This window comes from Clostridium sp. OS1-26 (assembly GCF_030915445.1).
In the GTDB taxonomy this organism is placed as follows: domain Bacteria; phylum Bacillota; class Clostridia; order Clostridiales; family Clostridiaceae; genus Clostridium_AM.
The window spans coordinates 229991-287661 of the sequence record NZ_CP133264.1; the positions used below are offsets into that span (position 1 = coordinate 229991).

Annotated in this window: 50 protein-coding genes, 4 pseudogenes and 1 riboswitch (2 of these 55 running past the window's edge); of the genes and pseudogenes, 10 read left to right on the top strand and 44 right to left on the bottom strand. The window is 31.8% G+C overall.

What is annotated here, in order from left to right:
- From RCG18_RS01235 to mraZ, 4 genes are all read right to left on the bottom strand, one after another.
- Positions 1 to 892: the beginning of a stage V sporulation protein D gene (locus tag RCG18_RS01235; RefSeq protein WP_308039627.1), read on the bottom strand. The gene continues 1253 nt to the left of window position 1, outside the view; the window shows 892 of its 2145 coding nt (coding positions 1-892); the start codon lies at positions 890 to 892; the stop codon falls past the left edge of the window.
- 149 nt (positions 893 to 1041) lie between these two features.
- Positions 1042 to 1539: a septum formation initiator family protein gene (locus RCG18_RS01240; protein WP_308039628.1), complete on the bottom strand. Its 498-nt coding sequence runs from the start codon at positions 1537 to 1539 to the stop codon at positions 1042 to 1044.
- A 27-nt stretch (positions 1540 to 1566) separates the two neighbouring features.
- The gene (gene rsmH / locus RCG18_RS01245) at positions 1567 to 2496 is read right to left on the bottom strand and encodes a 16S rRNA (cytosine(1402)-N(4))-methyltransferase RsmH (protein WP_308039629.1); all 930 of its coding nucleotides are present in this window, start codon (positions 2494 to 2496) and stop codon (positions 1567 to 1569) included.
- A gap of 38 nt (positions 2497 to 2534) precedes the next feature.
- Positions 2535 to 2963, bottom strand: a complete 429-nt coding sequence (mraZ, locus tag RCG18_RS01250; RefSeq protein WP_308039630.1) for a division/cell wall cluster transcriptional repressor MraZ — start codon at positions 2961 to 2963, stop codon at positions 2535 to 2537.
- Positions 2964 to 3338: 375 nt separating this feature from the next.
- Between mraZ and RCG18_RS01255 the strand changes: the two genes are divergently transcribed.
- The 4 genes and pseudogenes from RCG18_RS01255 (at position 3339) to ychF (ending at position 7761) form a co-directional block, all read left to right on the top strand.
- Positions 3339 to 3485 (top strand): hypothetical protein, encoded by a 147-nt coding sequence (locus RCG18_RS01255; RefSeq protein ID WP_308039631.1) that lies wholly within the window; start codon positions 3339 to 3341, stop codon positions 3483 to 3485.
- A gap of 226 nt (positions 3486 to 3711) precedes the next feature.
- A complete protein-coding gene (locus tag RCG18_RS01260; protein ID WP_308039632.1) occupies positions 3712 to 5805 on the top strand; it encodes a PocR ligand-binding domain-containing protein in 2094 nt (697 codons plus the stop codon).
- A gap of 178 nt (positions 5806 to 5983) precedes the next feature.
- Positions 5984 to 6421 carry a DUF2892 domain-containing protein gene (locus RCG18_RS01265; protein WP_308039633.1) on the top strand — a complete coding sequence of 146 codons (438 nt, stop codon included), beginning with the start codon at positions 5984 to 5986 and terminating at the stop codon, positions 6419 to 6421.
- Positions 6422 to 6664: 243 nt separating this feature from the next.
- Positions 6665 to 7761 (top strand): annotated as a pseudogene (ychF, locus tag RCG18_RS01270) (redox-regulated ATPase YchF).
- A gap of 36 nt (positions 7762 to 7797) precedes the next feature.
- Here ychF and RCG18_RS01275 read toward each other — a convergent pair.
- Positions 7798 to 10112: pseudogene (locus RCG18_RS01275) on the bottom strand (AAA family ATPase).
- A gap of 248 nt (positions 10113 to 10360) precedes the next feature.
- On the opposite strand from RCG18_RS01275, the gene RCG18_RS01280 reads away from it, so the two are divergent.
- Positions 10361 to 10765, top strand: a complete 405-nt coding sequence (locus tag RCG18_RS01280; protein WP_308039634.1) for a hypothetical protein — start codon at positions 10361 to 10363, stop codon at positions 10763 to 10765.
- Between the two features lie 75 nt (positions 10766 to 10840).
- Here the strand turns inward: RCG18_RS01280 and RCG18_RS01285 are convergent.
- Positions 10841 to 13382 (bottom strand): annotated as a pseudogene (locus RCG18_RS01285) (calcium-translocating P-type ATPase, PMCA-type).
- Between the two features lie 295 nt (positions 13383 to 13677).
- Here RCG18_RS01285 and RCG18_RS01290 point away from each other — a divergent pair.
- A complete protein-coding gene (locus tag RCG18_RS01290) occupies positions 13678 to 15318 on the top strand; it encodes a putative manganese-dependent inorganic diphosphatase (protein ID WP_308039635.1) in 1641 nt (546 codons plus the stop codon).
- A 136-nt stretch (positions 15319 to 15454) separates the two neighbouring features.
- On the opposite strand, the gene RCG18_RS01295 is transcribed toward RCG18_RS01290, so the two are convergent.
- The 33 genes from RCG18_RS01295 to RCG18_RS01455 form a co-directional block, all read right to left on the bottom strand.
- The gene (locus tag RCG18_RS01295; RefSeq protein ID WP_308039636.1) at positions 15455 to 16390 is read right to left on the bottom strand and encodes a hypothetical protein; all 936 of its coding nucleotides are present in this window, start codon (positions 16388 to 16390) and stop codon (positions 15455 to 15457) included.
- A 71-nt stretch (positions 16391 to 16461) separates the two neighbouring features.
- Complete coding sequence (locus RCG18_RS01300) at positions 16462 to 17250, bottom strand: flagellar hook-basal body complex protein (protein WP_308041943.1); 789 nt, start codon at positions 17248 to 17250, stop codon at positions 16462 to 16464.
- A gap of 29 nt (positions 17251 to 17279) precedes the next feature.
- Positions 17280 to 18059, bottom strand: a complete 780-nt coding sequence (locus RCG18_RS01305; RefSeq protein ID WP_308039638.1) for a flagellar basal-body rod protein FlgG — start codon at positions 18057 to 18059, stop codon at positions 17280 to 17282.
- Positions 18056 to 18178: a hypothetical protein gene (locus RCG18_RS01310; protein ID WP_308039639.1), complete on the bottom strand. Its 123-nt coding sequence runs from the start codon at positions 18176 to 18178 to the stop codon at positions 18056 to 18058. The genes RCG18_RS01305 and RCG18_RS01310 overlap by 4 nt, the downstream gene beginning before the upstream one ends.
- A gap of 77 nt (positions 18179 to 18255) precedes the next feature.
- The gene (locus tag RCG18_RS01315; RefSeq protein WP_308039640.1) at positions 18256 to 18894 is read right to left on the bottom strand and encodes a hypothetical protein; all 639 of its coding nucleotides are present in this window, start codon (positions 18892 to 18894) and stop codon (positions 18256 to 18258) included.
- A gap of 61 nt (positions 18895 to 18955) precedes the next feature.
- On the bottom strand, positions 18956 to 19684 hold the full coding sequence (locus RCG18_RS01320) for a FliA/WhiG family RNA polymerase sigma factor (protein ID WP_308039641.1): 729 nt from the start codon (positions 19682 to 19684) through the stop codon (positions 18956 to 18958).
- Between the two features lie 4 nt (positions 19685 to 19688).
- Positions 19689 to 20363, bottom strand: coding sequence for a flagellar brake domain-containing protein (locus RCG18_RS01325; protein ID WP_308039642.1), 675 nt, complete (start codon positions 20361 to 20363; stop codon positions 19689 to 19691).
- A 13-nt stretch (positions 20364 to 20376) separates the two neighbouring features.
- On the bottom strand, positions 20377 to 21255 hold the full coding sequence (locus tag RCG18_RS01330) for a MinD/ParA family protein (RefSeq protein ID WP_308039643.1): 879 nt from the start codon (positions 21253 to 21255) through the stop codon (positions 20377 to 20379).
- The gene (flhF, locus tag RCG18_RS01335; RefSeq protein ID WP_308039644.1) at positions 21249 to 22403 is read right to left on the bottom strand and encodes a flagellar biosynthesis protein FlhF; all 1155 of its coding nucleotides are present in this window, start codon (positions 22401 to 22403) and stop codon (positions 21249 to 21251) included. Before flhF ends, RCG18_RS01330 begins: the two co-directional genes overlap by 7 nt.
- The gene (gene flhA, locus RCG18_RS01340) at positions 22403 to 24430 is read right to left on the bottom strand and encodes a flagellar biosynthesis protein FlhA (protein ID WP_374119014.1); all 2028 of its coding nucleotides are present in this window, start codon (positions 24428 to 24430) and stop codon (positions 22403 to 22405) included. The genes flhF and flhA overlap by 1 nt, the downstream gene beginning before the upstream one ends.
- 54 nt (positions 24431 to 24484) lie before the next feature.
- Positions 24485 to 26314 (bottom strand): fused FliR family export protein/FlhB family type III secretion system protein, encoded by a 1830-nt coding sequence (locus RCG18_RS01345; protein WP_308039646.1) that lies wholly within the window; start codon positions 26312 to 26314, stop codon positions 24485 to 24487.
- A gap of 39 nt (positions 26315 to 26353) precedes the next feature.
- Complete coding sequence (fliQ, locus tag RCG18_RS01350) at positions 26354 to 26623, bottom strand: flagellar biosynthesis protein FliQ (protein ID WP_308039647.1); 270 nt, start codon at positions 26621 to 26623, stop codon at positions 26354 to 26356.
- 10 nt (positions 26624 to 26633) lie between these two features.
- The gene (gene fliP / locus RCG18_RS01355) at positions 26634 to 27404 is read right to left on the bottom strand and encodes a flagellar type III secretion system pore protein FliP (RefSeq protein WP_308039648.1); all 771 of its coding nucleotides are present in this window, start codon (positions 27402 to 27404) and stop codon (positions 26634 to 26636) included.
- A gap of 1 nt (position 27405) precedes the next feature.
- On the bottom strand, positions 27406 to 27786 hold the full coding sequence (gene fliO, locus RCG18_RS01360) for a flagellar biosynthetic protein FliO (RefSeq protein WP_374119111.1): 381 nt from the start codon (positions 27784 to 27786) through the stop codon (positions 27406 to 27408).
- A 54-nt stretch (positions 27787 to 27840) separates the two neighbouring features.
- Complete coding sequence (gene fliL / locus RCG18_RS01365) at positions 27841 to 28398, bottom strand: flagellar basal body-associated FliL family protein (protein ID WP_308041944.1); 558 nt, start codon at positions 28396 to 28398, stop codon at positions 27841 to 27843.
- A 182-nt stretch (positions 28399 to 28580) separates the two neighbouring features.
- The gene (locus RCG18_RS01370; protein WP_308039650.1) at positions 28581 to 28775 is read right to left on the bottom strand and encodes a flagellar FlbD family protein; all 195 of its coding nucleotides are present in this window, start codon (positions 28773 to 28775) and stop codon (positions 28581 to 28583) included.
- A 58-nt stretch (positions 28776 to 28833) separates the two neighbouring features.
- On the bottom strand, positions 28834 to 29874 hold the full coding sequence (locus RCG18_RS01375) for a flagellar hook-basal body complex protein (RefSeq protein WP_308039651.1): 1041 nt from the start codon (positions 29872 to 29874) through the stop codon (positions 28834 to 28836).
- 112 nt (positions 29875 to 29986) lie between these two features.
- Positions 29987 to 30370, bottom strand: coding sequence for a TIGR02530 family flagellar biosynthesis protein (locus RCG18_RS01380; RefSeq protein ID WP_308039652.1), 384 nt, complete (start codon positions 30368 to 30370; stop codon positions 29987 to 29989).
- A gap of 18 nt (positions 30371 to 30388) precedes the next feature.
- Positions 30389 to 31090 carry a flagellar hook capping FlgD N-terminal domain-containing protein gene (locus RCG18_RS01385; RefSeq protein WP_308039653.1) on the bottom strand — a complete coding sequence of 234 codons (702 nt, stop codon included), beginning with the start codon at positions 31088 to 31090 and terminating at the stop codon, positions 30389 to 30391.
- 32 nt (positions 31091 to 31122) lie between these two features.
- A complete protein-coding gene (locus tag RCG18_RS01390; RefSeq protein WP_308039654.1) occupies positions 31123 to 32568 on the bottom strand; it encodes a flagellar hook-length control protein FliK in 1446 nt (481 codons plus the stop codon).
- Positions 32558 to 33019, bottom strand: a complete 462-nt coding sequence (gene fliJ, locus RCG18_RS01395; RefSeq protein ID WP_308039655.1) for a flagellar export protein FliJ — start codon at positions 33017 to 33019, stop codon at positions 32558 to 32560. Before fliJ ends, RCG18_RS01390 begins: the two co-directional genes overlap by 11 nt.
- A gap of 38 nt (positions 33020 to 33057) precedes the next feature.
- A complete protein-coding gene (gene fliI, locus RCG18_RS01400; RefSeq protein WP_308039656.1) occupies positions 33058 to 34365 on the bottom strand; it encodes a flagellar protein export ATPase FliI in 1308 nt (435 codons plus the stop codon).
- Between the two features lie 67 nt (positions 34366 to 34432).
- A complete protein-coding gene (locus RCG18_RS01405) occupies positions 34433 to 35200 on the bottom strand; it encodes a flagellar assembly protein FliH (RefSeq protein WP_308039657.1) in 768 nt (255 codons plus the stop codon).
- A complete protein-coding gene (fliG, locus tag RCG18_RS01410; RefSeq protein ID WP_308039658.1) occupies positions 35184 to 36200 on the bottom strand; it encodes a flagellar motor switch protein FliG in 1017 nt (338 codons plus the stop codon). The genes RCG18_RS01405 and fliG overlap by 17 nt, the downstream gene beginning before the upstream one ends.
- Before the next feature lie 6 nt (positions 36201 to 36206).
- Positions 36207 to 37799: a flagellar basal-body MS-ring/collar protein FliF gene (fliF, locus tag RCG18_RS01415; protein WP_308039660.1), complete on the bottom strand. Its 1593-nt coding sequence runs from the start codon at positions 37797 to 37799 to the stop codon at positions 36207 to 36209.
- A gap of 17 nt (positions 37800 to 37816) precedes the next feature.
- Entirely contained in the window at positions 37817 to 38119 is a 303-nt protein-coding gene (gene fliE, locus RCG18_RS01420; protein WP_308039661.1) for a flagellar hook-basal body complex protein FliE, read from the bottom strand.
- 13 nt (positions 38120 to 38132) lie between these two features.
- Positions 38133 to 38567: a flagellar basal body rod protein FlgC gene (gene flgC, locus RCG18_RS01425; protein ID WP_308039662.1), complete on the bottom strand. Its 435-nt coding sequence runs from the start codon at positions 38565 to 38567 to the stop codon at positions 38133 to 38135.
- Positions 38568 to 38591: 24 nt separating this feature from the next.
- Positions 38592 to 38993 (bottom strand): flagellar basal body rod protein FlgB, encoded by a 402-nt coding sequence (flgB, locus tag RCG18_RS01430; RefSeq protein WP_308039663.1) that lies wholly within the window; start codon positions 38991 to 38993, stop codon positions 38592 to 38594.
- A gap of 602 nt (positions 38994 to 39595) precedes the next feature.
- Entirely contained in the window at positions 39596 to 40492 is an 897-nt protein-coding gene (locus RCG18_RS01435) for a flagellin (RefSeq protein ID WP_308039664.1), read from the bottom strand.
- 101 nt (positions 40493 to 40593) lie between these two features.
- The gene (locus RCG18_RS01440; RefSeq protein ID WP_308039665.1) at positions 40594 to 41277 is read right to left on the bottom strand and encodes a hypothetical protein; all 684 of its coding nucleotides are present in this window, start codon (positions 41275 to 41277) and stop codon (positions 40594 to 40596) included.
- A 172-nt stretch (positions 41278 to 41449) separates the two neighbouring features.
- Positions 41450 to 45331, bottom strand: coding sequence for a DUF5050 domain-containing protein (locus RCG18_RS01445; RefSeq protein ID WP_308039666.1), 3882 nt, complete (start codon positions 45329 to 45331; stop codon positions 41450 to 41452).
- A 13-nt stretch (positions 45332 to 45344) separates the two neighbouring features.
- Positions 45345 to 47570: a cell wall-binding repeat-containing protein gene (locus RCG18_RS01450; RefSeq protein WP_308039668.1), complete on the bottom strand. Its 2226-nt coding sequence runs from the start codon at positions 47568 to 47570 to the stop codon at positions 45345 to 45347.
- Positions 47571 to 47897: 327 nt separating this feature from the next.
- Positions 47898 to 48236 (bottom strand): hypothetical protein, encoded by a 339-nt coding sequence (locus RCG18_RS01455; protein WP_308039669.1) that lies wholly within the window; start codon positions 48234 to 48236, stop codon positions 47898 to 47900.
- 469 nt (positions 48237 to 48705) lie between these two features.
- Here RCG18_RS01455 and motA point away from each other — a divergent pair.
- The 3 genes and pseudogenes from motA (at position 48706) to RCG18_RS01470 (ending at position 52388) form a co-directional block, all read left to right on the top strand.
- A pseudogene (gene motA, locus RCG18_RS01460) lies at positions 48706 to 49490 on the top strand (flagellar motor stator protein MotA).
- 17 nt (positions 49491 to 49507) lie between these two features.
- Complete coding sequence (locus RCG18_RS01465) at positions 49508 to 50254, top strand: flagellar motor protein MotB (RefSeq protein WP_308039671.1); 747 nt, start codon at positions 49508 to 49510, stop codon at positions 50252 to 50254.
- Between the two features lie 433 nt (positions 50255 to 50687).
- The gene (locus tag RCG18_RS01470) at positions 50688 to 52388 is read left to right on the top strand and encodes a GGDEF domain-containing protein (protein ID WP_308039672.1); all 1701 of its coding nucleotides are present in this window, start codon (positions 50688 to 50690) and stop codon (positions 52386 to 52388) included.
- Positions 52389 to 52725: 337 nt separating this feature from the next.
- Here the strand turns inward: RCG18_RS01470 and RCG18_RS01475 are convergent, their stop codons facing one another.
- The 5 genes from RCG18_RS01475 to RCG18_RS01495 form a co-directional block, all read right to left on the bottom strand.
- Entirely contained in the window at positions 52726 to 53061 is a 336-nt protein-coding gene (locus tag RCG18_RS01475; protein WP_308039673.1) for a single-stranded DNA-binding protein, read from the bottom strand.
- 70 nt (positions 53062 to 53131) lie between these two features.
- On the bottom strand, positions 53132 to 53491 hold the full coding sequence (locus tag RCG18_RS01480; RefSeq protein ID WP_308039674.1) for a zinc ribbon domain-containing protein: 360 nt from the start codon (positions 53489 to 53491) through the stop codon (positions 53132 to 53134).
- Positions 53492 to 53499: 8 nt separating this feature from the next.
- Complete coding sequence (locus RCG18_RS01485; RefSeq protein WP_308039675.1) at positions 53500 to 54171, bottom strand: superoxide dismutase; 672 nt, start codon at positions 54169 to 54171, stop codon at positions 53500 to 53502.
- A 117-nt stretch (positions 54172 to 54288) separates the two neighbouring features.
- The gene (thiC, locus tag RCG18_RS01490) at positions 54289 to 55602 is read right to left on the bottom strand and encodes a phosphomethylpyrimidine synthase ThiC (protein WP_308039676.1); all 1314 of its coding nucleotides are present in this window, start codon (positions 55600 to 55602) and stop codon (positions 54289 to 54291) included.
- A gap of 145 nt (positions 55603 to 55747) precedes the next feature.
- A riboswitch (TPP riboswitch) is annotated at positions 55748 to 55846 on the bottom strand.
- A 73-nt stretch (positions 55847 to 55919) separates the two neighbouring features.
- On the bottom strand, positions 55920 to 56981 hold the full coding sequence (locus tag RCG18_RS01495; RefSeq protein WP_308039677.1) for an HD-GYP domain-containing protein: 1062 nt from the start codon (positions 56979 to 56981) through the stop codon (positions 55920 to 55922).
- Between the two features lie 331 nt (positions 56982 to 57312).
- Here RCG18_RS01495 and RCG18_RS01500 point away from each other — a divergent pair, with 331 nt between their 5' ends.
- Positions 57313 to 57671: the 5' portion of a TrkA C-terminal domain-containing protein gene (locus RCG18_RS01500; RefSeq protein ID WP_308039678.1), read on the top strand. It continues 313 nt past the right edge of the window; the window shows 359 of its 672 coding nt (coding positions 1-359); it begins with the start codon at positions 57313 to 57315; the stop codon falls past the right edge of the window.

A 57671-nucleotide genomic window follows, 5' to 3' on the forward strand; every position in this document is an offset into this window, starting at 1 on the left:
CAGGTTCAAAAGTATCACTTACCGCTCTGTTTCTCCAGCTCTTTTGAAGTTCATCGTAGGACATACCCTTAATCCAAGGGTCATTTGGGTTATAATCTGGTTTGTTAACCATAGCAAGTACTTCTCCATTTTTAGGATCCATAACAACTATAGAGACAGCCTTTGCCTGATTATCCTTCAGTGCTTGGTCTGCAGCTTTTTCTACAAAGTGTTGAATCATATCATCTATTGTTAAAACTACATCTTTACCATCTATAGGCTTAGTATATTCAGAAATTGTGTATGGAAGTTCCTTACTCTTTCTATCGGTCTCTGCAATTCTAACTCCTGGAGTTCCAGATAGCTCTTTGTTATAATTAAGCTCAACACCGGTTAGCCCATTTCCGTCTGAATTAGTATGCCCAAGCACATGAGCTAAAAAATTATTATTAGGGTAATATCTCTTGGTATCAGCTGATATCAATACCCCTCTTAAGTTCAAATTTCTGACCTTATCAGCTTCTTCTTTTTCAATTCTTCTTTTTAATGTGGCTGAGCCAAGAGGAAGTCCTCCTGGAAGTGTTTTACCTAATACTTTTGAAACCTCACCCTTGTCCATGGCTAAAGCCCCACTAAGCTTTTCTGCTATCTCATCTTGGGACAACTTTTTCTCTTTCATAGTGTCTCTTAAGGTGTTCATATCCAAATCTACTCTATAAACGTTAGCACTTACTGCTAGTTCACGGCCATTACGATCAAGTATCCTTCCTCTTTTAGCATCAATTTTTACCTCGCTTGTCCATTGATCTATTGCTAGGGATTTCAATTTATGAGACTGATATACCATTATGTAAAACATCCTACCAAACATCAAGAGGAAGGCTAAGAAAAGAAAGCTGAAAATAACTACCATTCTTTTTCGTATAATAACTTTATCTCTGTATTCCTTTTTGACAACCTGTTTACCCCCGTTAAAATTACTATAAAAACAAATCAAACGAAAAATAGTTTTTTTCTGCTGTCTTTCTTAATTTTTCAGTGGTAAAACTGATAAATCTTCATCTAAAAAAGTAATTTTGTAAGCTTATTCCAAATGTTCTGTTTCTCTACTTTATCCTGAGCTTTCTTTTCTGTTATTTTAATATTTTCTTTGTCTAAATTTGTATAAACTGCCGTCCCTTTATCCGGTGGTAACATTTGAAGTTTATTAATTGCTATATCCTCAATGTACTGTAAATTATTGTATTTAACGAGTTCAACCTTTAAATTTTCATTTTCTCTATTAATTTCATTTATATTATGTTTTGTTGAATTTAATTCCATCTGCATATTATAAATAGCACAATATCTTCCTACAAGTACTAACCCAACTATAAATGTTAAAACAATGTTTCTTATTACTTTCACCTTATTATTGAGTCTTTTTTTAGCTTTTCTTTTTTTCTTTAACCTTTCCTTTCTCTTTTCTTCATTATAGCTTTCGTTATCCCTATAAGGTCTGTATTCAGGCTGTAGAGCAGTATTACCTTGTATGAAGCTCTCTTCATTTACCACTATCACTTTATTCACCTCACCTAAAATTTAGAACTATATTCTTTCCGATACCCTGAGCTTAGCACTTTTGCTTCTTGAATTTGTATTCATCTCTTCTTCCGAAGGTTCAATAGGTTTTTTAGTTATAATTTTTACATAAGGTTTTTTCCCACATACGCAAATTGGAAAATCGGCTGGACATGTACATGGGTTTTCTAATTGCTTGAATTTATTTTTTATTATTCTGTCCTCTAGTGAATGGAATGTTATAATTGCTATTCTTCCTTCTTTATTTAAATGTTTTACACTATCTTCTACAGCTTTGTTTAATATTTGGAGTTCTCTATTAACCTCAATTCTTATAGCCTGGAAGGTTCTTTTGGCCGGGTGCCCTTCCTTTTGAAATTTAGCTGGAATAGCTTTTCTTATTATTTCTACAAGCTCTCCTGTGGTTTTTATACTTTCTTTTTCTCTTCTTTGTACAATAAAGTTTGCTATTCTCTTAGCAAACTTATCTTCACCATATTCTTTTATTATTCTAGATATATCCTGTTCACTATAACTATTGACTACATCATAAGCAGAAAGTGTATCATCTCTATTCATTCTCATATCTAAAGGTGCATCCTTCATATAACTGAAGCCTCGCTCACCTTCATCTAATTGGTAGGATGAAACCCCTAAATCCATCATAATACCATCAATTTTTTCTATTTCTAAATTTTTCAAAACTTCATCTACATTATAAAAGTTGCTATGAACATAAGTTACATTATCAAATTCTTTTAATCTTTCTTGTGCCGCTTCTAGCGCACAAGTATCTTGATCTATTCCTATAAGTCTTCCTTTTGAAGATAATCTTTTAAGAATTTCAAATGAATGTCCACCGCCACCTAATGTACAGTCTACATATATACCATCTTCTTTTATATTGAGTGCTTCTATTGTTTCTTCTAATAATACTGATACATGTTTAAATTCCATAAATTATTTCCTCCACTACTATAAATTCCGTTATATCTCTAAATTCCAAGCTCACTCATCTGTTCTGCGATTTCATCAAAGTCTATATTTGAATTATTATATTCTTCCCATTTCTCCTTGCTCCATATCTCTACTCTATTGGATACTCCAATACTTACTATTTCCTTTTTTACTTCTGCATATTCCAAAAGATTCTGTGGAATTAGGCTTCTTCCTTGCTTGTCCATATCAATCTCATTAGCTCCTGAAAAGAAGAATCTAACAAAAGCTCGAGCATTTTTACTTGTTAATGGGAGATTTTTTAATTTTTGTTCTAGTATTTCCCACTCACTTAAAGGGTATGCATATAAGCAACCATCCAATCCTTTTGTGAGTATGAATTTGTTTCCAAGCTCTTCTCTAAACTTTGAAGGTACAATTATTCTATTTTTACTATCTAAGGCATGCTCGTATTCACCTATAAACATCTTTGCACCCCAATTTTGTTATTTCCCTCCACTTTACTCCACTTTTAACCACTAAGTGTACATATTCTATATTAACATAAAAATTCCTCTTTTTAATAATCTTTTTTTAATACATTTTTTAAGCCTATTAAAATTGTTCTTTCTATCTTTATCGACTCTAGCTTTTCAGCACTTTATGATATATTTTTTAATTATTTACATATCTATTTCATATTAGCCTCAATTCGACATAAGGCATCTGAAATAAAATAATATTGCCTTTTTAATCTCTTCCATATTACCCCACTTAAGCCTTAATATTTTTTAATAAAAAACACCTACTTTTAGAATAATAATCTATAGGAGTTTTTAAAATAAGGAAAGGATGATTTAGTTATGATGGGTAATACTCTAATGAAACATATGTTTAAGCATCACCATATGCGCTGTCTTAATAAAAGTGAAAAAATGTGTATTGCAGCAATTATAGGATATAGCTTTATGAAAGGTATATGCATAGGTATGTATCTTGGAAGGAAATAATGTTTGGGAAAATATTATTTCCTTAGGATGGTGAAAAGTCTAAATGTCTTTTCACCATCCACCTATCAGTGATGATTGATGATCCGGTTCGGCTAAAGTTATATGCTTATCAAAGGTTATTAGGTTCTTTAAGGTCAAATATCAATTACCAATGAGGAGGAATTTTAGGTAATATGTAGAACCTTTATACATTAAGTATCTTAAATTTACTAAATGGGGGATCATAATGGACTATCAGTTATCTGATCTTATAAGCATACCTCAACTTCAAAAATTGCTAGATGGCTTTTATACTGCAACTGGTATTGCGACAGGAATTGTATCTGCAAATGGTGATATATTAACAGCTACAGCTTGGAGAGATATTTGTACAAAGTTTCATAGAGTAAATCCTAAGTCAAATATTCGTTGTACTGAAAGTGATAAGTGTGCCTTTCAGCCTTTTGCAAGAGAGGAAAAAATTATAAGCTATAAATGCAAAAATGGACTTATAGAAATGGGCACTCCAATAATAATAGAAGGTAAATTCATTGCTATTATATACGCTGGACAACTTCTCTTTGAAGAGCCCGATATAGAATACTTTAAAAAACAGGCTGAAGAATTTGGCTTCAATGAAAAAGAATATTTGAAGGCACTAAGAAAAGTTCCTGTTGTAAAGAAAAAAGAGTACATAAAAATTCTTCAGTTTTTAAAAGATTTATCTGAAATGATTGGAAAAATGGGTTTAAGTCAATTAAAATTATTGCAAGCACAAAAAAAGTTAGAAATATCTGAACGAAGATATAGGTTAGCTCTTCATGGCTCTAATGATGGTATTTGGGATATAAATTTTTTAGATAATACTGTCTATTTTTCACAAAGATTTATAGAAATTTTAGGTTATAGTAACGATGAACTTAAATCATTAATTAATCATTTAGATAAAATTATTCATATTGATGATATAGACTCTTTTTGGACTGAATATTATAATCACTTAGACAATAAATCTGACCATTTTATTAAAGAGGTGCGAATTAGAACCAAATGGGGATATGATAAATGGGTACTAGTTAGAGGTGCTGCTACCTGGCATGACAACGTTCCTATAAGAGTAGCTGGATCTCTAACAGATTTATCTAATCAAAAATCTGCTGAAGCCAGCTTAAAAAGTGAACAAGTTTTTTCTAAAGCAATTATGGACTATGCAAATGTAATATTATGTATATTTAATTCTAGTGGAGAGTTAACACAATTTAGCAAATATGCACAAGAGCTTTGGGGATATTCTGAAAAAGAGGTATTAGGCCATGCTTGGATGGATACTCTTTGTCCTGGTGAAACTGGAAAAAATATTTTAAACTTTATGTCAGCAATAGATGCAAAAGATAATTTACCTCAATTAGAAAGTACTCTAACTTTTAAAGATGGTTCCATGCATACTATACTTTGGAATAGCAAAGCATTAACAAATGGAGACGGATTAATAAAAAATTTCATATGTTCAGGATTAGATATAACTGAAAGAAAAAACACTGAAAAAAGATTAACAGAGTTTTTTGCAAATATTTCTCATGAATTAAGAACGCCTCTAAATATAATATTTAGCTCTCTTCAATTAATAGACCACTGGAATGTTGGAGTTTCAGATAATATTAACAGCTGTATATGTAAAAAATACACGAGAGGCATGCAGCAAAATTGCTACAGATTATTGAGATTAGTAAATAACCTAATAGATATTACAAAGATTGATGCCGGGTATCTAGAACTAAATATGAATCGATGCAATATAGTAAGTCTAGTAGAGGACATAACAGTGTCAGTTGCTGAATACATAGAGAGCAAAAACATAAATTTAATATTTGATACAGATATTGAGGAAAAAATCATATGTTGTGATTATGATAAAATTGAAAGAATTGTTTTAAATCTTCTTTCAAATGCTACTAAGTTTACTAATCCTGGAGGATTTATATTGGTAACCTTACAAGACAAAGGGTCTAGTGCTATTATTTCTATAAAAGACACAGGAATAGGTATAGAAAAAAACAAGTTAGAAATTATATTTGAAAGGTTTAAACAAGTAAATAAATCTTTTACACGGGATCACGAGGGTAGTGGAATAGGATTATCTCTTGTAAAACACCTTGTAGAGCTGCATAAAGGATCTATTAAAGTTATTAGTGAATATGGACAAGGAACTGAATTTATAATTGAACTTCCTGACAATTTAAATTTTGAAGATAACTGTAATAAAATCAAAAAACTATATACTAATGAGCACTCTAAAGTCGAAAATATACATATAGAGTTTTCGGATATATATTTCAACTAACTCTAGGAAATGAATTTAATTGCAGTAAATTATCGGATAAATATATAGATTAGAAGCAAACTATATATAAGCAGGCATCCAAAATCTATGATTTTGAGATGATCGCTTACTCATTCGACGAAAGGAGAAGGAGTTTCATTTAGTAAATTTAAAAGGATATATAGGAGATGTTTACTGTATGAAAAAGTGTTTATTCTTATCCACCGCTAATAGAGTTCAATGTCATACTTCTGATAAGGCGAATCAAAAAATTAAGGAAGAAACTTTAAATAATATAAACTATTATAGAGGAAGAAGCGATGTAGAAATATCTAATCGCATTAAGGAATTAAATAATGAATGGGATATAGAAAGATTTCTAGAGACTAATGCGTCCATACTAATTGTCCTTGGATCAATTTTAAGTATTACCAGCAATAAGAAATATTGGCCATTTTTCACAGGCGCTATAGGTGGCTTTTTATTGCAACATGCAATAAAAGGTTGGTGTCCTCCTCTTCCAATAATAAGAAACCTAGGCATAAGAACCTCAAGTGAAATAGACGAAGAAAAGTTTTATTTGAAATACTTAAGAGGCGATTATCAAAAATGGAGTAGCCAGACTGATAATAATTAAACTTACACTGTCAACTATCAATTGTCAACTCTAAACTATATAAATTTTGCTTAGCAAAATTTATATTACGAATTGCAGATATTCCTTTCTTATTCTTGAAATGGCCAGGCTTGTAGAGTATAATTTAATAGGTAATTTATAAATCTTTATATTTTAGTGTAAGAATCATGGAAAAGTGTAAACTTTTAGCTCATAGATTTGAAACTTAAAATTTAATATAATTTAAGAAAGGAATGTACACAAATGAAACTTGGAATTGTAGGACTACCAAACGTAGGGAAAAGTACTTTATTTAATGCTATAACTCAAGCAGGAGCTGAATCTGCAAACTATCCATTCTGTACAATTGAACCAAATGTTGGAGTAGTTAGCGTACCTGATAAACGATTAGATGTACTCGAAAAAATATATAATACAAAAAGAAAATATATACAGCTATTGAGTTCTATGATATAGCTGGACTAGTTAGAGGTGCAAGTAAAGGTGAAGGTCTTGGAAACAAGTTCTTATCACATATAAGAGAAGTTGAATCTATAGTTCATGTGGTAAGATGCTTTAATGACCCTAATGTTGTTCATGTGGATGGTTCTGTAGATCCTATCCGTGATATCGAAACTATAAACCTTGAGCTTATTTTTTCAGATTTAGAAACGATAGATAAAAGAATAGAAAAAGTTGTTAAGCTAGCTAAAAGTGGAAATAAAGAAGCAAAAGCTGATCATGAGTTAATGCTAAAGATTAAAAATCATTTAGAAGCAGGTAAACCTGTAAGAACATTAGAATTGACTGATGATGAAGCAGATCTTGCTAAAGGATATTTTTTACTTACAACTAAACCTGTACTGTATGTATCAAATATCTCTGAAGATGATTTAGTTTCAGGAAACTTAGAAAACGAATATGTAAAAAAAGTTAAAGAATATGCTGAAACTGAAGGCTCAGAAGTAATTATCATTTCAGCCAAAATTGAAGAGGAACTTTCTGTCCTTGAAGGTGAAGAAAAAACTGAAATGCTTGGCGAGTACGGCTTAGATGAAGCTGGACTTGATAAATTAATACATGCAAGCTATAAACTTCTAGGTCTTATGAGTTTCTTAACTGCTGGTGTTCAGGAAGTAAGAGCTTGGACTATAAAGCAAGGAACTAAAGCACCTCAAGCTGCAGGAAAAATTCATACTGATATAGAAAAAGGCTTTATAAGAGCAGAAATTATTTCATATGATAAATTAATAGAAGTAGGTTCAGAGGCTGCAGCAAAGGAAAAAGGCTATTATAGACTTGAAGGAAAAGAATACGTTATGCAGGATGGAGATATAGTTCACTTTAGATTTAATGTTTAGTTTTATAGGGTTCCTAAATTAGGAACCCTATATTTGTTATTCCGTCTTCTTAGTTGTTCTCTTCACCCTGTACTTCTTAACTTCCTTCTCTACATCATTCATTATCTCTTTATATCCAAGAGCTTCTTCACCCATCAGTATTTCTAAAGCATCTTTTATACTGGACATTGAATATATGTGAAAGTTTCCCTTTCTAATCTCATCTTCCACTTCTCCATCTAGCACAAGACTATCTATATTAGATTTAGGAATCAGCACGCCCTTGCCTTCTACCTTATCTACTAATTTGCATATCTTATAGAATCCTTCTATTTTTTCATTTACTCCACCAATTGGTTGAACTTCTCCAAATTGATTTATTGATCCAGTAACTGCTATATTTTGCCTTATTCCTATCTTGCTTAAAGCTGAAATCATTGATATAACTTCAGCTACGGAAGCACTATCTCCATCTATTTTTCCATATAGTTGCTCAAAACTTAAATGAAAATCTACAGGCAATTTTTCATATCCACCAATTAATGTATTCATATAACCTTTTAATGTGTTTATGGCTTTATTGTGAATTTTTCCACTTAAATCACTTTCTTTTTGAACATCTATTATGCTGCTATCTCCTTTATAACATAAACAGGTTATTCTTATTGGTTTACCAAAGCTGAAATATCCAGTATCTATTACAGAGAGGCCGTTTATCTGTCCCACCAGCTTATCTTTAACATTTATAAATATCTTGTTTTCTTTGTAACTTTCACCAATCTCCTTTTCTATAAGTTCTTCATTATAAACTATATCTTTGATGTCACTGCCTTCAATTTGAGTTCTGTTATCATTCTTTACCTTACTGTTAGATAACATTATAATTCTTCCCAGCTCATGATCATCTATAAATAGCTTATTTCTATTTTCCGCTTTTCTAGATGAAAATTTTGCTAACTCTTTCATAGCTCCAGCTGAAAGTGGATTTAACTTATTACTCTTGCATATAGTATTTACCTTTCCTAAAAAGGCCTGTTTAGTTTCATTATCTATATTTAGTACAGATTTATATTCTGCTCTTATTTTAAAAATCTTTTTAAAGTCTTCATCATAAGAATAAAGCAAGTCATAGGTTTCATAGTCCCCTATAAGTATTATTTTCTCATTAAATTTTACAGGATCTGGCTTAAGACCACTAAGAGATAAGAGTTCAAGGTATCCTCTATTATAATCAAGATCTACCTTTCCACTCATAAGAGATTTTTTAAAATAATAATATGCTGCTGGATTAGTTAAAAGACTACTTATCCTTAATAACAAACAACCTCCATTTGCTTTTAAAAATGATCCTCCTTTAATTAAACTTATATCTGTAATATAGGTTCCATTTTTATTCTCATATTCTATACTTCCAAGGAGATTGTTAATACTAGGATCTTCTTCAAAAATCACTGGCGGAATTTTATTGTCACTATTATCAACTATAACATTTACTACATACTTGTAAATTATTTCATTTATCTCATCTTCATCATCATCATAACTTATAGAATATATATCTTTGATTCCCTTTTCTATATTGTCACAAACATCATTTAAAAATTCTATAACATCTATATCCTCAGCAAACTCATCTAGATATTCTTTTCTAATGTCTTTTGCCTCTTTATTATAATATTCCTCTATAATACTTTTTATTTTTTCAATTTCATTTAACTCCATTTCTCTTAACTCTTCAATTATTTCTTGAGCATTGCTTTTCAAAGTGCTTACCTTGCTTAATATACTTTCTTTTTCTTTAATCTCTAAAGAATCGTATTCCTTTTCATTCATTAATTCTCCTTCATCCTTTAGAGGAATAAAAGAAAATCCATTCTGAGTAGGCCTTACTGTAAAACCATCTTCCTCTGCCATTTTAACAAGTTTATTTATTAAATCGCTTCTTTTTGTTGAAGATTTTCCACTATTTCTTCTTTTTCCTTATTTACGGAGCCATTATAAAACTCATAGGTAATTTCCGCATAGCTTTTTTGAACACTTTCAAGAATTTCCTTAAGTTTTTTCCCTGTACCACCAGGTAGAAATAAAGTTCTTGGATATTTTTCATCATCTTTTACAACATAGCATATATCTTGAGGTTTACCTCTATTTTCTAAATTTTGTCTAATGAATTCCATTATAGAATCTAACTTATCTTTTGAAAAGTCATCTATAAGATAAACGTTGTATCCTTCCTTATCTATTTCTAAAGCTGTTTTTATTTTCTTATACACTTCGTCATATTCAGGTATATTATTGATCTCTTCTCTTACATGGATATTATCAAAATTGAAGTCGTATATAACCTCCTGTGGTGTCAATTCTTTCTTCATATACTATCCCCCTTTCAGCGCTTACTATAATAATATTCTTAAAAATAATATTTAGGCACAAAAAATTGAAAAAACATTTATACTTTTTTACATCTAAACCTTACAGAAGGGAAAACTATAATAAAAATAATCTATTATATTTTAAAAAGCACAATACTATGTTATAATATACATAAAATTCTACTTGGGATTACTGCTGATTACTCAGCATTTCAATAAAATATATATATCGTAAAGGAGTTAAAGACATGAGTTTCAAAGAAAAAATTGCTCAATACTATTCAAAAGCTTATTTAAAAAAATATGGAGATAGACTAACTCAGGTTCAGGGTACTGTAGTATCTGTAAAAGTTGCTGAGAAAACTATATTATGGATATTTCATAAATTAAGTGTTGTTCTTTTAGTTAGACCTGATAGAAGTAAAAATATAGTTAAATGTACTTATACAAGAAATAGATGGTTTAAAAAACCTGAATTTATACCTGTAACTCAAGGCAATTTAGTATTAGCTCAAGGCCTTAAAGGTAAAAAAGGAAAGCAAAACAGTGAGCAAATTGAACTTATAAATATTAGAAACATGACTACAAAAAAGGATCTTGTTCCAATGGAAGGCAAAATGCAAAGAGTTCAAAAAGTTCAAAGGATAAAATAAAAATAGAATTGCATATGCAATTCTATTTTTATTTTAAGGATAATAGGTAAAAAGTTATTTTATTCCCACAACATATTATTTAAAATACAAATACAAACTGTTAATTAATGCAATTATACCTGAGAAAAATATTACTATGCCCCATTGTCCTAAGTTAAGTCCTGCAGTATGGAATACTGCTTGCATAAATGGAACATAAAGTACACATAAAAGCATTGTTATAGAAATAGCTACCGCTCCTACAAGATAAGGATTTGTAAATATCTTTATCTCAAATATTGAATGTCTTTCAGATCTACACTCAAATACGTGTATTAACTGAGACATTATTAATGTAGAAAGAGCTAATGTTCTGCATGTAGTTAAATCATAACCGTAGTACCTACCTGCAATAAAGGCAAGTACTGTGCATGCTCCAATAAGCGATCCTCTAACAATTATTTTTTCACTTAATCCTCTTGCAAATATACTTTCATTTTTAGGTCTTGGCTTTCCACTCATTATATCACTATCAGGAGGGTCCACTCCTAATGCTATAGCTGGAAGCCCATCTGTTGCAAGATTAACCAATAATATTTGTATAGGAAGCAGTGGTGTATCTAAATAAAAGAGAGATGCCAAAAACATAGTTAAAACCTCTCCTAAATTACAGGAAAGAAGATATCTTATAAACTTTCTTATATTATCATAAATTATTCTTCCTTCTTCTACAGCAGAAACAATAGTTGCAAAATTGTCATCTAAAAGTATCATAGATGAAGCTTCTTTAGTCACATCAGTACCAGATATGCCCATTGATATACCTATATCCGCCTCTTTAACTGCCGGTGCATCATTTACACCATCCCCAGTCATGGCAACAATCTTATTTTTAGACTTAAAAGCCTTTACAATTCTTAATTTATGATGTGGACTTACTCTTGCAAAAATAGAAATTGCATCAACCTTTGAATTCAGCTGTTTATCGTTTAACTTATCCAGTTCCTCTCCGGTTATAACTTCTGATTGATTTTTGCATATGTTCAGCTCTTTCCCTATAGCAAAAGCTGGTATTCTTATGGTCTCCAGTTATCATAACTGCTCTTATACCTGCCATTTTACACTTTAAAACTGCATCCTTAACCTCTTTTCTCGGTGGATCTATAATACCCGCTACACCTATAAATATTAGATTATCTTCTAATCCCTTTCCTTTAACGATACCAGTATCTTTATAAGCTCCAGCTATACATCTTAATGCATCGAAGGACATAGTTTCCACTGCCTTTAATATCTTATCTCTATAATCAGATGTAAGTAACCTTACTTCCCCTTTGTCTAGTATATATTTGCATCTATTTATTATTCTTTCTGGAGCTCCTTTGACATAACATATTTCCTTTGAGCCTTCATTCATTATTACAGACATCATCTTTCTATCTGAATCAAAGGGAATATCGTAGACCCTTCTTGCTTTATCCAAAAAACCTTTTAATTCTTTATTTTCTTTGAAGAAGGCTTTTATTAAGGCAGTTTCTGTTGGATCACCAAAGAGGCTTTTTGCAATATTGTCTCCACTGTGATCAAAATTACAATCGTTGCAATATGTAAAAGCTTTCTTTAATGATAAATTTTCCGGAATCGACTCCTTGTCCACATAATAAATTTTGCCATTAAAATACATAGCTTTAACTGTCATCTTATTTTCTGTAAGCGTTCCAGTTTTATCACTACATATTATAGAAGTACAACCTAAAGTCTCAACAGCAGGAAGTTTTCTAACTAATGCATTCCTTTTAAGCATTCTGGAAACTCCAAGAGCTAGTGCAACTGTAACTATAGCTGCAAGCCCTTCTGGTATAGCAGCAACAGCCAAACTTACTCCTAGTAGAAACATTTGATACTTATCTTGACCTCGCCATATACCGGTTAAAGTTACTATTACACATATAACAATACAAAGTATAACTAGTACTTTCCCAAGATGTGCAAGCTTCTCTTTTAATGGTGATCTATCACTTTCTATGCTCTGAAGCATACCTGCTATTTTACCCATTTCTGTCTTCATACCAGTTTGTATTACCCTTGCCTTACCTTTTCCTGTAAGCACAATAGTTCCCATATAAATTGAGCTATTTTTAGTTCTTGAACTCTTTTCAACTCCAACAGATTCACCAGTAAGTAGTGATTCATCAACCATAAAGTTACTTTCTTCTACTAGCATACAGTCTGCAGGAATTCTATCTCCGCTTTCCAGTATTAATAGATCTCCCATAACCAGTTCCTCTGCATTTATTACTCTTAATACTCCACTTCTTATTACTTTTGCAGTAGGAGCAGCTAGTTCTTTAAGAGCCTCTAAGGACTTTTCAGTTTTATACTCCTGTACGAACCCTAAAATAGCATTCATTATTATGATTATTAGTATTGTGATTGCATCTGCTTTTTCTCCCATAAAGCCTGATATTAATGTAGCAACAATAAGAACCCAGACTATAAAGTCATTAAATTGAGAGAAAAATATTTTAATGGGAGATACCTTATTTTTCTTTTCCAATCTATTTGGTCCATATTTTTTAAGCCTTCTCGCGGCTTCAGCTTGTGTTAGTCCATCATGTAAATCCCTTTCGTTAATCAAATTTATCACCCCTTAAAAAGATTTTGCCCTTCATTATTTAAGTATATGAGATGATATATTGTTATTATGATTATTTTATTCCTTACGTCATAAAATGAGAAAAATGCCTCGCAAAATTTTTAAAATGTGTTTGATAAAATATTAGTATTGTATATAATAATATATGTAATTAATAATAATTACTCTATGTTAGTACCTTTTACTAACTAAGAGTTAAAAATATGAAATTAATAGGGAAATTAACTCTAAAGCTAATTTTGAAGTTAGAAACCCTATAACTTAGGAGGAAAAAATAATGAATGATGTTGTATACATAACAGGACATAGAAATCCTGATACAGATTCTATTTGTTCTGCTATATCTTATGCAGAGTTTAAAAACAAAATTGGAGTAAATGCACTTCCAATAAGATTAGGAGATGTGAGCAGAGAAACTCAGTTTGCATTAGATTATTTTGGTGTTAAGGCACCAAAGCTAATAGAAACTGTTAAGACGCAGATAGCTGATTTAGATATTGACAATGTTACTCCTATTTCTCCTGATACTTCATTGAAATCCGCTTGGTCAATGATAAGAAAAAATAATGTAAAAACTCTTCCTGTAGTTGATGATGAAGATACACTAGTAGGTTTAGCTTCTCAATCAAATATAACTTCCTGTTATATGGATATATGGGATACTAATGTAATTGAAAAAAGCGGCACAAGTCTTGAAAATATACTAGATACTCTTTCAGCTAAGTGCATATATGCAGCAGAAGATAATCCAAAGTTTACTGGAAAAGTAGTAGTTGCTGCTATGGAGCCTGAAAATGCTGAAGAATTTATAGACGCAGGAGACATTGTAATTTGCGGTAATAGAGAAGATGCTCAAACAGTTATTATTAACGGTCATGCATCTCTTATGATAATTACTGGTAATCATAGTGCAAGTGATGAAATACTAGAAAAAGCGAAAGAAGTTAAGTGTTCAGTAATAGTAACCCCTTATGACACTTTTACAGCATCTAGATTAATAACTCAAAGTATTCCAGTTAGCTATGTAATGACTAAGGATAACCTAGTATCCTTTAAAACTGATGATTTAATTGATGATGTAAGAGAAGTTATGCTCCAAACTAGATATAGAAGTTATCCAGTAGTAAATGCTGAAAATAAAATAGTTGGAAGTATTTCAAGATACCACTTAATCTCAAAGGATAAGAAAAAAGTAATACTTGTAGATCATAATGAAAAGGCTCAATCCGTTCATGGTCTTGAAGATGCGGAAATCGTAGAAATTATTGATCACCATAAAATTGGAGTTGTTCAGACAGGCAATCCTATATACTTTAGAAATGAACCTGTAGGATGTACTTGTACAATAGTTGCATCTTTATTCTTCGAAAATGGAATAAGACCATCTAAGAAAATCGCTGGTCTTTTATGTGCAGCTATTATTTCAGATACACTATTATTAAAATCACCTACATCAACTAAGACAGATGAGCTTGTACTAAGAAGATTAGCAAGTATAGCTGATATAGATCTTGAAAAATTTGCAAAGGAAATGTTTAAAGCTGGTTCATCATTAGAAGGAAAAACTCCAGAGCAAATACTTAACCAGGACTTTAAGCCATTTACAATGAATGATATTAAAGTTGGAGTTGGCCAAATTTCAACTATGGATACTGAAGGATTTGAAGTAGTAAGAAAGGATATGCTTCAGTTAATGGAAAAGAGATGTGAGTCTGAAGGTTTTGGACTAATATTGCTTTTAGTAACTGATATATTAGAAGGCGGCTCAGAATTAATTGCTGTAGGCCCTTATAAAGATGCAGTTGAGAGAGCCTATGGAGTAACTCTTGAAAATAATAGCGCTTACGCAGCTGGAGTTATGTCAAGAAAGAAACAGGTTATTCCACAACTAACAGCTGCAATGTCAACAAGAAAATAAGATTTAACATCAATATAAAAAACACTTACAATATATACAAATTACAAGTATATATTGTAAGTGTTTAATCTCTTTATTTTGCAGATAGAATTGTGATCATAAGTGCTCTTATAAATTCAATGGAGTACATCTTATCTTAGTCTTCTATTTCTTTCATATCTACAGTTTTTATCTTTACATCAACAAGGTTTTCAGATATTTTCTCTGCCATTATAGGTTGTTTTTCATATTCCATATTCATTGTTGGAGATGTCATATCCATCATTGGTTCCTGCATTGGCTGATACATAGGCTGCGTACTCATCATTGGAGATTCCATATGCATCATAGGTTCCTGCATTGACTGACACATATGATGCATACCCATCATTGGAGATACCATGTCCATCATAGGCTCCTGCATTGGCTGGTGCATATGATGCATTCCCATCATTGGAGATTCCATATCCATCATAGGTTCCTGCATTGACTGACACATATGATGCATACCCATCATTGGAGATGCCATGTCCATCATAGGCTCCTGCATTGGCTGGTGCATATGATGCATTCCCATCATTGGAGATACCATATCCATCATAGGTTCCTGCATTGACTGACACATATGATGCATACCCATCATTGGAGATACCATGTCCATCATAGGCTCCTGCATTGGCTGGTGCATATGATGCATTCCCATCATTGGAGATACCATATCCATCATAGGCTCCTGCATTGGCTGGTACATATGGTGCATACCCATCATTGGAGATTCCATATCCATCATTGGCATATATGGCTGCATATTTCCCATACACATCATTGGACACATCATTAATGGCATCATTTCCATTGGTTCCATCATAGGCATGTAATCGCACTTATGCTTATCATGATGGTGATGATCCTCATGATAATAGTGATCATAATGTTTAGAGCTTTGTTCCATGCGCCAGCGCTTCATATCATCCATATCACACATATGTTGTGGTTGCATTAAAGGTTGCATGTACATACAACCCATCATAGGGCAATGGTAATACATATCCTTGTCATCTTTTTTATTACAGGATTTTTTTCTTGTATCCACTCAAAATTCCTCCTAAAAATAACATACATCAATATAGTATATGTGAATACAAGTATTTTGTTTACAAAAATCTATCTCCCCTTAATATTGTTTATCATTCCCCACATTTCATCACCAGTTTTTAACGCTCTTGATCCCATCTCAAAGGCTCTTTGTGCTACTATCATTTCTGTAAGCTCTTTTCCAACATCTACATTAGAATCTTCAACAAATCCTTGAAGTATATTTGCCTTTGTCGTTCCATTCATTTGTGCACCTTGCTTTAGCACATATAGATTTTGCCCTATAGAATTCAATGACTCTTGACTTACTGGGTTATAAAGATTTATTTTACCGTAATAAACACTGTTATTATTATGATTTAAATATATCTCTCCATTTTCCTTTACGGAAAAATTATCATTTGTAAACCCGACTCCCTCATTACGTAAATTTTGTCCTTCCTCGGTAAACTCTATATCTAATCTATTACCACTTTTATCTACAAGCTCACCATTTGAATTTATATTAAAACTTCCCGCTCTTTCATATCCTTTAGACCCATCTGGCAGCGTAACTCTAAAATATCCTTCTCCATCTATTGCAAAGTCTGTTTTAGAGTCTGTATTTCTTAAATTACCTTGTTCAACATCTCTTATCCAATTTCCAGCCTTAACTCCTGTACCGTTTAGAATAGTATTTTGATTATCATTAGTAGGATATCCTTGCCTTTTTAAACTTTCATAAACTAAATCCTGAAAACTAACATCCTGTCTCTTATATCCTACAGTATTAACATTGGCAATATTATTTGAAATACTATCTAGCTTTTGCTGCTCAGCATTCATAGCACTTCTACCAGTCCATATAGTTCTTAACACCATACAAATTCTCCTCTCTTTAATGAGTCCTATCTAACGCTTCCAACTTCGTTTACTGCTTTTCCTAAGGTCTCATCCAATGATTGTATAATTTTTTGATTTGTTTCAAAACTTCTCATAGTAGTAATCATGTTAGTCATTTCATTTATTACATTTACATTGGATTTTTCTAACGAATTTTGTTTGACTACAGCATTATTTTCTACAGCGTTATTACCTTGATAAAGGTTGTCTCCCATCTTCTTTATACTATTATAATCGTTAAAATCTACTGTATATAACTTATACATTTTATTACCATCTATGCTTATATTGCCATAAACGTCACTAGTTAACTTACCGTCACCTACATTTATCGGCTCTAACTGATTTGTTGCTAAGTTTCTTCCAATTACTGCATCTCCAGAATCATTTACAAGAATTCCTTTTATATTTACGTGAAAGTGACCATCTCTTGTGTAGTATTGTCCATTATTAATTCCATCATTTCGCTGAACAGTAAAAAATCCTTTTCCATCAATAGCAAAATCCGTAGGCTTTCCTGTATCCTGTATCATCCCCTGAGTAAAATCTGTATTTACTGAGTCTACTTTACTTCCAAGACTGAGTGTTCCTATTTCATTTCTTACATTTTTTCCACCAACTACTTTATCATAGTTTTCCAGTAGAACATCATCAAATCTTCTGATAGCTAGGTTGTCTTGTTTAAATCCTACAGTGGTTGAATTACCTAAGTTACTTGTTATTACATCCTGTTTTGCCTCCTGAGTTATCATTCCTGATACTGCAGTATAAAGCCCTCTTATCATTTGCTCACTCCCTTATCATTAATAACCTTTACTTCGTCTGGATACATCATTCCCATGGATCTAGCTCTATCTTCAATTTGACTTTTGCTCAATTGATAGTTAACTTTAGCTCCTGCCATAGCTGTTGTAGCTATGACAATACCTATACCTATACCTATTAAAATTTTTCTGTCACTTAAAAAACCTATTACAATCTTTACTTTATGTATAATTCTTTTATTAATAGTACTTCCCCCTTGCCAATACCTATCTTTTCTGATATTTCATCAACAGATAAACCTTCATCTAAAAGCTTACTTATTTCTTCTACTTTTACGTTATTATGTTTTACGTTGTTATCTTTTTTCTGATAAGCTTCATTAGTTTTATTTATATTTTTATCTACTGTATTATTCTCATCTATGCCATTTATAGGCGTACTATCATCGATTAAATAATTGACAAATGCATTGTTCTCATTTACATCTATACTATTAATTACATCCTTACTACCACTAATATTTTCGTATTTTATATCCTCTTTATTTAGTATATAATCTTCATTTTTATAATTATTTTCTGTTTTTTCTTTATTATTACTTCTATAATCATTCTCTATATAAATATCATTTTCACTTAGTTCTCTATCAGCTTTTAAGTTTTCAATCTCCCTTTGCAACTCTAAAATAGTTTCCGCAAATTCTTTTCTAAGCTTTCCTATCTCTATATCATAATCCTTCATACTGTTTTCACTATGTTCTAAAACATTACTGAAAGTTTTCTTTTCCTTTCTAATAGCATTAACATTTAGCGCTATTAGAAGTATTCCAATTAATAAAAGCCCAACCGCAGTCATAGCTCCTCCTAAATTTAAATTTTTGTAATTTTATTAATATATGAGTTAGAAGAATATTCTTCTAACTCATATATTTCAATTTAACCATAGCTTTCCTCAAATGAACTATAGCTCTACTATGAAGCTGACATACTCTAGATTCTGAAACACTTAGCACCTGTCCGATTTCCTTTAATGTTAGTCCATCATAATAATATAGAGACAAAACTGTCCTATCTTTTTCATTTAGCAGATCTATTGCCTTAGCTAAATATTCTAATTCTTCTTTCTCTTCAAGACTTTTCTCAGGACTTGGACTTTTATCGTCCTGAATAGTACCGATAAGAGGAATATCATCTTCTTCTGAAAATATTAAGTCCTCTAAAGACACAATTGATATATAGTTTATATAGTTCTCGATTTCCATCATTTCTTTTAAGCTAATTTTAAGCTCTGCAGTTATTTCTGCATCTGACGGCTCTCTTCCAAATCGTTTTTGAAGTCTTTCTACTGCATCATTATATCTGTTGAGCTTATCCATAGCTCCCTTTGATATCGGGCTATTTTTTCTCAATTCATCTATCATTGCTCCCTTTATTCTTATAGATGCATATGTAGAAAACTTCATTCCTCTTGTTTCATCGAATTTACTTATTGCATCCATAAGCCCAAGCATTCCATAGCTTACTAGATCCTCATATTCTATATACTTAGTCTTTCCTATTATTACTCTTGAAGCTATATATTTAACTAATGGTATATACTTTTTAACCAGTTCTTCTTTTACATCCAAGCCATCAACTAGTGACATGAAGCTACTCCCCCTTTGCTCCCTTCTTCATCTGCTCTCTCATAGTTTTAAAAACCAACCTTATTATAGATTCTCCAGTTAATCTATCTAAATCTACAAAGGACACTCCACAAATAATTTTAGGATTTTTTCTATCATTTTCTATTCTCACAATTTTCCCTTTTACTGCAAGATTTTCATCACCAAATGGAATGTTCATCATCAGCATACTTCCTAAGCTAAGTCTTTTCTCAAGTTTCCTATCTATTGCTAATCTTAATCCTCCACCACTTATATCAAGTGAATATGCATCAAAGAACTCAATTTGATTATTGCCTATATTCTCAATTTTCTTGCTATTTTCTAATATTCCACAATATATATTAATCATCAAAGGTACTCTTGCAAAGTTTCTTCTCTGATACATTACTACCTTTTCTGGTCTTTTTAACATTATTATCAGAAGCTTGTCTATTTTTCTTCCTGAAACTACCGTTTCAAACCTATAAATATCCTTATTATAGTAATAAAGACATACCACCTTCTCGCCTTTTCTAAGCGGTACATATTTTCCTTCATTTACTGGTATGCTTATTCCAATATATTCATCTGTTATATCCTGAATATTGCTTTTATAGATTCCATCTTCCATTTCTATTTCTATTTTCTGATTAACTAAGAACTCCACATTGTCGCTCATTAAAACCTACCCCTTATGAAAAAATATTGAAAACCTTTTTGAAAAAATCCTGTACACTACGTCCTCTTTTATCAGTTTCTAATCCTATAATTTTACCTGCTATGTAGTTTAAATCTTTAGCCACATCAGAATTAGGATAGCTAATTAAAAAGGGCTGCTGTTTACGGACAGCTTGAATAAGTTTCTTATCATCTGATAAATATCCTAAATACTGTAAGTCAATATTTAAAAATTTCGATACAGCATTATTAAACTTATTAAAAGTACTTTCACCCTCTTTTGATTCTATAGTTCTATTCACTATAACCTTTGCGTTATCCCTTATCTTAAAATGACTTACAGCTTTAAGTAAACTATAAGCATCTGTAAGAGAAGTAGGTTCTGGTGTAGTTATTACTATTAATTCCTCGCAGCAAGAAATAAAACCAAGCACGTCTCTATTAACACCAGCACCTGTATCCATAATAATATAATCAAGGTCTTCTAAACATGTTAACTTAGCCAAGAAACTATCTCTTTGTTTGTCAGTCATTTGCTCAATTTTTGAAACCCCTGTACCTCCTGGAAGGAGTTTTACTCCAAAAGGTCCTTCTACTATCACCTCTTCTATTTTTTTGCCACCAAATATTACATCATAGACATTATATTTAGGCAAGAATCCCATAAGTACATCATCGTTCCCTAGTCCCATATCTGCATCGAATATTAACACTTTATTACCCATTTTTTGAAGGGCAATAGATAAGTTTACTACAAAATTACTTTTTCCTACTCCACCTTTACCAGAAGTTACTGTAATTATTTTAGGTCTCGATATGTTTTCTCTTTGTTCGTTACTGTCTTTATTTTGCTGCTGTACTAGCTGTCTCAGTTTCTGAGCTTGATCTAACATACTTTATCCTCTCCTAGTATAAGTTTGGTTATTTCTTCAGAAGTCAGTACTTTTACGTCATCTGGTACATTCTGACCTGTTGTAATAAAGCTTATAGGCTTCTTTGCACTTTTCACTATATTTAATATAGAACCATAAGTAGAGGTTTCGTCTAGTTTCGTAATTATTATATTATTATAGTTTAGGGGTTTATATCCATCTATTATTATATCAATATCTTTATTTTTTGTAGTACAACTTATAACAAGATGTATATTTTCTGTTCTCACCTTATCAATAAAGGCCCTAAGTTCGGAAATCTGCATAGTATTCTTGCTGCTTCTTCCAGTAGTATCAACAAGAATAACATCACAATCTGCCATACTTTCTAATGCAGATTGCATATCTTTAATGGCAAATACTACGTTAAAAGGTATATTCATTATGTCAGCATATGTTTTAAGCTGTTCAACAGCTCCTATTCTATATGTATCTATAGTTATAAGTCCGACTTTTTTATTTTCAATTAGTGAAAGTCTTCCAGCAAGCTTAGCTATAGTTGTAGTCTTTCCAACACCTGTTGGGCCAACTAATACTATTACATTCTCTTCTTTGCTTTGAGATACCTTAACCATATTATTTACTATTTCTTTAAGCTTTTCTTCCTCTGTTCTATCATCATTGATTTCATTTACCATTTTCACGATTTCACTAATAATTTTGCTATCAACATCACTACTCTCAAGTTTCATGTGAGTCTTGTTTTTGGGTGTATTAACCACTGATGATGAGTTTATCATGTCCTTAAGCATATTTCGCATCTCTTGTACTTCTTTTACAAGTTCTTCATTATCTTTACTTGGACTATCTTGAGCTTTTATAAGCTTAGATGCTGCTGTTTCTTGATTATAAGTATTTTTATGCTCACTTACTTTATTTTTCATTAATCTTTTTACTGCTTCAATTCCTTCTTCGATACTTTCCTTGTTGCTATTTTTATTATTATCTATTGCTGCAGTAACTTCAATCATTTTCTTTGAAAATAAACCTAAAAAACCACCTTTTTTAATCTTTCTCTGGCTTACTATGATTGCATCTTTTCCCAGCTCATACCTTATTCGAGTTAGTGCTTCATTCATATTATTTACGGTATATTTCTTTATAATCATTATATTGAAACCACTCCTTCGGTTTTTATCTCAATATCATTAGGTATTTCATTAAGTGATAAAACACTCACTGCTGGAAAAACCATCTCAATCAGCCTCCTGAAAGCCGGTCTTACTTTTGGTGAGACCAAAACCACTGGTTGATTTTCATAAAAATATACTGAATCTAAAGTATCCTTTAGTGCATTCAATATTCTTCCTGTAACTTCAGGATCTATCGCCGGGAATGAACCCTGCATTGATTTTTGTATATTATTACTTATTAAATCTTCTATTTGTGGATTTAATGTAATTACTGTAATTGATCCACTATCGTCTACCATAGGATTACATATACTTCTTCCAAGTGCAAATCGCACATACTCAGTTAAGACTTCAATATCCTTTGTAGTTCTAGAATTATCTGCTAAAGACTCCATTATTGTTACCATATCTTTGATTGGCACTCTTTCTCTTAAAAGATTCTGAAGTACTTTCTGCAGCTCTCCTATAGTTAGAAGGTCTGGTATAAGTTCTTCTACAACGGTGCTGTACTTCTCTTTTACAGAATCTACAATTAACTTAACTTCCTGTCTACCCAATAATTCATAACAATGATTTTTTATAGTTTCAGTTAAGTGGGTAACCATAACCGTAGTGGGATCTACTACTGTAAGCCCCTTTATCTCTGCTTCTTCTCTTTGGTCTTTATTTACCCAGATTGCAGGTAATCCAAAGGATGGCTCAACTGTTCTTATTCCTTGAATTTCCGTTTCTCCATTAGTAGGATCCATACAAAGAAGCATGTTAGGCATAAGTTCTCCTTTAGCTACTACTGTACCCCTTATCTTTATAACATACTCATTGGTTTTTAACTGAAGATTGTCCCTTATTCTAATAGGTTGTACCACTATTCCCATTTCTATAGCACACTGTCTTCTTACAGAGGTTATTCTTTGAAGAAGATCTCCCCCTGAAACCTCGTCTGCCAGTGGAATAAGTCCATAACCTATTTCTACCTCCATAGGTTCAACAGAAATCAAGCTCATAACATTTTCTGGCTCCTTGCTTTCTATTTCTGTTATTTCCTGCTGTTCTATCTCAATTTGCTCTATAGTCTTCTCTTTTTCTTCTTTATATAGAAGATATGCAGATATTCCACAGGCTACTGATAAGATAAAAAAAGCTAAGTGTGGAAGTCCTGGTATAATAGCTAAGAATAAAAGTACTACTGAAGCTATTGCTATAACCTTTGGAAATCCTGTTAATTGTCTTATTGCTAAGGTACCAAAGTTTTCATCACTACCTGAACGAGTAACTAGTATACCTGAAGCTGTAGATATTAATAGTGCTGGCACTTGTGTTACAAGACCATCTCCTATAGTAAGTCTTGTATAAGTTTGTGCAGCTGTGGAGGCATCCATATTCAGCATCACAACTCCTATGATGATACCTCCAATAATATTTATTGCTGTAATTATAATACCTGCTATAGCATCTCCTTTAATGAACTTAGAAGCACCGTCCATTGCTCCATAAAAATCTGCTTCCTGCTGCAATCTTTTTCTTCTTTCCCTTGCTCCCATTTCGTCAATTAAGCCTGCATTTAAATCTGCATCTATACTCATCTGTTTACCTGGCATAGCATCAAGTGTAAATCTTGCAGATACTTCTGATACTCTACCAGCACCGTTTGTAATTACAATAAACTGTATAATTACTATAATTAAGAATATTATTATACCAACAACATAGTTTCCTCCAACAACGAAACTACCGAAGGCATTTATTACTTCTCCTGCATAAGCATCCTTTAATATTAACCTTGCTGAAGATATGTTTAAAGCAAGTCTAAACAAGGTTGTTATAAGTAGTAACGTTGGAAATACAGAAAACTGCAGCACTTCTGTAGTAAACAGTGTTAAAAGTATAATTACTACGGATATAGTAATGTTAAAAGATAACAGTATGTCCAGTATTTCTGGTGGAAGTGGTATTATGATCATAAGTACTACAGATATAACCACAAAGGCCATTATTATATCCATATTATTTTTTAGACTAAACCTTTTTCTGCTGTTTTCCAAAATATCACCCCGGTTTTACTTCTTCTTTTTAATCTTATATACAATCGCCAGTATCTCTGCTACTGCTTGATACATTTCAACAGGAATTTCTTCTTCTAAATCTACCTGTTCATAAATCAATCTAGCTAAAGGTTTATTTTCGATAATAGGTACTTCATTTTCTTTAGCTATTTCTTTTATTTTTATAGCCACTTTGTCAGCGCCCTTTGCTAAAACTGTCGGAGCGCTTTGTCCTTCCTCGTAACCTAGGGCTACTGCTATATGTGTCGGATTTGTTACAACTACTGTAGCTTTAGGCACTTCCTGCATCATTCTTCTCATGGCCATTTCTCTTTGTTTCTGCCTAATCTTACCCTTTATTTGAGGATCTCCCTCATCTTGCTTAAACTCTTCCTTTACTTCTTGTTTAGACATTCTCAAATCTTTATTGTACTGAAACCTTTGAAATAAATAGTCTATAATTGCTATAACAATCATTATAATTGTTATCCTAAAGAAAATGCCTATTGTAAGATTTCCTACAGCTTCCATTACCGCAGCTGGCTTTAAATCTCCTAGTGAAAGTATGTACGTATAGTTACTAAGCACATATTTAACACCTACATATCCTACCACTATAACTATAGCTGAATCTTTAAATAATTCCATTACAGCTCTCATGGAAAACATTCTCTTCAAACCATTTAAAGGATTCAACTTGGAAAAATCAGGCTTTAATGGTTCTGAGGTAATTAAAGCTCCTGTCTGAAGAAAATTTGCTAAGATTCCCATTAACATAATAGGAATAACAATTGGTAAAAATATTATTCCAATTCTCCATACTACTATAAAGGCTATTTTCTGCACACTATCGTAAGTTAGGGCTGTTGCTGTGTAATTATTTAAAAAGGCAATCATAGTTTCTTTAAGTTGATTCCCTGCATACCCTCCTAAACTTAACAACACAATCGTAGATACTAATAAAGTCAGCGTTAAAGCTATTTCTTTACTTCTAGCTATTTGACCTTTTTTTCTGGCCTCACTCTTTTTTCTAGGAGTAGCCTCTTCAGTTTTATCATCTGATGCGAATATTATAAGTAAGGGTATTGTTTTATAAAATCCCCTTATTGCGTCCGGTATTCCATAAAAAGAATTTTCTATTATCCTTAAAAATATAGGTAGCGCAAAACAAAAGGCTCCAAGGCCTACAAGAATTTTAATTGGTAGTCCAAGAATCATTATATTTAACTGAGGAACAGTTCTTGAAATAAGTCCCATAGTTAAATCTGTTATAAAAATTATCAATATAATAGGTATTGCTATTTTCAACGCTATAGCAAAGTATTCAATAAAAACCCTTATTATAATATTTATTGAACTCTGACCCAAGAAAAAATTTCCAAGCTTTATCACACTAAAACTTTCCATTAATGCCTTAATGAGCATATGATGTCCATCCACTATAAAAAAAACTATAATGCTAAGCCAATATAATAAATTTTCTAATAATGTAGTATTGCTTTTTGAATTTGGATCAAACATACTCATCATTGAAAAACCAATTTGCATATCCATAAGGTGACCTGCAATTTTTACTGAGGTAAAACATAAATTTGTTATAAAACCTAAAGTCAAACCTGCAGCCGCTTCATTTAAGCAGTTAATTATAAATGGTAAATTGTTATTTATAGTATGTATTCCTGAATAGTCAATTCCCGGTATTAATATATATGCCATAATTAAGGTTAATCCTACCTTAATAGCGTTTGGGGTACCATTTGGGAAAAATACAGGAACTATAACGAAAAAGCAAAACATCCTAATGGTTATTAATATTAATGCTGTAAAGTATATGGTATCTATCAAAGTTTTCACCTCATTGGAAAAATGCGATGCATTTTTATGCTACTGCGTAATATGTGATATATATGTAAATATTCTTGTAGTGAAATTTACAAGTTGATGAAGCATCCAACTTCCTGTAAGAAGTCCAACTAAAGCTCCTGCTATAATCTTAGGTACAAAAGTCAAAGTTTGCTCCTGAATTTGAGTTGTAGCCTGGAATATACTTATTATAAGTCCAACTATTATTGAAACCAAAAGAATAGGTGCTGCTACCATAAGTCCTGTTTGTATGGCATCTTTTATAATGCCTATTACCATGTTTTCGCTCAATTAACTCACCTCATGAAAAACTCATAATTAAAGATTTTACAATTAGATACCATCCATCTACCATCACGAACAATAACAATTTGAATGGCGTAGACACCATTACAGGTGGAAGCATCATCATACCCATTGACATAAGTATACTACCAACAACTAAATCTATTATGAGAAATGGTATATATATTAAAAATCCTATTTGAAAAGCGGTTTTTAATTCACTAATAATGTAAGCTGGAACCACAACGTTAAGAGGTGCATTGTCTTTTGTTACCTTATAATTTAATTTTGCTTCATCAATAAACAGTTTAAAGTCTTTTTGTCTTGTCTGCTTAAGCATAAATTCTCTTAGAGGCTTAGCTCCCTCTTCTATAGCTTGTTCTTGAGTTATTTTATTTTCAATATATGGTTGTATTGCATTGGTATTTATTTTATTATAAACTGGCTGCATTATAAATACAGTTAAAAATAGAGCCAGTCCAATTAATACTTGATTAGGTGGAGATTGCTGTGTTCCCATTGCACTTCTTAAAAACCCAAATACTACTACTATTCTCACAAAGCTTGTCATCATCATAATAAAAGATGGAAGTAGTGTAAGTATTGTAAGCATTATGAGAAGCTTTATATTTCCTACATACTGATTTGGTGTACTAGCATTATCCACTGATATATTTATCTTAGGTATAGGAAAGGTATCTGGTGCTGCATGCACCTTTGCTGCTGCAAATACCATAGTAATAAAAATTAAAACTAGTATTATGGCCTTGCTATTTCTCTTATTCATTTCAATCTTCCTTTTTAAATCTAAGTTTTTCATAAAAGTTCTTAACAGGTGCTTTTTCACTAATTCTTTTCAGTCCGGTTTTTTCATAAAAATCTTTTAAATCTTTATATTGAGGTATAGCCTTTGAAGCTTCTACCTCAATTATTTCCTCCTGAGACAGCTCAGATATTATTTCTATTTTCCCATTAGTTGAAGCCATCACATAACCTTTTTGTCCTATCTTTACGACTAAAAGACTATTCTCTTTCGAAATAGGTGCTCTTTCTAAAATTTTTATATATTTTCCATTCTGGATATTTTGCAGTTTACTTCCACCGTATTTCATTGATATATATATGAGTATCAATATAAATGGCAAGAATATTACTATTTTCAAAAACATCCACCAAAACTGCACATCCATCTACATTCTCCGTTCTTTGTATAGTGTGGTATGCTACTGCACAAGTAGATCGTTAAAATAAACATTATTCAATTGACCTTTTTCTAGTGTTGCATTTATTCTTTGAATAATTTCTATCTTAATGTTATCTATTCCCTTAGCACTTATATCTGTTGATTTTTTTGATCTCAAAACACTTATAACAGCATCTCTTAGTATAGGCTTCTTTTCCTCTAACTCAGTATCTAGTTTCTTGTTATCATAACCTAAAAAAACTTTTACTTTTAAATATCTTTTTCCATCCTCATCTGCAAGATTTACTAAAAACTCATCTAGTCCAAATGTTTTTGCTGAAACTACCTGCTGCAGATAGCTTCCATTTTGAACCATCTGTTGTCCTTGCTGAACCTGGCTCTGTTGAACTTGTCCTTGTTGTACCTGCTGCATAGGTATTTGCTGTTGAACCACCTTCTTAGTAGTATTATCTTTTGAAGCAAAGAAATGGTTATATCCAAAATAACCTCCAGCTCCTAAAACAGCTACTGCCACAACTGCTATAATAATAATTTTTAATTTACTTCCACCTTTTTTTTCTTTGTTATTTTCCATAATGCATGTCTCCCTTTCATTTATATGTACTAAATAAATCAGGAGGTTAACTCCTCACTTTAAATAAATAGAATATAATTATTGTCTATTTTATAATTGAGAAAGAAGCTATTCTTCTTCCTCAATTTTATGTTCATATTTAATTTTTACAGTTAGATTTTTTAAGATTACACTACATTAAACTTTTATCTCACATCTCCAATAAATATTTTTCTCTTATATTCGATTACTTTTTTTATTATTTCATCATTAGATTCTTTTACAAGATATTTATGACCGTTCGTTAGCGTTACAACGCTTTCTGGTATCTGTTCTAGTTTTTCAATATGCTCTGAGTTAATAATAAATTCCTTGTTGTCTAAGCCTGTAATCTTTATCATAAAATCCCACCCTTTTTATTTAGTTGAGAGTTGAAATTTTCAACTCTCAACTATATTTCTATCTCTTTAAGTTAACTAAGTCCTGAAGAATTTCATCTCCAGTAGATATTATTTTTCCGTTTGCCTGAAAGGCTCTACTTGCTATTATCATATCTGTAAACTGTTCTGCTAAGTCTACATTAGACATTTCAAGCATTCCTTGGAGCATTTCTCCATAACCTCCAGCATTATAGCCATCCTCTCCTTCTTTGATGTTAGCACCACATCTAATAGTAGGTGCTCCTGAGTTGGCAGATGCATTATAAATATTCTTGCCCATTTTTGTAAGACCTGCATCATTTTTAAAAGATACCATAGCAATCTGTCCCAATGCTGCTGTTGCTCCTCCATCTAAAACTGCAGTTACGACTCCATCTTTACTAATGGAAAAAGATTGAATTCTAACATCTTTATCTCCCAATTTTACACTATCTGGTATAGCCAGAGGTACTAGTGATGTATCAATTATTTCAGTGTCTGCACCACCCTTACCGTTATCTGTTAAGTCTATTGTATTGGCCTTTTTAACATCGTCTGGACTATAAGTTATTTTTGCATTATTATTAGCATAACCATAAACTCTTAATCCATCTGAGGTTAAAAGATTGCCTTGAGAATCTAATGTAAAGGATCCATCTCTAGTAAACCCAGTTTCAACTCCATTGCTACCAATTGCATGCGCTGCAGGTTCAACAGTAAGTGTTCCTGCATCAGTAGCTGTACTATCTGCAGGAACAGGACCTGAACCTATAACAAAGTATCCTGGCCCATCTATAGCAAAATCTAAAGGTCTACTAGTTGGCTGCATATTTCCTGTTGATGTTACTGTATCTATGCCTGCTATTTGTACACCAAGCCCTACCTGTTTAGGATTTGTGCCTCCTGTAGTTGAAGTAGCCTGTGTCGCTTGTGCCATGTTTTGGCTTATCATATCCTGAAATCTTATTCTTTGTGATTTAAATGCCGTTGTACTTGCGTTAGCAATATTATTTCCAACTACATCAAGTTTTTTCTGATTAGCTTTAAGTCCACTAATCCCTGAATACATTGATGGTAACATAATCTTTACCTCCAAATTTTATTTTATGATTTTATCTTATTTTTGTTACATTTTATAATTTTTGCTTTGTTTCTATCGTTCCACAAAGCTCGGCATCCTAAAGGTCCTGCCGCTATAAAACTACCACACTATCTATATTTGTAAAAACGCTTCCCTTGCTGCTTTCTTTATCTACTGCTGTGATTATTGTCCTATTTCTTATTGAAGTTATAAGTGCAGTATCTTTATATAATATTAATGATTCTTTAGCTCCTTTTTCCTCCGCTTTGTTTATTCCTTCATTTATGTTTTTCATATCAGCCTCATTAAAGCTTATATTTCTCTGCCTTAGCCTTTCAGCAGCATGACTGGATATAACAAAGCTTTCTTTATTGCCTATTTTTTTATCGAGTATGTCTTTAAAGGAAGTATCATTATTTTTATTTTTTTCTGCTTTATTATAGGTCGGGAAGTCTCCAATTAGGTGCAGCTTACCATTGATAACTCTATATCCCATAACATCACTCTTTCTAGGCTAGCTATCTTTTACCCTAATTACTTTATCAAATGTAAAATCTTTAGTTTCTCCACTTGAAGTTTGAACAGTTACTTTTATACCATTAGCATCCCTTGATACCTGCTTTACCATTCCTGTATAATTGTTTCCGCTGCTGTCCTTTTCATCTAGCTCTACAGTCTTTCCTATTAAAGCTGCCGCATTTAGTAGATTCATACTACTATTTGCTGTGCCTGCTACTTTGTTATTGTTCGTTATTCCAATTACATCTTCTATAGCAAACTCTTTAATATTATCAACAATGTTTCCATCTTTGTCTTTTCCTTTTCCTACTATTACATCAACCTTAACAATATCTCCATCTTTAATTACATCTTTAACCTCACCACTATAAAGATTTCCATTATCGTCTAGTTTTTTTAGAGATACAACTTTTCCTATAAGGCTATTTGCTCCTGTAACTCTCATAGTGCTATTTAAGTTAGCCATTTGCTCAAGCCCTGCAAATTGTGCCATTTGTGATACATACTCAGTACCATCTTTTGCATTCTGCGGATCCTGATTGGAAAGCTCTGCTGAAAGTATTTTTAAAAAAGCATTCCTGTCCATATCCTGACCTGATCTTACTATTTTTGTACCTCTTGCAGTCTTAGTGGCATTAGCTTGATTTACGATGTCTAAAAGGCTTTGATTTTGTGTACCATTAACTGTATCTGCCATGAAACTTCACCTCCTCTATTTTTTATGTCTGCTTAGGCTAACATATTTACATTACTGTCAATAGAACTTATATTATCTGCAGTCTCTTCCTCTGATATAGATTCAATTGAATGATTTCTTTTACCTTTGTTGTCTTCATGATTCTGCCCATTGTTAGAACCATCTTTAAAGAAAGTTGTATCTTCGTTATAAATGTTTAGTGCTACACTCTGAACCTTTATATCACTATTTTGAAGCTTGTTAGTCATATCTGATAAATTAGAATTCAATAAATTATAAGCTTCTTTGTTAGCAGCTGTTATAGTTGCTTTCATAGCCCCAGCTTCCATAGTAAGTCTTATAACTACTTCTCCAAGTTCTTTTGGGTTTATTTTAACTGTAAGGTCCTTCATATTATTTAATTCCATATATTTTATAGATTTTATCATATCTGCACTAAAGTTATTTTTGTTTATAACCAAGTTCTCCATTTCAGCTACATTAACATTTTCTACTTTTGCATTGTTAAACTGTGACATAAAATTAGTAACCTTTGAAATTTTATCATCACTATTGTTTGACAAAAGACTTTTGAGGAAATCCTCATCTGATTTAGATTTACCATCTTCCATCATTAAATTTGTGTCAGAAGATTTTTTGTTATTTTTAACAGGAGTTTCTATCTGTTCACCTTGGGTGTTTTTAATAACATTCTTTATATCTTTTAGCGCATCATTTTTATTTGTATTACTGTCATCCTTAATATTTTTTAAAGCAGCCTTTGCATTATTTAATAGAGGATTTATTACTTTTCCTACAGCTGATTCTTCATTATTATTATTGAAGTTTGTAGTGATATTAGCATTTTTTTCTTCATTGCCTAATATAGCTGAAAGCTCAGTTTTTATTTTCTCAATGACATTATCATCATTCAAATTTAAAGCTTGTACCATATCTGGGGAAAGTTCTTTTTTAAGCATTCCAAGCAAATCAGTATTTGACTTACTCTGAGATGTAAGGTTTGAAAGGATATTAAGTAACTTTTCAGCATTTCCACTATTTTTGTCAATAACATTCTTTATATTTATATAGTTAGTGTTATCAAAGTTCCCCTGCATAAAAGTCATAAGCATAGCTAAAAGTGAATTTAAATTCTCATTTTCTTTTACATCTCCACCTAAAAGCTTTTTTATTATAGCTTCTTTTAAATCCTTTTCTGATTTTATGCTGTCTATTTCATCATCATTAAATCCAGCTTCTTTTAAGGCAGCCTTTTCTTCCTTTGATAAAGGCTTATTTTTTGAATTATCAACATCATTACTTCTAGTCTTTTCTACATTTCTTTGTTCATTTAGATTAGTCTGATTACTTTGCCTATTTTCAGTAGGTTGACTAGCTTTTTCAAGTACTTTATTAAAAACATCATCGTTTAAAGGTTTCGTACTTGGTTTAGTCGTATTTGCAAGTATTCTTTTCATGTTTAATGCATTAATCTCCAATTATCTCACCTCCTTTCAAGTTCTTAAGATTTCTTATAAAACCATATAGAGCAAACTCATCATTTGCTTTTTGCTCTATAAGATTTTGCTCTTTTAAAAAGGTTTCTTTTTGTTTTTCCTTTAAGGTCTCTACAGTCTTTCTTTCTATCTGCTTCTGCTTCAGCTCATCTCTTTTCTCTTCTAATACTTTTTGTTTTTTTGCAAGTTCTTCATGAGCTTCATTTATACTGTAATTTATAGCATTTAAATAAACATGTCTTATCTTTTGCTCAATAACTGATTCTTTGCTTGATATCGTTCTATATTTTATATAGTTTTCCTTTAATTCATTGAGCTTTTTCTCTACTTTAAGCTTTTCACTTTGTGCCTCTTTAAAGATCCTTTTGCTTTCATCTTCTTTTTGTAATCTAATGTCTAAAAGCTTCTGCAATCTAAAATGGTATTGCTGCATATCCTACACCCCACTTTTTTTGAGTTGCTCATTGTCAACTAATTAAAAATTTCCCCTAACATATCAATGCTTTCTTGAAAACTACAATGATCATTCATGCCCTGTCTCAAATATTTTATTATTTCATCATAAAACTGTATTGAAAGGTCTACTTTCTTATTACTTCCTTTCACATAAGCTCCGATATTTATTAAGTCCTCTGAATTCTTATAGGTTGCAAGTAAATCTCTAGCATAAGAAGCTACATTTTTATGGTTACTTTCTGCTACCTCTGACATAAGTCTGCTTACACTATTAAGCACATCTATAGCAGGATAGTGATTTTTTGTAGCTAATGTACGAGAAAGTACAATATGACCATCAAGTATACCTCTAACAGCATCTGCAATAGGCTCATTAAAATCGTCTCCATCCACCAGTACAGTATAAAATGCAGTAATAGAACCTTTATCTGACATTCCTGCACGTTCCATAAGCCTTGGAAGCTTTGCAAACACAGAAGGTGTATATCCTTTTGTAGCTGGTGGCTCACCTATAGCAAGTCCAATTTCTCTTTGAGCCATAGCAAATCTAGTAACTGAGTCCATCATTAATATTACTTTTTTACCTTTATCTCTAAAATATTCTGCTATTGCTGTTGCTGTAAAAGCTCCTTTAAGTCTAACTAAAGCCGGTTTATCAGAGGTTGCGCAGACAATTATAGATTTTTTTAAACCTTCTTCTCCTAAGTCCTTTTCTAAAAAGTCTTTTACCTCCCTGCCTCTCTCACCAATTAATGATATTACATTGACATCAGCTTCAGCATACCTTGCAATCATTCCAAGAGTGGTACTCTTACCAACACCACTACCAGCGAATATACCAATTCTTTGTCCTTCACCACAGGTTATAAAGCCATCAATAGCTCTAATGCCCGTCGGTATAACATCTTTAATTCTTCTTCTCTTAAGAGGGTCTGGAGGATCTGTATCTAAGGAATATGGTGTGCCTCCAGATATTAATTCTTCATCTAAGGGATTCCCAAGGCCATCTAAAACCTTGCCAAATAGCTCATCTGAGCATTTTACACTCAGTGGTTTTCCTTCTGGAACCACTCTACAACCTGGAGCTATACCTATAAGCTCTCCCAGCGGCATTAGTATTACATTATTGTCTCTAAATCCAACAACTTCACAGGGTATAGGATTTTCTTTTTCACTATATACCGTGCATAACTCTCCTACAAAGGATCTTATTCCTTCTACTTCTACAGTAAGTCCTATAACCTTTTTTACAATACCCTCGGAGTATGTGAAGTTGGTTTCATTTATTTTTTTATTTAACTGATTAAAATTTATATTAATCATTAATTACACCTCTGAATTCAATTGACAGTTAAGGAATAAGTTAACTTTCGGCCTTTTACCTCTATAGTTACTCCACACTATTAAATATTTCCCTTACCTTCTCCATAGCTATCTGAGCACTAACTACTATTTTCCCATTATCTCTCTCTATGATAGCACTGCCTTCCTTTACGGAGTCATCAGATATTATAAATACTTCTCCTCTTAAAGGAATTTGTTCCTTCCATAGCTCTATATTTTTGCTGAACTCTTCACAGTAAATTTTATTGCTTTTAATTATTATATTTTTAGAGTTTTTTATTTCAGATAAATTTTCAAAAACTAAACTATCTAATGCTTCTTTATCTTTTATCTCTCTTTTTAAAATATTTTCAATGCAATTTATAATTAAACTTTTTATTTCTGCTTCTTTTTCTTTTAAATATCTATCTTTTTCTTCTATGCAGCTTTTTAATATATTATCAGCATTGTTTTTTATAATCTCAGCCTCTGCTAAAGCCTTGTCCAAATTGCTTTTATAACCATCTTCATAGGCTTTATTAAATCCATCATTATAACCTGTTTCATTTCCCAGGCTATATCCTTTCTCATAGGCCTCTTTTTCAATTTTTTCAGCCTCTGCATAGGCAGCGGATAGTATATCATCACTTTGTCTTCTGGCGTTTCCCACCATAGTTTTTGCTAAATTTTCATAACTATCAATGAACACTCTAGCATTAGTTTCATTTTGCTCTTTCTGTTTAATTTCTTCTTTTTCCTGAAACCTTGTAACTATTTCTTTAGGTTTATCACTAACTACACTGGAATTCTTGATGACTCTATACGATGATTGCATCTTCTCCACCTCTTGATATTACTATTTCTCCTGCTTCATCAAGTCTTCTTATAACGCTGACAATTCTTTGCTGCGATTTTTCTACGTCCATAAGTCTTACTGGACCTAAGAATTCAATGTCTTCTTTTAGTGCCGCAGCAGCTCTCTTAGATTGGTTTCTATAGATAGCATTTGCCACCTCTTCTGAACATCCCTTAAGTGCCAACGCAAGCTCTTTAGTTTCCACTTCTCTAAGAACTCTCTGAATAGAAACATCATCAAGAGTAATAATATCCTCGAATACAAACATAGATTCTTTGATTTTTTCTGCAAGTTCTGCATCTTCTTTTTCCAAGGATTCTGTGATATTTCTTTCTGTAGTTCTATCAACTTGATTCAGTATTTCAACAAGAGTTGGAACTCCACCTATTACCTTCATATCAGATTTAACTACAGATGATAGTTTATCATCTAAAACTTTTTCAATTTCTTTAACTACTATTGGTGAAGTATTGCTCATAGCAGCAATTCTAAAAGCTACTTCTGCCTGCACCTCTTCTGGCAGGGCAGATATTATCTGCCCTGACTTATCTGCCTGTAAATAGCAAAGTATTAGCGCTATAGTTTGAGGGTGCTCATTAGATATAATATTTAATAGTTGCTGAGCATCTGCTTTTCTAGCTATAGCAAAAGGTCTAAACTGCTGTGTAGCTTCTGTAACTTTTTCAAGTATCTCAAATGCTCTTTGACTTCCTAAAGCTTTAGAAAGCAGATTTCGTGCATATTCAATACCACCTTCAGTTAAATAGTCCTTAGCTTTGTTTATTTGTATAAATTCCTGTAATATCTCCTGTTTTTGATCTGACTTTACAGATGCTATATTAGCTATTTCATAAGTTATTTTCTGTATTTCAGACTCCGGCAACTTTTTAATTATATCTGCAGAAGCTTCAGGACCAAGAGTTATAAATAATATTGCCGCTTTTTGAACTCCTGTTAACTTTTGTGCATCTCTTGGCATAATTTATCACCTCTCATCCTCTGCTAACCATGATTTCACAATATCTGCAACTTGTTCAGGTTTTTCTTTAGCATATTTCTTTATTTCATTTTCGATATGAGTCTTTTCATCTTCTGTCTCGAAGTCTATAGGTTTAAACTTAGGATGTCCACCTGCAGCATCCATTTCATCACCTATGATAACATCAATGCCTTGAGATTGAAGTTCTTCTTCAAACAGTTCCTCTTCTTCTTTCTTTTTCCTTCTCCATGCTATAAATCCTGCTGTTGCTGCTGCTAATAATATAGCTCCTACAATTCCTGCTATTATATAAGTCTTACGTTTTGCAACATCCTGAGCAGCTTTGTTCATAGCATCTAAATCTTTCTTAACATCATCCTTTGATTTAGTATCGAAAGGAATTCCTTCTACACTTATGCTATCTCCTCTATTATTATCAAAACCTATAGCAGATACAGCAAGATTTTTTACAGAAGTTATTGTTGCTGGATCTACATTTCCGTCTAATGCTATAGATGCTGTTAACCTCTTAACTGCTCCTGGAGCCTTTATAGTTTTTTGCTCAACCTTTGGTACATTGTAATTTTTCGTACTTTCTTCATGAGTTGAAATTCCATTATTATTATTGTTATTTGCAGTCGTATTAGTCATATTATTATCTACTGGGCTATTAGAGGCTCTTGTATTTGGAGTTGTGGAACTATCCTTTACATTATGCTCACTAACTACAACGCTTTTTGGGTCATAGGTTACAGAATCCTGCTGCACTGCATCAAAATCTAAGTCTGCATTTACCTTTACTTTAACCTTGTCCTTTCCATAAACTGCCTCAAGCATGCTAAGCAATCTTTTTTCCACATCTTTTTCGTACTGCTGTTTTAACTGCTGTTGCTTTTCTGCAGGCGTTGTAGAATTTGACATATCTTTATTATTGTTAAATAAGTCTTTAGAAAGTAGATTCATCTTGTCATCTATTACTTCTACATTTTCTTTTGGTATATTTTTAACACTTCCAGATATTAAAGAAACAATTGATTTTACCTGATCTTCACTTAGTTTTGCTCCTGACTTTAGCTTTATTGTAACAGAAGCTTTTCCGGGATCTGTGTCTTTAACAAAAGCTGTATCATCTGGCAAAACAATATGAACTCTGGCATTTTCTACTTCATCAAAACCCTTTATTGTTCTTTCCAACTCTCCTTGAAGAGCCCTTTGATAATTTATTTTCATCTCCTGGTCTGTAGACCCAAATTTACTTTTATCCAAAAGCTCAAAGCCTTGACTTCCATTTGTTAATGGTACATCTGCCAGCATTTGCATTCTTAGCTTGTCCACTTGATCTTTAGGAACTAAAATAGAATTCCCACTTACTTTTGCATCAATTTTTTGATCTTGAAGTTTTTTATAAACTGCAGCAGAATCAGTAGGATCCATATTGGAAAACAAAACATCATATTTTGTTTTGCCTAATGATATACTTAAAAATACTATTGATGCTATAATTCCTGAAACAATTATTCCATAGGCTATTTTTTTATTTCTGCTGAGCCCTTTCCATTTTTCCACCAAATTTTTTAATAACTGTGATAGCTTACCCATTAATCTAGCACTCCTTATTATAACTGTGTTCTACTTAATTCTTGGTAGGCCTCCACAAATTTGTTTCTAATTTGCACTGCCAATTCTAATGACATTTTAGCTTCTTCTGTATCTAACATAACCTTATGTATATCAGTATCTTCACCTGAAATAAACTTTTGCGTTGAATTCTCAGCATTAAGTTGCTTAGCATTAACATCATCAAGCTTTTCTTTTAAAATATCTCCAAATCCACTTCCTGCACTTTCCTCTTGATTGTTTTGCTTATTTCCAATTTTCTCAAAGATTTTATTATCTGGTACAAATTCATTTATTCTCATAATTCACTTCTCCTTATCTGCCAATTTCTAGAGCCTTTAAAAACATGCTTTTTTCTGAATTAACAGCACTAACATTTGCTTCGTAAGCTCTTGTAGCTACTATCATATCTGCCATTTCATTAAGTATATTTACATTTGGCATTGTTACATATCCTTGAACATCCGCATCCGGATTAGAAGGATCATAAACCCTTCTCATAGGAGAGTTATCTTCTTCGATTCCAACTGCTTTTACTCCCGTTGGTACATCTTCGTATCTTCCAGTTTGCTTATTTAATTCATTATTTAAATTTTCTTGAAAAACTGCAACCTTTCTCTTATATGGTTGTCCATCTGCTCCCCTTGTAGTATTAACATTTGCTATATTTGAAGCTATAGTATCCATCCTAAGTCTTTCTGCTGAAAGTCCACTTGAACTTATTCTTAAAGTGTTAAATGCTTTTAACATTTATTTTTATCCCCCTTCTTTATATTACTTTCCATTAACCACATATCTTTCCATAGACAATCTACTGTTAATCTGACTTATTAATGCATTATACATTAATGTATTTGCTGCTTGATTTGTCTCCTCATTCTCTATATCCACGTTATTTCCATCTTCTCTTATGCTGGAGCTTTTATCCGTTTCCACCTTAATTTCTCCATACTCACTTCCATACTTCATATGCTTTTCATCACTAGTCTTAAGTTCCAGATCATCTATACTTCGATTAAGTGACTCTTCAAAGGTTACATACTGCCTTTTATATCCTTTGGTATTTATGTTGGCAATGTTGTTCGAAATAGCCCTACTCCTTGTAGAAGAAGCATCTAAAGACTTTTTCATTAAATTATAAGTTACTTGGTCTTTTGACATATTTTGTATATTCAACTCATCAACCCCTATATTTCATAAATTATACTCAACTTTATATATAATTAGACATTTAGAATAAAATTCCTGCTTAAATTAAAAAAAAATTTAATCTAATTTTATTTTATATTAAACTTGTATTTTGTTATTAATTTTTATGTTACTATCCTAGTTATAATTAATTATATAATAGTACTTATCGCTTGTGTTAATATATTTTTAAAAATTATTTAAAAGTATATTAATAATTTAATGATTTATTGGTTTATTGCTTCATTGATTTAACTCCAAATTTTTACATAAAATTATTATTATTTAATTTTGTCCTTATTATTATACAATAGATTAGCATATTTTGTCATGAATATTCAATAAGTATTTAATCAATATTTAATCTAACATATAATTAATTTATTATATTTTTTAAAATAAAAACAGTCATCAACTTTTAGTTTTTGTTTATGTATCTAAAAGTTGATAACTGTTTTTTATAAACTTAATATATGAAACTCCTTCTCCTATTGTCGAATGAGTAAGCGACCATCTCAAAATCATAGATTTTGGATGCCTGCTTAAGATTTGGGATATCTACTTAAGATTTTGTATGTCTGCTTATATGATTAGCGGCTTTTTAAATTTTCCAATATTCTAAGAACATCCTGTGGAAATTTGTTTGATTGTGCCATCATTGCACTTCCAGCTTCTAGCAATATATTATCCTTGGTAAATTTAATCATTTCTTCAGCTATATCCGCATCTCTGAGATTGCTGTCAGCACCTTCCATTCTATCTGAAATCTCACTTACATTATCCATAGTATCCTCAAATCTATTTTCCAGTGCGCCATATTTACTTCTTACAGAAATGGTTTTATCAAGAGCATTGTTCAAAATACTTAATGCATCATCAATAGATTTTCCACCGCTTTCAATATTAACATCTTTAAGACTCTTTCCTGCAAGAACTCCATCTTTTACTTTAAGCTCTCCTGGTGATAGATCATAAATTGGGATCTTTACACTTTCTCCAGCATTGGCACCTACAGGCATATCTAGTTCTACAAACTCTCCATCACCTGATACTGTACCTTCATTCAATTTAGTCTTATTTAAAAGGCTTTTCCCATTAAATTCTGTACAATCTACTATACTTCCAATTCCCTCTACCATCTGATTAATTTCATTTTGTATAACTTTTCTATCTCCATCTGTGCTAGAGCCACTTCCACTTTGTACAACAAGCTCTCTTATTCTTTGAAGCATCTGAGTTGCACTGTCAAGGCCACCTTCAGCTGATTGAAGCATACTTATACCATCTTGACTATTTTTCCCTGCCATTTGAAGTCCTCTTATCTGCATTCTCGTTCTTTCACTTTGTGCTATGACATTAGGATCATCCTTCGCATTATTAACCTTATAACCTGTTGATATTTTATTCATTGCAGAACTTTGGCTTTCTAGGGTTCTTTTATGTGTCATATATATATTTAATGAAGCCATATTGTGACTTAGTCTCATATTATCACTCCAAACCTATTTTTTTACATATTTACATTAGATCTTACACTATACCATTTTTTGCCCAATAGCTATTATCTTGAATAAAAAGTATAAACTTATTACTCTGCATTGTTAATTTTTACACTTAAGTTGTTTCTTGACTGACTTACATCTAATGTTCCTTTTCCAATTACAGTAATACCATCGCTACCATAAAAATATATTGTTGCACTGCTTGCATTTATCGCAGAAACTGCTTTATCATCTATTGCAAAAACTTTATCATTTCCATCTATTTTAAATTTCTTTATCTGTGGAAGATCGGTTGTATTAATAGCTATCTGTTTTAATGCTGGAATAATTGGAGAAACAACTACATTTATATTAGCAGAGTAGTTACTTTTACTTAGATCCATAACCGTAAAATTCATAACTGCCTTTCTATTTGGATTTTTACCCGTTCTAGATCTTATGCTTTTATCTACTAAAATTTCATAATTGTGTTCTAATTTATATCCCTGTGAAGGCGCATTGATTTTTATTGTATTCACATCATCACTAGGTAATACAGTCACCTGTTGTACTGTTCCATCAGTTATATCTTTTACTTGAACAACCCCTGATAAATAATTAGTGTCCACAGCTGAGTTAAATCTAATTATCCAATTTTTATATGTATTAGTGATAATTTTATCATTTATTCGATTTATATCATTATCATAGGCTAATGCTGCTGTAGGAGTTAAAGTTGAAGCCATAACAAAGCCCATTATTAAAGTCGCTAATTTTTTATTAAGTTTCATTTTTTCACCGGACCTTCCTTATTAATATATATTAAATAAACTAACATATTTTTTATAATTATCGTTTTTCTTCATTATATCTTTACAGGCTATCTTGTTTCATTCTAACTACTCTAATACTTTTTTAAAAAAGCAGCAGGATATCCTACTGCTTTTTTAGATATATGGGTATCTATGGTTTTATTGGTATTGTTATAGTTCTTACGTCTATAGAGTTGTTAGTCATTAATGTATCAGCGCTTACACCATTACCATTTAAGTCAATACCTATATTACAATTATTGATTATATTCCAATAATCTCTTGCAATTCCACCTATAATACCACTAAATCCTGATCCAAGTTTAATAGCTGATTCGTTGTTTTGATTATAGTTTGTAAATGTATTTCCTTGCAGAGTTACACTTCCACTTACCTTTACTGCACCAGTTTCAGAACTATTATTACTATTACCAGTGAAATAGCTGTTTGTTATGGATCCACTAGTTATTACTACAGCATTATTCACAACATTTGATGGTAAGAACTTAGAATTATTAATTGTTACAGTTCCTGCACTTTGATTAATTACAGAAGTACCCTTAATTGAATCAAAGGCTACTCCATCTAAAGTTAATGAACCACCTGAAACTGTAATTAAATTGCCATTTGCTCCATTGCCCTTAACGGTTAAATTCTTAAGATTCAAATTAGCAAATCCTGAACCACCATCTACTGCTGCTAAGTTACTTGAAATATTTAATACAGAAGTCAAGTCTTGTCCTATTATAGTCAACTTCTTTGAAGCTGTAACTGGTAAAGTATTTAAATTATAGCTTCCGCCTATACCTACAAGTTTAATCACTCTAATATAACCTGAATTAATTGCATTTGCTAATTCAGCAGTATTTTTTACAGTAATAACTGGTTGATTTGTTATATTGACATTTACATTACCTTGTATGTTGCTGCCATCAGTTGTAGTTGCAACTACATTTACAACTCCATTTTCGTAACCTGTTAATACTGCATGAGTGCCGTCTGTTTGTTGAATTGAAGCAATATTAGTAGCTTGACCTCTTGAATCTACTACCCTCCAGGTTACTGGAACTGAAGATTTCAAGTTGATCACGTTTCCAGTATTAGTAATTGTTCCATTAGTATCATCTACTGTTGCTGGAGTGGTTATTGCTAGATTTGTGCTTGTACCTGCTAAGTCTGTTACCTTAACCTGAACTACTTCTAAACTTGCTAAAGTGCTTTGAGTAGGTTTAATTCTAACCTGAATAGCATATAAATTTGGGAATCCTCCACTAATACTAGTAGTATTGTTAGTACAATCAATCCAAGTTGTGCCTCCATCTAAAGAATATTGTTGTCTGTCAGTAGTTCCTCTTATCACTCTAGCAGCTTCATCAAAGGTTATTCCATATGGTGCTGGAATTCTTGGATTAATTACAAATGAAGTAGCCTGACTTGCTGGGCTGCCTTGCTTTCTAAAGAATACTTTTGCTCCGTTTCCGCCAAATCTCAAATTAGCAGATGGAACAGTAATCCAACTATTAGCTGAGTTACCATTTAAGGTTAATATTTTTGTACTAGAATTATACGTACCATATGTTGAAGGTAGTGGATTACTACCAGTAGAAGCTAAATCATACCAATTGCTATCATCATTACTTGCTCTGTTAATATCTGTCTGGCTGCCAACATAAACTTGGTAAGTATCCTCTGCTGTTATTTGAATTCCTTTAATGGTAATTGTATCATTAGCTGTATTATAAATTAACTGTGTATTTGCTAAATTCCAAGCGGCTATAGTTGGAGCTGGTCCTCTTTCTGGTCCAAAGTTTACAAATAACGGAGAACCTTCAGCCTTACCAGGTTTTGTTACAGTAACTTTTACTGAACCAGCGTTTACTCCAAAGTCTAGGCCTCCTATAACTACCCCGCCAGTAGCATCTACTGTAGCAGTCTTAGCCACTTTACTCGTATTTCCTACAGTATAAACTTTAACTACATCACCGCTTGACAAAGCACCAGTATCTATTACAACACTGTCATTTTTGCCGACTTCATTGTAAGCATGTGTGTTACCACTATTAATACCTGAAAGCGTAGCTATTGCTAAATTTATAGTTACTTTATTTCCATAACCTAATACAGTACCACTATAAGTATAAATTCCATTTTTCGCCTTAGGCACTGTGATATCCCATTTTACAGGCACCTGTTGTATTGTTCCATCACTCATTATAGCCGGAATTTTATCTGGTAGATATCTTAAAACATCTATTTTATCAATAGTTTTTGATGAATCGCTGTAATCTGTATATACCATTGGTATTGCATCTATTTTAGATATTTTTAAATTAGCTTTAGGCTTTGTTATTGCTATAGGTTTTGGAAGTGTAGTTCCTGTTAAGGAATCTGCAGTAATCATAAACATTTTACCTGATTTTAAATAGTAAACATCATCCTTTAATCCATTATAAGAATATACAAATATAGCATCAACACTATCATTGCTTATTTTTTGTGCAACTCCGCCATTTGCGCCAACCTTATATAGCTTACCACCATCTACTAAACTCTTATAATATATAGAACCATTAGATACATTTATATTTGCTATCTTATCAGTTACAAGCCCATTGGTGGTTTGTACACTTATCTTAATTGGATTGTATGGATCTCCAGAACGATACACATTTCCATCATTGCTAGAGTAATAAGCCACACTGGAATTTACTGATACATTTACATAGTTAGCTGCATTACTCTTCCCTAAGTCATCGACTTTGCCTCTATTACCATAGGTATCAATTTTATAGAGATTTTTGCTGTCACTTATGTTACTGTAGTAGAGATTATTGCCAGCACCTAATACTAAATATGCAGCCTCATCATCACTTAACTTTGTTGAGTTTCCAGCAGAATCTAAAGAATAAATTCTGCCTCTATCTGAAGCATTTACATAATATACCTTATCGTCTAATACATTCAAATAAGTACCCTTATTATCACTTATTTTTTGACGTTGAGTTCCATCATTTTTTACCTTGTATATTTTCCCTGAATCTGAATAATTACAATAGTATATCCAATCTCCATAAACAGTTATATAACCGGAATTATCATCACATATTGAATAGTTTTCCGTTCCTGCTTCATTTTTCTTATATATTTTATTTCCATCACCAGTGTTTACATAATAAATATAGTTTGTATCACAATCTAAATATCCGCCATTACTTGTATTTCCTAAGACTACATATCTTGATAAAATCGGTGTTATAGGATTGGATACTGTGTTAAACTTTATTGTTTTTACAGCAAAACCTGAAATTGCTGCTGAACTAGTAGTGCTGGTTAATAAATCGCTTGCCTTTAATGATGCATCGGCTATCTTAGTTCTCATATCACTTGAATAGATATATAATGGAATAACCGCACTAGAATTTGAAACAAATGTGCTTGTATCAATCATATAGCTAAGATTAGTCTTAAAGGGAGAAACGTTAGTTCCAGCAGCCCCTATGCTATAATATGCTGCACCAGGTACTCCTACTACTTGATCAACCTTAAAAGTATAAAGATATAAAGATCCAGCTACATTTTTTGAATCTATTTCTAAAGTAATATATTGGTTTTGGGTGTTGTTTGAACCTTGTCCTATATCAGAACTACTTTTATATTGATTATTTTGATTTACCCAATAATCGCTAACTGCAGTACTGTTTCCTTGATAGTAATTTATTCTACCTCCAGTTTTATTAACTAAATCAGCTTCACCCATCGTTTGTCCATTAAAAACATCTTTAACAATTGTAGGTGTACCACTGCTGTCACTTTTCACATAATACATATTATTCATATTGTTTGCTACATAGTTTGCAAAGTCAGGATCACTAAATCTACCTGTCAATGAATTTATATCACTTGTATTTGAGCTGACATCAAAAGCTCTATTCCCTATTATTAACACTTCCTTGTTAGCTGGAAAGGCATATACCGCTGAAGAAGTTCCCAGAGCAACTGCTACAGCCAGTAATAACATTTTAGTTTTTTTCATATTTTACCTCCTTCTATTCTGTTACAGTAACAGTAAGCGTTACTGGACTTGAATACAGTTTTACTTTTCCTGTAATTTTATAGGTTTTTATTGTACTAATATTTATATTTGGTACACTCCAACTGTCAACAGCTATATTTCTTTTAGTCCCATCTGACAGCACTGCTGTTAGCTGACTAGGTAAAGTATAGGTTCTGCCATAATAACTAGATTTGCTAATAGTAACATTTAAACTATCAGCATCAATTCCCATAACTTTAGGACACATATTCACTACAACTGTTGCAGTCATATTGGAGTCCTTAGATTTTCCTTCAAAGGATATAGCTTCAACTCTACTTGTTTCTATATTTCCAGTATCTATTACATTAGTATCTATGTACTTAGTGGTCCATGTAACACTTTCATCTTTTCCTGTAGCAGGGTTCTTGACCTTAGCTGGTAATGTATACTTATCACCTTCCATTATATTTATTTCAGGTAAGCTAACAGTAGCACCTCCTGAACTGCTAGGTGTACTTGGACTAAATGGATCAGATGGCGTTGGATCTTGTGCATTTCCAGTAACCAAGATTGCAGTTATGTTAGAGGAGTATCCAGAAACTTTACCACTTACCTTGTATACTCCAGAATAGCCTGGATAGTCAACTAAACTAGACATATCCCAGTTTATATATACAAGACTGGTACTTCCATCTGTCATATTTGCAGGAACTTGAGTATAATATGGTGATGAGTAAAAGCTATTTAAATCATTTAATCTTAACTTAATATTATTGATAGAAGATATTTCAGTTTTTACATTCACAGTTAATGTCAGTTTAACTTTCTTGGAATAATGATCTACAGTGCCTGTAAAATTATAAACTCCTGGAGTTTTAATATCCTGTGTTCCATAATCCCAAGTAACAGGAACCTTATTTGTAGTTCCATCAGACATTTGAGCAGTTACCGTTTCTGGCAATGAAAAGGAGCTTCTGCTATCTGCTGTTGAAGCAATGTCTCCAATTTTTACTGGTAAAGGTTTAACCACTAAAGTAGTAACTACAGATCTATCAGTACCTTCAATTTTTCCATTAATAGTGTAAACACCAGGCTTTGTTGTGTTTATTTTTGATAAATTCCATTTAACAGGCACTTCTTTTATATTACCATCACTAGCAGTTACTACTATAGTAGGTCTAGGAGTGTATTTTTCTCCCTGCCATATAAAATCTGTTATATCATTAACATTACTAACTTCTAATGGAATATAACTAATTCTTTCCTGAGTATCATAGTCTACTACACCAGCACCTCCTAATATTTTTATATTATTAATTATTTTAGACCTCAAATAGTTAATTGTTGAAGCTGACATAGGCGAATCTACATATAAAATTGGTGAAGAAGTCTTTGGAGCCAATGCTGCTGCTACTAAAGAGTCTGGAAAATCCTTTGCAGATGCAATATATAAAGTTCCCGTACTAACTTCGTTCTGGAAAGCATCTATTACCCCGGTATTTCTTCCATAAATATCTCCATTGCCTATTCTTTTAGCATTTGGAACTAAACTCACTACACTATTAGTGACTTGTCCGCTATTTCCCACTACATATACCTGGTCAACTTGTCCATTACTACCAAAATAGTTTTTTGTAACACTAGGCATATAATCTCTTGCTGTTAAAATTACAGGCATTCCTTTTAAAGCTGCTATAGCTGCTATAGACAAGCCGTCATGAAAGTCATCTCCGTTAACCAAAGCAATTTCACTTGGTTTTCCTAGTTTTTGCGCCACCAAAACACTAGTCTCATATCTATCTGCTCCTCCAATTCTTGTAACCTTAATACCTCTAGCTTTAAGAGCATCTTCTATACTCTGAGATACAACACCTTTGCCACCTATTATGAACACATTTTTTACATTTAATCTATTAAGCTGAACTGATGTATATGGATTTAATATTTCTTTACCTGTAAGCAAAATGGGAGCCTCATATTTTTTAGCAAGCGGAGCCGCAGATAGAGCATCGGGAAAATTTTCTCCGTTAACTATAACTGCATAATTAGAATCTCCCTGCCAGCCGTCTTCACAAACCTTTGCAGCGGTTTCATATCTATCAATGCCATTAAACCTAACTGCAGTAGCAGCTGCATGTGCCTTAGTAAAACTAAAAGAAATACTTAAAGCTACTGCTGCTACTAGCACTGCAAGTTTTTTACTTTTAAGCACAAATAAAAATTTATTGTTATTCATGTAAGGCAAAACACTCCTTTTTCCGTTAATTATAAAATCACTATTATAATGCTATAAGAATTTAACTCCCAATAAAAGATCTTCCATAACTTAAACCTATATATGCTTCTACTGCTGTAATCTTTGCTAAGTAGAGTTATTTTATCTATAATTCACATTTTTAATATTATCGTCCATTTTTATGGAATATTTATATAATATTTACTGAAAATTAGTCTTAAAATAGTTATATTAACCAAATATTTTTACTACATTATAATTAAAGCCGTCAAAATAACCATATGTAAACAGGTTATTTTAACAGCCTCTCGAAAACTAATGTTATTCTTAATAAAATCTAAGACCATTTCCTTCATCTTTAATATACATCTCAAACATCTGCAGCGCCTGTTGTTCAGTTATTTGATTATTTACTAATTTACGGTGTAATATGTATAAATTAGCATTCATATCTGGATCTATACTTTTTGCTTCTTTCATTTTTTTAAGAATTCTTTCCTCAAGAGATAGTCCATTTACAGCTGTCTCAGCTTCTAATAACTTTAATAAGTCCTCTGTTTCCTTTTTTATATTTTTATCTTTAGTAACAACTTTTATCGTATTTAATCCGGATTTAATTTTATCTATACATTCTTTACTTATTAATATTTTTTCTTCGCTACTCAAATTAAATTCCCACCTTTTCGATGATTACTATAGTTTTCAAACCATGCTATATATTTCTATTTTATCAGTGCAGTTTCTTTAATGTCAATTATATAGAAAAAAAAATGTAAAAAACTATAGAATTTATAGCAATTAAATAATCTATTATCATAATTTTTAATATAGTATCACCACTTTACAAGAAAATTAGCTAACTTCATCTAAATAGATTAAGAAATTAATTGCCTCTAAAATTGATATTTTCGAATTATGATAAACACCTACTAATTATTAATAAATTGTTTGTATAAACATCGCATTACTTAGTTATCAAAGAAGGCTTTTCTATTTAAGTCACATTTTCAACATATTATGACATAAAATGGTTCTCATATGACAAATAATATGGTACTATAATTACATGATAAATTTACAAACTAATATAAACATCGACAAATTTATTGTAACACATTATAAATAGAGGTGAAAAATGGATATATTTTTAATAATAGGTATTATTGTTGGATTGTTTGCTGTTAGTACAGGATTGCTTTTGAAAGGTGCAACTGTAGCCATACTAATCAATGGTGAGGCAGTTATAGTAATTCTTGTAGGTACAGCAGCAGCGGTAATGAACTCTTTTCCAAAAAGGATTTTCTTAACATACCTAAATTATTTGGAGCTGTTTTCAGCGAAAAGGGAAAAGAAGATCCAATAGAAATAATTAAGCTAATGGTTGAAATGGCACAAGAAACTCGAAAAAATGGATTATTGTCTTTGGAAAGCAAGGTTCAGGATATGAGTAACCAATTTATGAAACAAGGACTAGAGATGGTAGTTGATGGTACTGAACCGGAATATATTAGACAAGTCCTATCTGATGAAATTGAGGCAATGGAAGAAAGGCATCGAGGCGGTGCTTCAATTTTTACAACAGCAGGAGGTGCTTCTCCAACTCTGGGAGTTTTGGGGGCAGTTATAGGTCTGATTGGTGCACTTGGAAATTTAAATGATACAGCAAAGCTCGGAGAATCTATAAGTGCTGCTTTCGTAGCTACTATATATGGGATTTTCTTTGGATATGTTGTCTGGCATCCTTTGGCGTCCAGATTAAAAAGGAAGTCACATGAAGAAGTTAGTAATAAGCATATAATATTAGAAGGTATTTTAGCAATTCAAGAAGGAAAAAATCCTAAGACTATTGAGAGAAAACTTTTAAGTATGTTAAGTCCTAAAGATAGAAAAAAATTTGAATCGACAAGTAGTAATGATTAGGGTAAAGGAGATTAGTAATGAAAGGCAAAAAACAACATCATGAAGAACATGTAGATGAAACATGGCTGCTCCCTTATTCTGATATGATGACGCTACTATTAGCACTTTTTATAGTTATGTTTGCTATGAGTAAAGTAGATAACCAAAAAGCGAAACAACTTAGCCACCAATTTAATGTTGTTTTTTCAGGTGGTAGTGGAGCATTGCAAAGTAACGGTAGTAATGGAGATACTTTCAAAATAGATGATTTGGATACGTTAAATGAAAAAAGTGGTGTAATTGAGCAGGATAAGATGCTTCAGGTTAAAAATACCTTAGAACAAAGTATTAAAAATGATGGCTATGCAGATAAGGTAAAAGTTGAACTTAATGGTGAAGGCTTAGATATAAGAATACAGGATACAGTACTTTTTAACTCAGGAGAGGCAGACATATTAAATGAATTTACACCAGTACTTATGAAAATATCAAATATGATAAAGGATTTAGACAATGAAATAAAGATTAGCGGACACACAGATAATGTTCCAATAAAAAATGAAAAATTCCGTTCTAATTGGGACTTGAGCTATATGCGTGCTTCAAATGTTATGAACTTTATGGTTGACAAATGTGATTTTTCACCTGATAAATTTTCAATTCAAGCCTATGGTGAATTTAAAGCTAAATATAATAATTCAACAGAGGATGGAAGATCAAAAAATCGAAGTGTGGATATACTTATAGTTCGAAGGTATGTATCAAACTCTAAGAATGCAAATTAGTCTAATTATATTACATGCTTTGTGAAGAGAATGTAATAATAAAAGAATTGTAGGAATTTATAAATCGATCTTGTGATAATATTAAAATATGCTTTATACATGAAAAGCTTAAATATGATATTCTTACTTTATTAGCGAAAGGGACCACATTTGGTTCCTTTTTTATGTTTTAGATCAAAAATATAGAGAAATAAAAAGAAGTAGAATTGATTCACAATCCCCAAAAAGTGGTGTATAGTATTTAATAAATTAAAAATTAGTTGCATTTTTATAATTTTTTACAATTTTTCAAAATTATATTTATCATAACCCAATAAATGTATTATAATAGATTATATCATAATATTTTTTAATTAATAGTATACTTAACTTAAATACTGCAATTGTAATATATATCTCTAGCTTCACTTTATCTAAGAAGGAGATTTCTCATATGGAACTTAGAATTAAAGAAATATTAAGTATTGAAAAAGCTGCTAATTTTGATTTAGAAGAATATAGAACCATAATGTGCTCATCAAAATATGGTCTATGGAAATGGGATATTTTAAACAGCAAAATTTATTTTTCCCGAAAATGTTTTGAACTACTTGGCTACAACGAAAATAATATGTGCAGCTCTCTCACCGAACTAATCCACAAAGAGGATATCAAAGAATTTTTTGCAACTATAAATAATAATATAAAAAACAAAATTGACATATTCAACTTTGAATGCAGACTAACAAAATATGACGGAAATTACATTTGGTCTTGTATTGAAGCAAAGTTTTTCTACAATAAGTATGGTAAAATTACTAAAATGTTAGGTTCTATCACAGATATTACAGTTCGAAAGGCCTGGGAAAATAATCTTTACAGCATAGCTTATTATGATAATCTTACAAAACTTCCAAATTCAAATATGCTGCAAAGTGACTTGGAAAAACTGTGCAGTGATGACATTGTATTTTCTGTAATTTGTATGAACATTGATGATTTTAAAGCTATAAATAATACTTTAGGCCATGATGTAGGTGATAAATATCTAGAAAAAATATCAAAATTACTTCAAAACTTTTGTAGAGATAACTGTTCAGTATACAGGCACTCTGGTGATGAGTTTGTTTTCCTTCTCAAAGATGTAGACGAGATAGAACTTATAGAGCATTTTGTTAACTTAGTTCAAAAGACTTTAACTAGTAATACATTTCAAATAAATGATAATCAATTAGGTATAACCACAACAATTGGAGTAAGCATTTTTCCAAAGCACTCCACTCTTCCCTCTGAACTTCTAAGGTTTTCAAGCAACGCTATGTATTTTGCCAAAAATTTTGCTAAAAGCACTTACATAATATATAGTCACAATATATCTTTAAAAGCTTTAGAAAAATCAAAATTTGAAAATAACTTAAGACTTGCTCTCATAAATAATGAATTTCAGGTTTATTATCAACCTCAAGTTAATATAAAAACGGGAAAATTAATAGGAATGGAGGCCCTTCTTAGATGGATTAGACCAGATGGAACTAAAATTATGCCCTCGGAATTTATTCCAATTGCAGAGGATATCGGACTTATTTTGCCACTAGGTGAGTTTGTGCTAAGACAAGCCTGTAAACAAACAAAATTCTGGCATGCTAAATACGGTTATCCCTTAAAAATTTCTGTAAATATATCTGAAAAACAGCTTGAAAACAAGAATTTTGTTGATATAGTTTCCAACGTTCTAACTGAAACAGAATTCAACCCTAAATACTTAGAGTTAGAGATAACTGAAAGTACAGCAATTAAGGATATAAATAATATTGTAATACTTCTTAATAAGCTTAAAGATATTAACGTTAAGATAGCTTTAGATGATTTCGGTACCGGCTATTCGTCTCTAAGTTACTTAAAGGAGTTGCCCCTAAACACGATTAAAATTGATAAAAGTTTTATAGATAACATCGAATATGATCATAAGAAAAAAGCAATAATGAAATCCGTTGCTATTTTATCTCATGATATAGATTTGAATATAATATGTGAAGGTGTGGAGACTGAGAACCAATTGGAATTTTTAAAAAGTATTAACTGCGATGAAGTGCAGGGATATTACTTTGGGAAACCTTTTTCCGCTCCCGATTTTGAAACTAACTTTCTAATATAGGGCTTCTAGGCCGAAAGTTAACTTATACGCCGGGCTATGTTTCCAAGCTTCAGCACGTTAAAAACTTTTAGCCAGTCTAAAGCTTAAGCAGATATTCCAAATCTTTGATTTGGTGATAGTCGCTTACACAGAGTGCGTGTTTCAAGATAACCTAAGAACTTTCGAGAACTCGCTATGCTCAAACAACTCTAAAGTTCTAAGGTTCTCTTAAAACCCTTCACTAAGACTGGCACAAAGTTTTTAAATCTACTTCAGCTTTGGAAACATATCCCTCTGCATAAGTTAACTTTCTAGTTAGTTCCCATATATTTAGAAAGTTCTAGACACACTATCCCTGTTAAACTGCAGTTTCTTTTTTGCTATCTAGGAATTGAATGCCATCGGCTTCAACTTGGGTAATATATTTTTTATTTCCACTTTCTTCAGTATAGCTTCTTGTTATTATCTTTCCACTTACCCCTATAAGTTTTCCCTTAGTAAGATGGGGACTGATTTTTTCTGCATGATTACTCCAATAAACAACAGAAATAAAATCTGCATCTTTTTCTCCATTTTTATTAGAAAAGTTTCTATTTACCGCAAGTACAAATTTCACAACACCTCTTGTACCATCATCAAGCTGCATAAAGTCAGCATCCTTAGTAAGTCTTCCTATAAGTACTACTTTATTCAAAATCTTTCCCTCCTAATCTGTTTTCTATAATTATGTCCAAATTAGGAGGGCTTAAACAATAAATCCGTCTCTATTGCTTACTTCCACATTTATCACAAAAATGAGCCTTTTTATCTATTAGAGTACCACAAATTCTACATTCCTTTTTATCCTTTAGCTTAAGAATTTTCTTTTTAATTTTTTTCTTTTCTTTTTCTAATTCTTTAATTTCTTCGCAGTGTTCCATTATTTTTTTAGTGTTATCTTCACCACTCTTATACATTTTATATATTTTTTTACCTATTTCCATGCATATTTCATTTATAGCCTTATCACAGGATGACATAGACAGCGACAAATCTGAATACTCAATTAAATCTTGAGATTTTTTAACAGCTATATCTGCATTTTCTTTAAGAGACATTTTTATAAGCTTTAGTTTATCACTCATTGACATGTTTAATCTTCATCATCCTTAATAGTCCACATTGGATATATAGATGGATTTTCTATATACCTCATGCTATCTGCTGCAGATTTAATCATATTGTATTTTTGCAGACGACTATTAACTATTCTCCAATTTATATTTTTTATGAATGTATCAATATACTTACTTCTATCTGTTCCAAAATCCATAAAATATGCATGTTCATATACATCCATAACTAATAGAGGATATGAATCCCACACTGCTCCAACATCGTGAGCATCTGCACCAAAAACATGAAGCTTATTATCCAGAGGATCAATGGCAAGTATGGCCCATCCCCTAACTGCTAATCCTACATTTTTAAAGTATTGGAGAAAGTTTTCATAGCTGTTAAAATCTCTTTCTATTAGCTTAATTATTTCTCCTGTTGGATTATTAAATCCTCCTGTCATATTCTGAAAATAAAGTTGATGTAATTTTACTCCATCAAGGGCAAAGGTTTCTCCTAATTTTAAGCTTCTCATTTTACTATAAGTAGCATTACTGTCCTTAAATTCCTTTGCATCATTTGGAATATTCCATATTTCATTTAGTTTTGATACATAACCCTCATATAGTTTATAATGCTGTTGAAGCTGTCTCGGTGTTATACCCTTCACAGATGAAAAATCATATTCTTTTGGTGTTAGTTTAAACACTTGTATTTCTCCCTGTAATATTAATTCATAATAATTATATTCTACAAGTTAACAAAAAGTACCTGATTTAATAAAAGATGCCTCAACTACTTAGAAAGTAATTGAGGCATCTACATTTTAGTCGTCTTCCCTTAATATGTTTACATTTTTCCCTTCCATAACTCTATTCATATTTCTTACAGAACACATCTTTCCGCACATAGTACAGCTGTCACTATGTTCCGGCGTAGATTCTCTTCTATACCTTCTTGCTTTTTCTGGATCTATAGAAAGTTCAAACATTGACTCCCAATCTAGCTTCTGTCTTGCTTTTGCCATAGCTAAATCCCATTCTTCAGCGCCTTTAATTCCCTTTGCTATATCTGCAGCATGTGCAGCTATTTTGCTTGCAATAATACCTTCTTTCATATCTTCTAAATTAGGAAGCCTTAAGTGTTCTGCTGGCGTAACATAACATAGAAAATCTGCACCATTTGCTGCTGCAATAGCTCCTCCTATAGCACTTGTTATATGATCATACCCAGGAGCAATATCTGTAACCAAAGGTCCTAAAACATAGAACGGAGCTCCATGACACAGCTTCTTTTCTAGAATCATATTGGAAGCTATTTCGTTTAAAGCCATGTGTCCAGGTCCTTCTATCATAACCTGTACATTTTTCTCCCAAGCTCTTTTCGTTAACTCGCCTAAAATCATAAGCTCTTTAATCTGGCTAGCATCTGTAGCATCTGCAAGACAGCCTGGCCTACAAGCATCTCCAAGACTTATAGTTACATCATATTCTGCACATATATCTAAAACCTTATCGAAATATTCATAGAATGGATTCTCTTTATTGTTAAGCTCCATCCATGCATATAAAAGTGATCCTCCTCTAGAAACTATATTCATGACTCTTTTGTTTCTTTTAAAAATCTGAGCAGTTTCTCTATTTATTCCAGCATGAATAGTCATGAAGTCAACTCCATCCTTAGCATGCTTTTCAATTACTCTTAAAAATTCTTCTGAAGTTATATCACTTAGTTCTTTATCATAAAAGCCTACTGCATCATACATTGGAACTGTACCTAGCATTGCTGGACTTATTTCTACTACCTTTCTTCTAAACTCTTCAGTTTTTCCAAAGGAACTTAGATCCATTATAGCTTCCGCTTTCATTTCTATAGCTTTTTGTACCTTCTCAACTTCTGCATCTACATTACAGCAGTCCTTTGAAATTCCCAAATTGACATTTATTTTTGTTCTTAAACCTTGTCCTACTCCTTCAGGACTTAATGCTTTATGGTTCTTATTCGCAGGTATAACAACTTTTCCTTCAGCTATAAGCTCTCTTAATTGTTCAACATCCATATGTTCTTTTTCTGCAACTACTTTCATCTCAGTGGTGATGATGCCCTTTCTAGCAGCATCCATCTGCGTTGTATAATTCATAATCTTCAGTCTCCTCTTCATATAATTTTAGTAGTTCATAAATATCCCCATATGCAATGCTGGCTTTTTAACTCAAACATATTTCTAATAAAAAAATGAAAGCTTACCAAAAGATAAGCTTTCATGTAAAATCCAAAGAATATACTAATTTACACAATTGCTTCCCTCCGGTAGTGTTAACTACATCAGGTTCCAAGGTTTAGGCAAACGCCCTCTCAGCCAAACGGCACACCTAGCAAATACAAAGGCTCTATTTATTTCTACATAAAAATTATACTTCAATATGTTACCTTTGTAAAGGATTAGAATATATTTGTTTAAACTACACTTTTTACTACTAAATTTATGCTCTCTACCAAGTCGATTTCATAAGGTTCTATATTATTTTTGGTCTCAGTATTATATATAACTCTTATTACAGGCCTATCAGGAAAATTTTCATTCTGCCTTACTACATATCCTTCAACACCATTTGATAATTTAACACAGCATCCTAAAGGATAAACTGAAAAGGATTTTCTAAACACCTTAACTATTTCTTCATCAAAAATTGTACCACTTCCCGCTAAGATTAATTCATAGGCATCATTTGGACTGAAAGTTTTTTTATAATCTCTACTATTTGCTATAGTATCATACACATCACTTATAGTAATTATACGAGCATATTTTGATATACTCTTTCCTTCTAAACCGTAGGGATATCCTTTGCCATCCATTCTCTCATGATGTTGTAGAACTGCTCTAACTACTGTCCCAGGAATTCTTACATTCTTTCTTAAAATATTAGCTCCTATATAAGGGTGTTCCTTAAATTCATTTAATTCTTCTTTTGTCAAATTCCTTTCTTTTTCCAATATGCTCTTTGGCAGCTGAGCTTTACCTATATCATGCATAACAGCAGCTAGTCCTAACTCTTTCACTGAATAGGAATCCATCTTCATAGCATGTCCTATAAAAGTTGCCATAACACAAACATCTATACTATGCACATAGGTCTTGTTACTGTTTGTTTGAATGTCGTATAAACTTTTATTTATATCTGCACTTGTGCCTATATAATCTATAAGCTCATCAACAATTTTCATGTAATCGGACATTATCTTTTTATCAGAAACAGCAGTTATATTCTTCATCATCCTTGACATACATTCCATAGTTGTTTGCTTTAATCTGCTAACATTTTCATCTTCTACTTCAACATCTTCTAACCTTTTATCTTCTACGTATACATAGAATATTCCCATTTCCCTCATCTTATTAATATAACTATTATTTAGCACTGTACCTGCTCTTAATAATACTCTTCCATCATTAGTAAATATATTTTTACCTAATACTTCATTTCCTTCTAATCTATTTATAATCTCTAGCTTCATATTTCACCTCGAAAATTAAATTTGCTAACAAATATTAATTCTATAAATAATTATATAATATTCTATATTAAATCAGTAATAGATAATGTGCCAATATATCTCAATATATATCTATCTTTTCATGTATTACTATAATTATATATTTAATTATACTGCAAACGTAATTATAAGTGCACTACTATTTATAAAAAAATATTATAACTTCACCTCATTAAAGCTTTGTTATAGTTTTATTTTTTTGGTAGAGGAATTTATAATTTAATTGACGAATATTTACTTAAAATATATAGATAAATTTTACATATTATTACACGAAAGGCAGGTAGACCTTATGCTGCTGTATTTTTTATTATCCACTGCACTTTTTATAGCATTAATAGAGGTGATTACAGTTTTATTTAAACTTACTGGTTTATCAGAAGAAAAAGCTCGTTTTCAAGTAATATCTTTACTAACAGGTTCAGGCTTTACAACAAAAGAATCAGAGCTTGTTACTCAACACTCTACCCGTAGAAAGTTGGCCCAATTTCTTATGATTTTAGGCTATGTAGGTTTTTTAACTGAAACATCTTTTTTAGTAAACTTGATTAAAAGTTCTATGACTTTGCAAAATATCTCTATAATACTATTATTTTTTACATTTATTTGGTCAGTTATAAAAAACAAAGTACTATTATCTTTTTTTGATAA

Excerpts from the sequence above, each read along its gene's own strand:
- RCG18_RS01465 (WP_308039671.1), top strand. The coding sequence starts at position 49,508 with ATGAAAGGCAAAAAACAACATCATGAAGAACATGTAGATGAAACATGG.
- RCG18_RS01405 (WP_308039657.1), bottom strand. The coding sequence starts at position 35,200 with ATGCAATCATCGTATAGAGTCATCAAGAATTCCAGTGTAGTTAGTGAT.
- RCG18_RS01370 (WP_308039650.1), bottom strand. The coding sequence starts at position 28,775 with ATGATAAAGATTACAGGCTTAGACAACAAGGAATTTATTATTAACTCA.
- flhA (WP_374119014.1), bottom strand. The coding sequence starts at position 24,430 with ATGGATATAATAATGGCCTTTGTGGTTATATCTGTAGTACTTATGATC.
- fliJ (WP_308039655.1), bottom strand. The coding sequence starts at position 33,019 with ATGCAGCAATACCATTTTAGATTGCAGAAGCTTTTAGACATTAGATTA.
- fliF (WP_308039660.1), bottom strand. The coding sequence starts at position 37,799 with ATGGGTAAGCTATCACAGTTATTAAAAAATTTGGTGGAAAAATGGAAA.
- RCG18_RS01385 (WP_308039653.1), bottom strand. The coding sequence starts at position 31,090 with ATGGCAGATACAGTTAATGGTACACAAAATCAAAGCCTTTTAGACATC.
- RCG18_RS01305 (WP_308039638.1), bottom strand. The coding sequence starts at position 18,059 with ATGATAAGAGGGCTTTATACTGCAGTATCAGGAATGATAACTCAGGAG.
- thiC (WP_308039676.1), bottom strand. The coding sequence starts at position 55,602 with ATGAATTATACAACGCAGATGGATGCTGCTAGAAAGGGCATCATCACC.
- RCG18_RS01315 (WP_308039640.1), bottom strand. The coding sequence starts at position 18,894 with ATGACTGCGGTTGGGCTTTTATTAATTGGAATACTTCTAATAGCGCTA.
- RCG18_RS01440 (WP_308039665.1), bottom strand. The coding sequence starts at position 41,277 with ATGAAACTTAATAAAAAATTAGCGACTTTAATAATGGGCTTTGTTATG.
- RCG18_RS01380 (WP_308039652.1), bottom strand. The coding sequence starts at position 30,370 with ATGGGATATAGAGTTATCAATGGTAAGCTGCACCTAATTGGAGACTTC.
- RCG18_RS01290 (WP_308039635.1), top strand. The coding sequence starts at position 13,678 with ATGAATGATGTTGTATACATAACAGGACATAGAAATCCTGATACAGAT.
- RCG18_RS01260 (WP_308039632.1), top strand. The coding sequence starts at position 3,712 with ATGGACTATCAGTTATCTGATCTTATAAGCATACCTCAACTTCAAAAA.
- RCG18_RS01375 (WP_308039651.1), bottom strand. The coding sequence starts at position 29,874 with ATGTTACCATCAATGTATTCAGGGATTAGTGGACTTAAAGCTAATCAG.
- fliE (WP_308039661.1), bottom strand. The coding sequence starts at position 38,119 with ATGAGAATAAATGAATTTGTACCAGATAATAAAATCTTTGAGAAAATT.
- RCG18_RS01280 (WP_308039634.1), top strand. The coding sequence starts at position 10,361 with ATGAGTTTCAAAGAAAAAATTGCTCAATACTATTCAAAAGCTTATTTA.
- RCG18_RS01435 (WP_308039664.1), bottom strand. The coding sequence starts at position 40,492 with ATGAGACTAAGTCACAATATGGCTTCATTAAATATATATATGACACAT.
- rsmH (WP_308039629.1), bottom strand. The coding sequence starts at position 2,496 with ATGGAATTTAAACATGTATCAGTATTATTAGAAGAAACAATAGAAGCA.
- mraZ (WP_308039630.1), bottom strand. The coding sequence starts at position 2,963 with ATGTTTATAGGTGAATACGAGCATGCCTTAGATAGTAAAAATAGAATA.
- RCG18_RS01495 (WP_308039677.1), bottom strand. The coding sequence starts at position 56,981 with ATGAAGCTAGAGATTATAAATAGATTAGAAGGAAATGAAGTATTAGGT.
- RCG18_RS01310 (WP_308039639.1), bottom strand. The coding sequence starts at position 18,178 with ATGGCAGGAGCTAAAGTTAACTATCAATTGAGCAAAAGTCAAATTGAA.
- RCG18_RS01470 (WP_308039672.1), top strand. The coding sequence starts at position 50,688 with ATGGAACTTAGAATTAAAGAAATATTAAGTATTGAAAAAGCTGCTAAT.
- fliO (WP_374119111.1), bottom strand. The coding sequence starts at position 27,786 with ATGTTTTTGAAAATAGTAATATTCTTGCCATTTATATTGATACTCATA.
- RCG18_RS01325 (WP_308039642.1), bottom strand. The coding sequence starts at position 20,363 with ATGAGCGACAATGTGGAGTTCTTAGTTAATCAGAAAATAGAAATAGAA.
- fliG (WP_308039658.1), bottom strand. The coding sequence starts at position 36,200 with ATGCCAAGAGATGCACAAAAGTTAACAGGAGTTCAAAAAGCGGCAATA.
- RCG18_RS01330 (WP_308039643.1), bottom strand. The coding sequence starts at position 21,255 with ATGTTAGATCAAGCTCAGAAACTGAGACAGCTAGTACAGCAGCAAAAT.
- fliI (WP_308039656.1), bottom strand. The coding sequence starts at position 34,365 with ATGATTAATATAAATTTTAATCAGTTAAATAAAAAAATAAATGAAACC.
- RCG18_RS01480 (WP_308039674.1), bottom strand. The coding sequence starts at position 53,491 with ATGAGTGATAAACTAAAGCTTATAAAAATGTCTCTTAAAGAAAATGCA.
- RCG18_RS01445 (WP_308039666.1), bottom strand. The coding sequence starts at position 45,331 with ATGAAAAAAACTAAAATGTTATTACTGGCTGTAGCAGTTGCTCTGGGA.
- RCG18_RS01265 (WP_308039633.1), top strand. The coding sequence starts at position 5,984 with ATGAAAAAGTGTTTATTCTTATCCACCGCTAATAGAGTTCAATGTCAT.
- RCG18_RS01255 (WP_308039631.1), top strand. The coding sequence starts at position 3,339 with ATGATGGGTAATACTCTAATGAAACATATGTTTAAGCATCACCATATG.
- RCG18_RS01320 (WP_308039641.1), bottom strand. The coding sequence starts at position 19,684 with ATGTCACTAGTTGATGGCTTGGATGTAAAAGAAGAACTGGTTAAAAAG.
- RCG18_RS01450 (WP_308039668.1), bottom strand. The coding sequence starts at position 47,570 with ATGAATAACAATAAATTTTTATTTGTGCTTAAAAGTAAAAAACTTGCA.
- fliP (WP_308039648.1), bottom strand. The coding sequence starts at position 27,404 with ATGAATAAGAGAAATAGCAAGGCCATAATACTAGTTTTAATTTTTATT.
- flhF (WP_308039644.1), bottom strand. The coding sequence starts at position 22,403 with ATGATTATAAAGAAATATACCGTAAATAATATGAATGAAGCACTAACT.
- flgC (WP_308039662.1), bottom strand. The coding sequence starts at position 38,567 with ATGTTAAAAGCATTTAACACTTTAAGAATAAGTTCAAGTGGACTTTCA.